Genomic DNA, 41,896 nt, shown 5'->3' with positions numbered 1-41,896 from the left:
CCTGCTCAACTTCGATCACCGCGCGCCCCCAAGGGTCGATCACTTCCGGCTGATGCGTTTCAAGCTAGGGAAGTGGCGAGTCGACCCTCTATGAAGTTGCGCGAAGTTGCGCGGGAGTCACCCGAGAGCGGCGATCTGCTCCAGGATCAGGGCGCGTGCTTTTGGCCCGAACACCGCCATGTCCCGCAGGCGGTCGAAGGCGCGCGAGTACGCAGCGATCTCGTCGGGCGCAGTGATGTTGATCTCCGCGGTCAACGTCTCCACCTGCACACGCGAGTTGTCGAAGATCATGAAGGTCTCCAGCGGCCACATGGTCCGCTCGGCCGGCTGGGGCACGATGCCAAATGCCACGGTGGGCAGCGACATCACTTCCAGCAGGTAGCCCAGTTGTCCCGCCATCACCGAGGGCGTGCCGAACCGGTAACCGAGAACGGCCTGTTCGATGAGCAGCACGAACCGGTGCTGACCCTCGTAGATGACCCGGGAGCGCTCCAGGCGGGCGGTCGCCGCTTCGGGGGAGTCGTTCGGGGTTCCCTGGAAGTCGCTGATCAGGTTCATCAGCGCTTCGGCGTAACCGTGGACCTGCGAGAGGCCAGGGACGACGTTGTGACAGTAGACGCGGAACACGCTCGTGCCCTCGTACAGAGGGACCGCGCTCTCCTGCATGCGGCGGATGCCGTCGCGGTGCAGCCGCTTCCACTCCACGTACAGCAGGTCCGCATCCCGCGTCTTGGCGATCAGGTCACTGACCTGGTCGGGCGCTCGGCATGCCGCGCACCAGGCGCGAATGTCCGCGTCCGAGGGCAGCATCCGGGCGTTCTCCAGCCGGGACACCTTCGACTTGTGCCAGCCGCACGTGGCGGCCAGCTCCACGGCCTTGAGGCCGGCGCTCCTGCGCACGTCGAGCAGACGCGCGGCGACCTGAGCGCGGGCCGCTTGGGCGGCAGATGAAGGCGTGCTGTTCATGGTGGGGCGTGTCGCAGATCGTCAGAGGGCGTACTGCTCGTGATCGATTCCCAGCTCCCACACTGTCTCAAAGGCGTCCGTGCACTGCTTGATGACGCCGGCGTCCCAACTGGCCTGCGGCTCTATGGCTTTCCCGTCACCGCTGAAGATGTTGAACCGGATGACCCGGTCGTCGATCAGCCAGAAGTCGTTACCCGGAAGCATCAGGTGCGAGGCGCGGGCGCGCGGCAGCCACCTGACCTGTTCCCCGGCGTAGAGGTTGGCGCCGGTGATCGCGTGCTCGAATCGGATGTACTCCGTGACCGGCTCCGATACGACGCGGGCACGGCGCACGGCAACGCCGCGGGCGACGGTGCGCTGGACGAGTTCGACCCACGGCTTCCAGAACGCCGAGTCGACGGCCGGCACGACGCCGCTGTCGCGCCAGGCGCCCGCGGTGTCAGCCTCTTCGTCGACGCCGTAGTGATCGCGCATCTCCAGGTGCAATGCCTGGTGCTGTGCGCTGTCGAGCAGCTCGTCAAAGCTGGGAACGTTCGACAACGTCGCATGCCTCCCTGATCTGTTTCACCATCCGCGCGGGAATGCGGATGACGGCCTCGGTGTCCGGTCGCGGGCTGTCCTGAGCGCAACGCTCCAGCATGGCGGCATCGGCCAACCATCCCTGGAGCACCAGCTCAGGCTCCGCGCCTGCGCCTTCGGGCTGATCGACCCAGACCGCCGGGCAGTTCCCGCCGCCGGTGTTGGGATCGATCCCGATGAAAAGTAGTGCCATGACCGCCTCCTGCGTCCAGACAGTTGCGCCATGTTGCACTGCGATCATTGCGGAGGACGAGGTTCGCGGGAAGAGCGGAATCCGGCCGAAGGGTTTCGCGCCCTCCGCATGGCGCGATCGTTGTGGTGAAGAGAGGGGGCTGCACGACATGGGCCCTGCCGTGTGGCCCCTCGGGGCGGGGCGCGCGACTCGATCCCCACCGGCAGCGCGCTACGCCCCGCTTGCCAGAGCGTAGAAGCAGGGTCTGACGACGGTGCGCGAGCGCCTTTCAGGGCCCGTCACACAAGCGTGCGACCCCGTGCGCGTCAGGCGAGCCGGGCACACAGCAGTCGCGCAACCGTCGACTCCTGCCCGTCCGGGAGGGGTTGGAGCAACGCCTATGTCACGTCGTCGAACGAGCGGCTCCCGAGTGCGCGGCCTGCTGCTTGAGGTACTCGTTGAGTAGCGACACGTGCCAGTTCGTACGTGTTGGGCATGTCAGGCTTCGGCGGACTGGGGGGAGGCCAGCAGTCGGTGGTTGGGGCGGGTTGCGTTGGTGGTGCACGCCCCAAATGGGCCGTCAGGGGTGCGGAGTTGAAGCAGCGTGGGATCGAGATGATCGCGGTGCCAGGTCGATGGGCCGGTGAGGCCGGCCTCGACGTCAGTGAGCTGCTGCCAGGCCAGCCACAAGGCATGCAACCGCGCCACCGCTTCGGGGTGCTCCAGCCACTGCTCGCACCACGGGCGACTGGTGGTGACCTCCCGCCCGTACACCGGCAGCAACAGGTCGTCCACCCAGTTGGTGAGCGTGGCGAGTTCCTCGGTGTACGCCGTGCCGTCGAGCGCCAGGATGAAAATGGAAGTCGGTGCCTCGGCCGAGGTGGCCGGCGCGGTCTGCGCAGCAGCGGAGGGCGAGGACTCCGCGCCCACGGACTCGGCATCACCGACGGCGCCGTCGTTGAGGGACGGCCCCTCGTCGATGAGGCGGGCGAGCGTTTCGTTCTGCTTGCGGGTCTCCGTGACCAACTGCGTAACGGTGGAGACAAGGTCGTCCAGGTCGTGGTCCGGTATCCGTACCGGCTCGGCCCCGCCCCGTGCGGGCTCGGACATTTCGACACCTCCGAAGAGTTCGTGGAGTGGAGAGAGTCCGGAGATTCAGCGGTTTGCCCCGGCCGGAGATCTCGTTAGAAGACCCGCTCACTGCGCGACCCGATGAGGGCACCCGTCCTTCGGAGGGGCAAGGGACTTCAAGGCACAGGCTGCCTGTTGGGGAACGACACCGATGCCGAGCGCGATCGGTGGGGCGGGCCTGCCCAGGCTTGGGGTGCCGGTTACCCATCCTTCGTCGGGGCCCATATCCACTCCACGAACCGCAGGCTCAGGCGGCCCGCGTCGTCGGCGGGCCGGGGCGAGCAGGTAGTCCGGGGTGTACGAGTGAGTGATCTCGGTGCAGAGATTCTCGAATTCGTGGACCATGGCGTACAGCCCGTCCCTTTTCCAAGCCGACCCGTCTGGCCTGAGTTCATTTCGGACCCCGACGGGTGCGACGGTCGGTACTGGAGCGGTGGGGCACTGCGGTGGACGCCGCCGACAGCGTGGTGTCAGCGAGACGGCTACGGACACGTGCAGCGTCGCTGCGGGCGCTCGGCGCCGGGGCGCCGGGCGGGCCGAGCGATGGACGCGGGTCCCGCTCAGCTCCGCGCGCTGTGCGAAGGCGACGGCGGACGTCGTCCAATGGACCGAGAGCGTGCAAGGCGTAGCTGATGAGCTGCCCAGGGGCGAGCGCGTCGCGATCGGCTAGGGCGCCAACCTGCCGGGCCGCCAGAGTCGCGATGCGGACAAGAGAGGCTTGGACGACCTGCTTGCCAAAGTGTTCGGCTGCTCCACCGAGCAGTGGGTCACAGATCCGCCGTACGCGCTCGGAATCGAGAACCCCGTCGGCCAGCGCACCGCGCCGCTGGGTCTCCCACAGCACGGTCAACTGGTCAATCGGTTCACCGCGATGGTGCAGTGCACCGAGCGCGCGGTAGATCTGCTGATGACCAGGGTCGGCGAAGTCGTCGGGGTGTAACCAGCGCACCAGCTCGAGAAGCTGCTCGGGCCGGGACGCCAGGCAACCGAGGAGAAACTCCTCATCAGCCAGCCCCTGTTCGCTGACGGGCTGGGGAGGGGAGGCTTGCGCCGCGTACGCGGCGGCCGGCTGCGCGGGCCGGGCCTCGGTCCCCCAAGCGCGGGCAAGGTCGGTCAGCACGTCGGAGAGCACCTGGGCGTGGTGCAACGTCTCCGCCACCGTCCCGTTCCGGTCGTCGGCGAGCGCGGCCTGCTGCAGGCGGGCGGCGTGCTGGGCGACACTGCGGTGGATGGCGCCCTCCAGGACCATCCGTCCGTACACCGGGGCGTGGTCGGGGCGCGGGCACGCGGAGATCAGAAGGTGCGGGTACGACGGGGTGAGCCCGCGGGCGTGAGCGCTCGCCTCCTGCAAGGTGTCGGTGATCCAGGCCAGCGGTACGGGTCCACCCACCGGCGCGGTCGTCGCTGGGTGTTCGGCGGCCTGGAGCTTGAGCATCGCGGCGTAGAGCGCGGAGTGCGCGGGACGGGAGAAGTGCTCCGGGTGGAGCCAGGTATCAAGACGGTCGAGCTGGCTGGGATCCAGGAATAGTGCGCCCAAGACGGCTTGTTCGGCGTGGACGAGCGGGGTCACGGCTGCGTCTTGCGTGCGGGCTGGCTATGGGCGTGAATCTCAGCAACAGCACGGTCGGCGCCGGCCAAGGCGGTGGCAAATCGTTGTAGTTCGCTGGTGAATGCCGGGTCCGCTGCGAGCAGGGAGCCGCTCGGGGACACGAGCGCCTAGTGGGCGCCGCGATTCACGACGGGAGCGCCGGCGAGACGTTCGGAGCGGCAGACGGAAGCCCAGGACGGTGCGGGTGGGACATGGGAATACCTCACGAGGAAGGGGCGAAGGCCCGGACGTTCTGCGGTTCGGGGACGTGCGCCATCGCGCCTCGCCCGAGAGGGGTTCGGCTTCGGCGGGGTCACGTGGCCGGACCGAATCCGTCGTGGCGCAGGGCCTTGGCCAGCGCGCGCTCGGTGATGGCCGCGGTCTCCTTGGCGGATGCGGCGCCGAGCCGGTCGGCGTTTGGCTCGCGGTACCAGGGCTTGAGGCTGAGGAGCGCAGGGCGGATGCCCGTGGCGAGCAGGAGCGCAGACCCCTTGGATAGGGCGCGAATTGCGTCGGCTGGCAGTACACGTTCCTGGCGCATGGAAACTGAAGTGGACTTGCCCGACTCGCTGGTGGACACCGAGACGGTACGGACGTCGTGGTCGCCCACCAGGCGGGAGAGTTTGTCCGCGAAGTCGGCGTCGTCGATACCGGAGCCGACGAGCTTGATCGTCGCAGCCGACCAGAGCGCGTCCATGCCGGCCTCGCCCCACACTCGGACGCCCTGGCGGTAGGACTGCAGAATGGTGATCGGGATGACGCCTCGGCTGCCGAGGTGGGAGTACAGGTCCGGCAGGTCCGCGATCTTGCATACGTTGGCGGCCTCGTCGAGGATCGCGAGCAGCGGGGCATCGAGGCGACCACCGTCGCGCTCTGCCTGGATAACGGCCGAGCGCATCACCGCGTCGGCAGCGGCGGCGATGATCGCCGAGGCGGAGCCGCCGCCGTCCTTCGACAGCAGGAACAATGTGTCCTTGCCCGTGGCGAACGCTTCGGGCTGGAACTCAGGGATCTTGTCCATCCCGCTGGGTGGCGTGACCCAGGCGGCGATGGCCGGGTTGAGTAGGCAACTGGCGTACTGTCGGGCGGTTTCGAAGATTCCGTCACGGGTCTCGACGGCTCCGGCCACGGTGCCCTGGAGTTGGGCGGCGACCGCGTCGAGCCCGGCGTCCTGGAGCAGGTCGATGGGGGAGCGGTCGGCTGGGGAGGCGAGCCAGGCCAGGACGTCGGTGATCGGCCGGCGGCCGCGGGCGGCGGCTAGGAACAGCGCGGTGAGCGTGTTCGCGGCGGCGGTCGACCAGAAGTCACCGGCACTCGATTCATCCACGGAGGCGGTCACGAAGTGCCCGGCCAGGCGGCGGGCCCCGGCGAGATCGTGCGCGTCGGAGAGGATGTCCCACCACATCGCCTGCGGGGCGTGGGCGATCTGCTGAGGATCGAGCGTCCACACCGTGCCTGCCTCGGCGCGGGCCGCCAGCGTGGCGGTGTAGGCGTCGCGCGCCGCCTTGTTGGAGGTCAGCAGTACAGGGCCTGGCGCGCGGAGGATCGCCGGGATCGCCAATCCCGAGGTCTTCCCCGAGCGGGGCGCCATGATAGCGAGGAGGACGTCCTCCCACGATGAGCGGACCTCCCGCGCACCGGGGGTGTGCGTGCCGAGCAGGACACCGCGGTCGTCGGGCGCGACCGCCTTGGGCTTGGTGCCCTTGAGACTCGGACGGAGATCGATCGCCTTGGCGGCGACCTTCTTGGGCATCAGGTCGGTCAGGTCCCGCTGGTCGGCCAGTCCGTTGGGATTGCCGCGCAGCCGGAGCCACACCTTCATCCCGAGCAGGGCCGCGGCCAGGAGGATGAGTGTGGGGAGGGCGTAACACCCGCTGATCACGGCAGGGTGGGCGAGATGCGGCCAGACCTGACCGGGGTGCAGCAGCGATTCTGTTGGTCGGAAGTAGGCCCACGGATCGGAGCCGATAGCCGCGTTGAGGAGGCTGCCGAACAGCCAGGCGAGTGTCCCGCCGCCCATGGCGAGCGCGGCGACCACGATTAGGAGGTAGAGGAGGGCGTCGGTGCCGGTGGTGGTCGACGGTGTGCTGGTGCGTGCAGGAGACAAGGCGCGATCCCGTTACGTGCTGAGCGGCGGGCGATGGGGTGGGACCAGCGGCTTCTTCTTGTGATCACGAGAGGGCTCCAAGAGGCTGTGGCGCGATGGGAGTTGGGGGCGGCAGTCGGAGAAGTCGAACTGGGCGATGCGCCCGCAGGCCTGGTCAACGGCCCAGATAGTCTTCACGCCATAAGTTGGACTCCTTGGCGGCACGATGGGGACAGCCCGTACGAGCCGGAGTGTGCCTGCCCTCCTCGGTGTCGCTGTGTCGGGGTGCGGCGCAGCGCTCGCCGCCTGGTGGGCCGAGGACGCCGGACGCTCGTCTGCGATGGCAGCGGCCACCCCGAAGGCGACGTCCGGCTCGAGCTGCAGATGCGTCGTGAGGTCGTGTTGGCGCGGCTCGGCTAGCGGGTGCGGCTCGGCTCCGGGGCAGCTGGGGTGGGGCGGCACTCGACGGAAACGACGGGCCGTCGTGGCGGCGAGACACCTGTACAGGCTGGGGAGACGGCGATGGTGGTCTGGGCTCGGCGCTGTTGCATGGTCGATACAGGGTCTGGCCACCCGTTGTCGCGCACGGAGGAAAAGACGTCGAAGGCGAGGTCGGTACGGACCTGCGGGGTCTCGACGTACTGGAGGTCGCCCTCCCCATGGAGCGGGACGCCCTCGTTGGTGCGGGTGACAGTGCCGATGGCCCGCAGGGTGCCTTCGGGGTCTCGGACCTGGTCGCGCCCGATGATCAGGTCGGCACGGATGTCGGCGTCGAGGGCGCGGGCCGAGGCGACCGCCGCCTCCTCGATGCCGGAGACCGGCATGGTGGAAGGTTTCTCCGGCCGGTCGGTGGGACCTCGGTTCGTGCTCAGCCGGGTGTAGGGCTGAAGGTCGTACGCGGCGTCGGAGGTGACGCTGTACTGCGCGGCCCGCATGGATTGCACGGCTTGTGCTCCGCGCCGCAACGGTTCGCGGGTCGGATCGGTGAGGCCGTACAAATCGCTGCCAGGGAGCCGCTCGAAACCGACGAGGCGAAGGATGTGCTCGGCGACGTGGTTGTCGTGCGACGTCGCTGCCACGACGCCGTAGCGGCCATGATGGCCAACGGTGATGTGCGGATGTGTTTCCGCCACGAAGATGCACCTCGCAGAAGTCGGGGCCGTGTGGAGGACGAGGATGCGGCCCGAAGTCGGGTTTGGTGCGGCCGGGAATCTGATCTAGTGAGCGCGAGCGCGGCGGCCGGCGGCGCGGAAGAACCGATCGGCCAGTGGGCCAGAGGCGTCTCGATCGCCCCAGCGGTGTGGGCAGGCCATGTGGCCATGTGTGGCGAACAGGCGCGGGCTGTCTCGACCCGAGCTGACGGGGTATCCACCGGAGACCGGCCGCGTCGGCGAGGGAGATGCGCCTTCTCCGTCCGAGCCATGTCGACGCGCTCATAGGCGTTCTCTGCCTACGGCAGGGAGGAAATGCCAGCCATAGGCGTTGCGCAGGGCGACGACGTTCGCGAGGACCGCTGCACCGACCTGCTCGAGGCCGGGCCCGGGACACAGTTCTCATCACCGGGGTCGCCCGCCAGCCTACGATGGTTTCCCAGCTCGAAGACATGCTCCGAGAGGCAATCCCCGGGATGGCGCACCTTGACGTCGTGATGGTCGGCGTCCGGGCAGCTGGTAGCCTTCGCCGGCCACCCCACCGCCGCCTGGGTCGCCCAGGCGGCCCGGAACCTGGCGATGGACCTGGCGGACGCCAACGCCACCGTTTGGTACTTGGGACCGGACACGAAGTATCCCGCCCTCTTCGACCAGATCCTGGCCGACGCCGACATTGGAGCCGCGTGCCGGCGCAACCCTTCGTCTCGCCGACCGGTGCCCGGTTCATCACCCGTGGTCCAGACGGTCGTGACCTTGGTTTCGGTCACGTAGGGTCGCGCTGCCGACATCGACGCGATGCGCGCCTTCTACCTCGACGTGCTCGGCTTCACCCTGAGCGGCACGATCACACCAGCGCCGGGGCGGTGCGGACCTTCACCCACGTGAACCCGCGCTTCGACTTACTGCTCCGCGGCCTCGACGCGGCGGGGGTCCCGTACGCCGCTTGAACTGCACGGATGGGGTTTTCTGCAGGCGCAAGTTCATCGCGGTGTTCGCGACTGCCAGACCGCGGGCTTCTACCTGCGCTCGGACAAGCGGGACAGCTTCCGCACCGCACCGCGGACGTGCCCGCCGACCGATCCGCCACCTCGAACATGAAGTGATGGAGCCCGGGCTTCACATGCGGTGGGGTCTGGGCGAAGGCCAGGGGTGGTAGGTCTGGACCCAGCGTTCCATGATTCGCAAAGTGGGCCGGCATCGCTTTCCCGAGCGCGGTGAAGCCGGCCGAAGTGGTGGCGGCCCGGTCGGGCGGATTTTCCGGACGGTGTGTGAACTGCCGCCTGGAAGAGGTCTGCGGGTGTCTTCGGCATCGGTGCCTGTATCTGCTCAGGGCGAGTCTTTCCGACCCGGCGGTTTCCCCTGAGGGTCGCCGCCGTCGAGACGACGTCGCACGACCGCGCAGGCAGTCGGCACAGGGACACGCAGCGCCAGTTGCAGCTGACCGCTCTGCCGCACGACGATGACGACCTCAGGAATCTGTTCGAGGGCCTGGTCGTCTGCCAGACCGTCGTCGTGCAGGACGAACCGCAGCCGCGCCAGACAGTGCGTCAGCGCGGCCACGTTGCCGGCACCACCCACGAGCCGGAGCACCTGCTCGCCGAAGGCCGGTCCGGGGACGGCGGCGGAGGCCGGGGCGGTCATGACGCCTTCGCTCCCGCAGCGAGGCGGCTGATGTGCAGGGCCAGATAGAGCACCTCGTCCTGCCCGACGGCCCACCCGCAGCGCTCGCGGAGAACGGTCCCGATGTGCTCCGCGCAGTCCACCTCCCTCGAGTGGGTGGCACGCAGGCTGCTGTAGAGGGAGGAGAAGGAGTCGGAGGCGCTTTCCCCTCCCTCGTGGCGGCGGGCGAAGTAGCGCAGATGGGTGATGAACCTCGACACCTCCAAGGAGTCCTCGTCTAGGGACAGCCCCAGGAAGGTGCCGATCTCGGCGAGGACGATCGTGAAGGTCTCCGTCAGCCCCACGACCTTGGACAGATCCGGGGACTCGAACTGCGCGTTGACGAAGTGCAGCGCCAGTGGGATCGCCTCGACATCGGGCAGCCGTAGGCCCAGCCGCTCCTCGGTGAGAGCGATCGCACGCCGGCTGAGGGCGACCTCCCTCGGGTACAGGTGGAGCACCTCACCGCGCAGCGGGTAGGCGATCTCCACGTCCTGCTCCGCGCGGCGCAGCGCGAAGGAAAGATGATCGGCGAGCGGGATGACCACATGGTTCCCGACATGCTCGCCGAGCTCCGCCCGCCCCAGGCGGACTATCTCCTCCGCGACCGCCAGATGCCCGGCGGGAATCTGTTCGAGGAATGCCGCGATGTGTTCCGGCGGCTGCCAGGCCGTCGGGACGAAGGTGCGTTCGACGCGTTCGTCGGCGACAGAGTCTCCGGCCCGGACGCCGAAACCGAGGCCACGCCCCATCAGGACGACGACGTCTTCATAGTCGTTCGAGGCCAGAACCACATTGTTGTTGATGACTTTGATGACTCTCACGCGCGGCTCCTTCGTCGCACGACGGACCGGCAGCGCCAGACCGGCACGGCTACGGTGCCGGAACTCCATTACGCGCAATGACCTGTTGATACCAGTGGAAGCTGTCCTTGCGGACGCGGCGCAGCTCCTTGAGATCGAACTCCTCGCGGTCGACGTAGACGAAGCCGTACCGCTTCGACGAGCCCTGGTGAGTCGAGACCAGGTCGATCGCCGACCAGGGGCAGTAGCCGATGACGTCCACGCCCTCGGCGGCGGCCCGCTGCATCTCCCGGACGTGGTCCGCGAGATAGTCGATCCGGTACTGGTCGTGGACGACATCGCCGTCCTCCAGCGTGTCGAACGCGCCCAGCCCGTTCTCGGTGACCAAGAGCGGCAGCCGGTACCGGTCGTAGATCTCGCGGAACGTCGTCCGGAATCCGACAGGATCGACCTCCCAGCCGAAGGCGTTGGTCTTAAGGTTCGGGTTCTTCGTCCCCCGGTAGACACCGCTTTCACCGATCGCGATCTGCTGGTCCTCGGTGTGACCGACGTCCTCGCCGTCCTCCGAGGGTGCGGCCACCGTGTGGGAGGCATAGTAGTTGAACGCGATGAAGTCGGGACGGGCCGCGGCCAGAGCCGTTTGGTCGCCCTCGGCGAAGTCCGGTGTCAGACCGCGGCGGGTCAGACAGGCCCAGGCCGTCGGGTTGTACCGACCGTGTACGGCGACGTCGAGATAGAGCCAGTTGCGGAGGGCGGCGAAGTCGGCCGCGGCGATGACGTCCTCCGGCGTGCTCGACGCCGGGTAGACGCAGGCGATGTTCGGCGCCGGGCCGATCCTCGCCGTGGGCAGGACCTCATGGCACAGCGCCATCGCCCTGGCCTGCGCCACGAGCATGTGGTGATTCTGCTGGTAGAGCTCCCGCTGGGGATTCTCCGAGCCGGCCGAGACCAGCCCGATCGCCGCGCCGTGCAGGATCATCATGTTCTGCTCGTTGATGGTCAGCCAGTACCGCACCTTGGCGCCGTACTCGCGGAACAGGATGCCGGCGTAACGGACGAACGCGTCGACCGTGGCTCGCGAACCCCAGCCCCCCTTCTCCTGCAGCGCTTGCGGCAGGTCAAAGTGGTACATGGTGATGATCGGCTCGATACCGTGGGCGAGCAGTTCGTCGATCAGCCGGTGGTAGAAGGCGATGCCGGCTGGGTTCGGGACCCCGTCGCCGTGGGGGACGACACGGGTCCACGCGACGGAGAACCGGTACGCCTTCAGTCCGAGTTCGGCGAAGAGCGCGACGTCCTCGGCATAGCGGTGGTAGTGGTCGCTGGCCACTCGGTAGTCCGTGGTCCCCTCGGGGAACTCGGTCCTGGCGTCCTGGACAGAGGGTCCCTTGCCGTCCGTGTCCCAGGCGCCCTCCACCTGGTAGGCGGAGGTCGAGGCGCCCCACAGGAAGCCGGGTCGCATCGGCGGCGGGTCGGTGTGCTTCACGTTGTTTGCTCCAGGGGATGAGGCAGGGATCACGGGGCCAGCAGGAGGAGGCGGTCGTCGGCGTCCACGTCGGCGGAGGACGCCACGGTCACCTCGCCGTAGTCTGCCGTGGCAGTGACGACGACCACGGTGACGGGGTCGTACCCCGCGAGGCGGATCGCCGTGGGGTCGAATTCCGCCAGGACGTCACCGCGACGGACGCGGGTCCCCTCGGTGACGGCGGGGCTGAAGTGCTGCCCGTCGAGCTGGACCGTGTCGATGCCGATGTGCACCAGCAGTTCGACACCGTCGTCGGTGCGCAGACCGTAGGCGTGCGGCATCGCGGTGACGACCGTGGCGTCCAGAGGAGCACGGACCAGTCCCTCGGAGGGGATCACCCCCGCGCCCTGGCCCACGGCGCCGGAGGAGAAGACCTTGTCCGACAGGTCCTTGAGGGCGACCACGGCGCCGGCCACCGGGGTGAGCACCTCCAGCGTGGCGGTCCGGGTGAGCGTCGTCGTACCGGAACCGGCGGGCGTCGCCTCGGCCGCGGGTTCCGCTTCCTTGTCCTTGCTGTCGGTCGGACCGGTGACGGTGGCCGCCGGGATGTCTTTGAAGCCGACGAAGTAGGTCAGGGCGAAGGCCAAGGCGACGGCGACCGCGCTGCCGATGACGAGGACGGAGAAGTTGCCGACGTCCACCGCGGCGCTGAGCGTCAGGCCGCCGGCGAGCACGAAGGAGTTGGGGGCGGAGCCACTGGCACCCGCGATCGCGCCGCCCACCGCGCCGGCGACGCAGGAATAGATGAAGGGCTTCTTGAGGCGCAGCGTCACGCCGTAGATGGCGGGCTCGGTGATGCCGGCGAGGAGGGCCGAGATGGTCGAGGGCCCGGCAACGGCCTTGAGGTCACGGTTGCGCGTCTTGAGGAAGACGGCGAAGGTGGCACCGGCCTGGGCCAGGACGGCCGGGAAGATCGGGGCGAGGAGCTCGATGACGCCACTCGTGGAGAAGTCCTGCACCATAAGCGGGATGAAGGCCCAGTGGACGCCGAAGATGACGAAGACCTCCCAGAAGCCTCCCACGATCGCGCCGCCGACCGCGGGAGAGAGGTCCCACAGCCAGTCCACGCCGTCGGAGAGTCCGTTGCCGACGGAGTCCGCGAGTGGGCCGATGGCGAGGAAGGTCAGAGGCACGAGGACCGCCACCACGATGAGCGGGGTGAAGAAGTTGCGTACCGAGTCCGGCAGGACCCGGTCGAGCAGCCGCTCCATGTGCGACTGGGCGTACACCGCGAGGATCACGGGGATCACCGACGACAGGTAGGTGGCCATCACGACCGGGATGCCGAGGAAGTGCAGGTCCCCGCCGCCGTCGGAGAACGCCTTGAGGGTCAGGCTCGCGCCGTTCTTTCCGGGTATCACCCCGATCGTCGCCGAGTAGACAAGGGCCCCCGCGATGGCGAGCGCGGTGAACTGGTTGGCCTTGAAGCGCCTGGCCGCGGTCACGGCGAGGAACATCGGCAGGAATTGGAAGATCGCGTCATCGGCGGCGAACAGGATCGAGTACGTCGTCGTGGTTCCGAAGGACGGCCAGATCTTCACGCCCAGTGCGAGGAGCGCTTTGAGCAGGCCTGTGCTGGCGAGAATCCACAGCAGCGGTGTGAAGATGCTGGTGACCACGTCGATCGTTCGGTTGAGCAGCGTGCCCGAACCGCCCGCAGTCGTCGGTGCGTCGGCCGACGTCAGCCGGGAGATCTTGCCGATCTCCGCGTAGACGTCCCTGGCCCGGTTGCCGATGACGACCTGGTACTGGCCACCCTTCTCGACCACGGCGATGACGCCCGGGAGGGACTCGACCGTGTCGGTGTCCGCCTTCGCGGGGTCCACGAGCGCGAACCGCAACCGAGTGGCGCAGTGCTCCAGTGATTTCACGTTCGACTCGCCGCCGACGCCGCTGAGGACGCCCACCGCTGTCTCTTGGTACTTCACGTTGCTTCCTCCTTGAAGCACCGGCAAACCGGAGCAAGAGATTCCGTAAGAAGGCAACAAAAAAACCCAGACCTCGGCGGATGCTCCAAGTACGACTGGATGCGCCGAAGTCCGGGTCTTGCCTGCGATGAGTAACAATCCCGGCTTCACAAGGACTTCACGTCCTGGCGGCGGACTTTAACCTCGCCGGCTGCGTCTGTCCATACCCCTCGCAACCCCTCGCACCGACAGGCTCTGGGGTACAGTCGGGATCTCGGGATTGTTACTGGCGCGCTCAGGCAAGACCCGGAACTCCAGGTGATGGACGTTCCGGGTCTTTTTTGTTGCCCGGCAATCCCGCTGCTGGACAGCCCCTCACGAAAGGATCACCCCATGCCGGAACGTCGTGTCGTCGTCGCATCCGCGTCGGGCCTGCATGCCCGGCCCGCAGCCCTGTTCTCCCAGGCGGCTGCGGCCAGCCCGGTGCCCACACGGATCAGTAAGGGAGATGTCATCGTGGACGCGGCGAGCATCCTCGGCGTCATGCGGCTCGATGTGCAGCAGGGCGACGAGGTGCTGTTGTCGGCCGAAGGTCCGGACGCCGAGCGCGTGCTCGACGAACTGAGCGCGCTGCTCGAACGGGACCTGGACGCCACCGCGGCCTGAGGGGACTTCTTCGGCGAACGAGAGGACACCACCATGCCGCACGTGAGCATCGAGTACTCCCCCGCCCTGGCAGCGACGAGCAGAAGGCAAGTCGAGTCGGGCAGGTGACCGAGGCGATCCATGAGGCGGCCGGGGGCGGCAGCACGTGTGGTGCGGGCCCCTCTGTCTGCCGGACGCAGCGCGGTGCCCGCCGTCGGGACCACCAACCTGCTGGACGCGATCCTTACCGACTTCGACATCGATGAGACCGCTGCCGCGCGGACCCCGCAGCGCACCTTCCCGACACGGGTCTCGGCTGATCTCTTGTCACCCGCAACCCACGGGGTTACTGTCGCTCGGTACTTGGGCGAGAGCCCTCCAGGATTGTTACTCGTTGATTTCGGTCACGAGGCAAGACCTGAGACGCAGAACATGCGTCTCAGGTCTTTTTTCGTGCCCAAGTGGCCTGTTAGGCCTGCTAGGAGGACGAAGACATGACGGATCCGCGAATGGGCGTCTCCGAAGAGCCGACCGGCGACGACTGCTGTGGTCACCTCAGACGCCGCGCCTTCGTGGTGTCGACGCTGGCCGTGTCGGGAGCGCTCGTGGGAGCGTCGGGCCAGGCCGTGGCTGCCGATGCCGGCACCGAGTCGTCGGCCCGCTCTGGACAGAGGCGCCCCCGCGCCTACCGCTTCGAACGGGTGGCGGCCGACACGTACAAGGTGCTCGACCAGAGCGCGGTGGCCGGCTATCTGCTGGTGGGCGTCGGCCGGTCCCTGGCGATCGCCACCGGATCCGGCGGCACCGACATGGCGCCGATCGCGAACCCTCCCCGTGGAACGAACGAGAAGAAGATCGTCTACGTCAACACGGCATCGGCCTATGAGCGTTCCTACGACCTCGGCCACCGAACCGTCTCCGTGGTGTCGCTGACCGGAGCACAGTCGCTCATAGGCACCCGCTTCCCGGTGGACAAGGTCACCCTCACCGACACCGTGGGGTACATCGACACAGCAAGCGGACTGGCGTTCACCGGCGAGAGCATCGGCGCGGGCAGCGCGGTCGTGGAGGGCAACACAGACAGGTACCTCGACTGGGGCCGGTCCTACTTCCGGCTCCTTGCGTTCAAGTCCTCGGTGCACAAGGTCGCGGCCCTGGTGAAGGGTCTGGACGACCCACGGGTGTTCGACAGCGAGGGGAACACCGTCGACGCCGCGTACGTCGCCGACATGCACACTCTGGTCGACAAGGTGCTCGACTTCGACGAGGGCCTGACGCTCACCTTCGACACGTCCTCGCCGACGATGAACTGCATCGCCCGTGAAGGCTCGGCCACCCTCACGTTCCACGTCGCATCGCCCGGATTCCTTGGATACGACCTGATCGGCACGTCCCTGCAGAAGGCGACGTCCGTCGTGACGCAGTACCTGACCGTCCGCTACAAGGACGACTTCTACATGCTGCCCGACACCGACGTCCAGACGCCCTACCTGTACGTCGGTGCCACCGACGCGCTGTTGATCGACACGGGTCTGTTCAACGGCGCCGGACTGGCTGCCCGGGTGCGTCGACTCATCGGCACCCGGAAGCTGTCGGTCTACGTCACCCACGCCCACGGTGACCACTGGGCGAACCTGGAGTACTTCGAGGCCTCCGAGCTCAAGCAGGTCTACGTGCCGAAGGGCGAGGTCTTCACTCGCGTCGGCTCCAAGGGCTCGACGTACGACATCAACACCGACCTCAAGGGCCGACTGGAGAACCGCGTCCACGAGCTCGGCGACGGTGAGATCTTCACTGCCGCGGACCGGCGCTTCCAGTGCATCAGTACCCCCGGCCACACTCCCTTCGCCACAGTGCTGCTCGACATCGACGGGCGATACCTGTTCAGCGGCGACGAACTGGGCACCCAGTCGTACCTCGGTGGCACCAACATGCAGGAGAGCACGCTCGACTCTTGGGTCTCGTCGGTCGACAAGATGATGACGCAGCTCGCCATCGGCACCAACCGGCAGAAGATTGACGCGATCTTCCAGGCCCATGCCAAATACCCGATCACTCCCACCTTCATCTCCTGGATGAGGACGATGGTCACCGCCCTCAAGGAGCGGCCCGGTGAGGTCGTGCTGAAGGCGCCGAACAACCCGAAGGGTTCCGGACTGGTGGTGATGGAGGACGGCCACCTCGTTGACCAGAGACGTCTCGACGAGATCTTCGCGAAGGACGTCACCGAGGAGGACATCACCCGGATCGCCTCGATCTCGTTCCGTGCGGGGTAGTGACTCCTCGTGCCGCTTGTCGAGTGATCGTGCAACGGCGCGGCGGGAGGCGGATCCGCGCGATGCCGCGCTCAACCTGCGTGCGGCTTCTGTCCCGAACACCGAGTTGATGTCGACACGGCGCAACTGCCCCCCCACCCGAAGCCCGTTACCCACCTACCTCGACGCGCGGCTGAGGACAAGGGGCGATCCACATCGAATAATTTGCTTTATATTCAATTTGAATTGCCAGTACGGCACAGCGTCTACGTACGAGGCGGCCCTCCAGATGGACGAGCAGTGCGCCCAGCTGGTCGCCCAGGCCGTCGCGGATGTCCGCGTCGAGCCCGCCTCTTGGCTGCGCTGGATTGAGGGCAGGACGAGGTGATACCTGTCGGCGACTGATGGGGTGCACGACCGGCTGATATGACTGCTAGGCAGATCGATTTCGCCTCTCGCCAAGTGCCTCTCGGAACGGTGAACCGGCGCTGTGCGTTGTCGTAGGCAGAGCCAGCCGATAGGAACCCAGCACCTCACCTGCACTCATCAGTGCACCTCCCGCCGCCGGAGAGGCAGCAACGGCGCTTCAGTTTTCGTGAACTCAGAGATTTTGGCGTGCATACGGGCATCGGTGTCGAACAGTTCGCGTTCCCGTGGGTGGAGTAGATGTTGGGTGATGAAGGATCGACCCGCGACCTTCCACAGGCCGCGCCCCTTGGTCAGTGCGGAGACCGCCTGTGTCTCGACCCCGGTCAGGCCCAGCAGTGAGGCAGCGGAACCCAGTTGGTCGGCTTCCTGACGGTAGATGATCCGTGTGGAGCAGTCGGTGAGCAGTCCTTCGGCCAGCGCTCGGCTACGGGAGCCAGCATCGCCCGCGGTTAGCAGGTCGGACAGGCGGTGGATGACCATCATGTTGGCGATGCCGAGCCCTCGGCTGAGTTTCCACTGGGACTGCATGCGCTCCAGCAGGGCGACATGTCGCATCACCCGCCAGGCTTCGTCGTAGATTACCCAGCGCCGTCCGCCGGTGGCGTCGGCGAGCGCGGACTCCATCCATGCCGAGGCGCAGGTCATCGCCAGGACGAGAGCCGTATCATCACCAGCGCCGCCCAGGCGAGACAGATCAATGGAGAGCATCGGCGCGGCCGGGTCGAAGGCCACGGTCGAGGGGGCATCGAACATGCCGGCCAGGTCGCCGTGGACGAGGCGCCGCAGGGCGTGCGCCAGGTCCTCGGCTGCCTGCCCAAGGCGCCCCGACAGTTCCCCGAGCGCACCGTCGAGGCGTTCGGAGGAGCCGAGTACGTACGCCACTTCGCCGAGCAGTGGTGTGGTCCCCGTGGCGTCGGCATGCGTAACCACCTGGTCGAGTGCCACGTCGAGTGCGGTGTGCTCCATGGGGTGCAGGTCGCGCCGCAGGACGGTTTTCGCGAGGGAGCCGAGCAGGAGAAGGCGCCGTTTACGGACCTCTCCGGCCCAGTCCGTCTCGCTGACACCGGACGGCTTGACGGGCGCGTCCAGCGGGTTCAGCCGGCCCTGGAGCCCGGGCCCCAGTGCGATGGTCTGCCCGCCCAATTCCTGGGCGACGATGGTCCATTCGCCCTTGGGATCGCAGGGTACGTAGATGCGGTAGCCGAAGGCCACAGCTCGTACGGCCAGAGACTTCGCCAGCGCGGACTTGCCCATGCCGATGACCCCAGCGAGCAGGATGTTGGGATTGGTGAAGCCGTCGAGCCGTCCGTACAGGGCGAACGGGTCGTAGGTGAACGCCGCTTCCGCGTGCACGTCCCGTCCGACGTAGATGCCCTGGGCACCGAGGCCGCCCTCGGCGAGGAAGGGATAGGCGCCCGAGGCGGTCGCCGTCGTCATCCGATGGGCGGGGAGTTCGAGTCGGCCACCTCGGGCGGAGGCAGGACCGGGGCGCCCGGCGGGCGGGTAGGTGGCACGCAGGTCGGGGTCGGTCCCGGCCTGAGTTTTGCGGCCGTCGGGGCGGGCGGCATTGCGGGCCAGCTCGCGGGCGGCGGCGAACTGGTTACGGGCGGCGCGGGCCGTACGGCGGTCGCTCTTGCGGGGAACGAACAGCGGGCTGGCGGAGGCGCGAGTACGGGAGGACATGGCCTGGTGCTCCTGGTGGTCAGTGCCGGGTGAGGCCGGTGAAGGGGTCTCGCAGGTCGGCCGGGGTGTGGGCGCGGCGAACTCGGGCGGAGGCCGCCAGATGGCGCTGGCACACGGTGAGTTCGGGCGCGCCCTCGGGCAGTCGGGCCCTGCACGCCTCGGGGGTGGGGCGACCGGCGCCTGGGTGCGGGGCCGCGTGGAAGGCTGCGTGGAGGTGTTCGGCTGCTTGCCACTGCCGGATCCGGCAGGCCCTGAGGTGATCGCCCTCGGCATCGTCGACGGCGGCGGTGCGCACGGCGTGCGCGTCGAGCAGCCCATACAGGGCAATCACGTGGGCGTGCAAGGTGTCCAGTTCGGTGCGGCTGGCAGCTACCGGGGCGACGGGCATGTTGATGGCCTGGTGGAAGTCGAGCGCGGCGGTGGCGAACGGGACGAAGTCCTCCGCCAGTTCGGGCAGGGGGCTCGGTCGGCATGATGGTGCCCTTCGGTTGAGCGCGGTCGGTGGTGCTGGGGTGCGCTACGGGCGGGCGAGTGGCAGGGCGGCGTTGGTGAAGGCTTCGGCCTGCTGCCAGGTCAGCGGGCGCAGATCGATGAGCGCGGCGACGGCGGCGGTCTCGATCGCGGCGCAGGCGGCGTTGAGCTGTTCGGCGCTGTCGGCGCTGACGGTGAGCAGGCCGGTGAGGGTGACATCAGCGTGCCCGGCGATGAGCTGGCGTTCGCGCTGCTTGATGTCGGCGTACTCGACCGAGTCCTCCTCGGAATCGACCTGCCCCTTGCGGGCTCGCTCGGCGGCGTCCGCGATCACGGTGGCCTTCTTGCGCTGTACGTCCTTGAGTGCTGAGTCCAGTCCCTTGGGCTCATATGTCAGCGACAGGGTGCGGCGCACGCCGGAGGTGAACAGGAGCTGGTGCAGGAAGCCGGGCGACGTCTCGATGCGCGGCCAGTTCTCGATCCAGAACGTGGCGTGGTGGGCCGAGTCGGTGTGGATCCGGTCGGCCTTCTCGACCAGGACGACGGGACCAGCGGCAGCCGGGTCGGCTTGCGGGCGTCCCGAGGCGGACCACTGGTCGAGGGCGGCCGATACCTTGGGGTCATACGCGGTGCGGATCACGGCGGCGATCTGGTTCGCGTGCAGCCATTTGCTTGGCATGAGGCCGGAGTTGCGGGCGGCCTGGTCGAAGGTGGAGGTGAGCTGGGCCAGGATGGCGAAGCCGCCGGTGAGACCGCCGCCGGCCTGGTTGATCAGGCGGCGGGCCGCCTTGAGGTCGAGGGCGAGGGCGACGTATGCCTCGTGCGGGGCGGCGGCCGGACCAGCGGCGCTCAGCAAGTCACGGTAGATGGGTCCGGCCAGCGGCGACTGCGTATCGCCGTGCTGATTCCAGTAACGGTTCAGCGCGTCACCGGAGTCGGGGACGGTGCGCTCCAGGACCTGCACGCGGGCGATGTGCCCGGTGCGCGCGAGGGCGGCGAGCATGCGGCCCCAGCCGGAGACGTTGCTGGTCTGGGTGGCAGGGTCTAGCAGGGCGAAGGCGCGGGAGGAGACCTTGACCACGGCGGTGAGGGTGCCCTCGTGCGGGTCGTGCACTGCGCCGAAGCGGCCGTCCGGACCGGTGGCCACGCGCAGCGATGCAGCCGTTCCGGGAAGGTGGAGCAGGCCCTCGCGCTGTGGCCGGGTCGCGGGCCGGGTGAGCCAGACCAGCTGGCCCCGGAAGCGACGCAGCGCGTATCGGACCACGATCGGCGCCCAGTCGGCGAGCGAGCGCCCACGGTGGCGCATGAAGACTGTCGAGAGTGCCAGAGCCCACAGCGGTATGAGCTTGAGTGCCCCGGTTACGCCAGCTGAGAGCAGCGCCGCGAGCAGGAGCAGGCCGGTGACCGCGACGAGGATCAGCTGCGGGGCCGAGAGGCCGAGTAGCACGCCGCGGCGTGAGCGGTGTGGGAATTTCACGGTGGTCGGACCGCCGGGGTGAGGAGAGTCGGATTGCATGGCGAAGCCGTCCTTGGAACGTGAGGCGAAGGAAGGGGGGAGGGGCGGGCGGCGGGACTGGGACTCCGGCCGCCCCGTCAGCTACGGGCTATGAGCCTGAATCACCCGGCGGCGCGGGATAGACCCACCGTTGCGGGGTGGCACCGCCCTGCGGCGCAGGTCCGATGTGTCGCGGTGCTGGCGGATCCTGGTGCGCGATCCGCGGCGGTGCGACGGAGGCACCCTGTGGCGTTGGTGCCGAGGCCACTGGAGCCGAGTCGCTCGCGGAACCCTGGCCGGGGCGCTGGATGAGAGGTACTCCCCGGTCGCCGTCCGTGGGAGGGCGGCGGATCAGCGCCCGACCCTTGTCGCCGGAGGCGTTCGGGTCCTCGCCGAGGCGGAAGTGGGCCTGGTTCGGCTTTTCATCTGCGCCAGAGCCGCCGGTCGGATCGATCCCGGAGGCAATACCGTCCGGTCCCTGGCCGGGCACCTTCGCCGGACCCTGCGGAGCACGCATCCCCATACCGGCCTGCATGGCGAGCTGACCTGCGGTCTTGGCCGCGCCAGCGGCCACCGCCATGCCCGCGACACCGGAGCGGTGCACGTCGTCATGGCCACCGCCGTCGGCTGCCCAGTGCACGAACTTGTACGTCGCATACGGGCAGAGCATGACGAGGACCATCACGACGATGCCCGCGAGCGCATCGGACAGGGCGCTGAGCCCGTCGTTGGCGTCGGACTTGCCCATGGCCGAGACGCCCAACAGGAACACGATCGTCATCAGGAGCTTGGAGACGATCAGGGTACTGGTGGCCTCGATCCACCCACGCCGCCACCGCTTGGCGACCTCCCAGCCACCGCCGGCCCCGGCGAACACGGCCAGTGTGACGAGCACCAGGATGCCGACCTTGCGGGCCACCATGACTGCCCAGTAAAGGAAGGCGCCCACCGCGCAGCCGAGTGCCATCAGAGAGGGGATGGCCCAGCCTAGGCCGTACATCGGCCCCAGTTCGTTGACCTTGATGACGCGGCGCACCGCATCGTCCACCGAACTGTTGGCAGCCTTGAACAGCCCCGCACTGAGCGCGTCGACCACGGTGATCGCGACGGTAGTGCAGGCGATGGCAGCGAAGGCGAACAGGACTCCGGCCACGGTGCCGTAAACCGCCTGGCCGAGGGCTCGCTCGTCCCGTCGCCAGGCGGCGCGGGTGAGTTGCAGACAGAACGTCCCCACGGTCAGGATCAGGCCGATAGGCAGGATCAGTTCGTAGTTGTTGCGAAACCACTCGGCGTTCAGGTTGATGCCCGTCGTCTGATCGACGGCCTTCGACGCCAGATCAGCTGCTGCCTGTGCCATTTCACCCATCGACTTGGCGATCCAGGCACCGATTCCGTCTGTGACCGCCTCGCCGGTCGCGCCGACGACACCGTCCACGGTGGAGCACACCGTGTTCATCAGAGGAAGGTCGCATGCCCCCATCAGGTCACCTCGTTTCGAGAGTTGTAGGGGTGGGTCACGGCGCGACGCTCGGCAGGACCCCGACCAGGGCACAGTTCTGGTGCGGCCGGCACTGGACGGCGAGCGTTGTCGAGCGGGACTCGGCCCCGGCGCCTGAGCCCTTCCAAGCGATGGACTGCTTGCCGGTGACCGTGACGGCGTAGACGTACGCCTCGATGATCGCGCCGGGATCCTGGGCGAGGGCCGTCCTGAACGCCTGCGGGAAGTGACCCTCGCCGACGGTGGCGCTCGCGTGCTGCTGGTTGTCGTGCATCCGTGACCACAGCACGAGGCTGGGTACCTGGTTCGTGACGGACATCCAGTCCGCGTACTTCTTCTCGCTGGTCATCCACTGTTTGAGCCCGGCCAGGTGTTCGGCCTGGGAGGAGGATCGGGTGTCGTACGTCCACAGGACCTTGGTGGCGGCCTTGCCGAAGACGATCGGATCGCTGGTCTTCGGCGGTCCGGCGACCGCCGAATCTGCGTGCGGAGCGGCGGGCGCGGAGGCCGACGTCGAGGAGGGTGGCGGAGCCGGGGCGGAACTGGCCGAAGCGGGGCTCTCCGGACGCGTGACGTAAGCGAGGAGCCCGGCGACCGTCAGCAGCACAGCGAGGACGACACCTCCGATCGCAGCGCGGCGCAGAACCGAGGCCGGAGCCTGATGCGTTCGCTCGCCAGAGGAGGGAAATGGCTTCTTCGGCATCAGTGGACCTGCGTCCCCATCGCCGAGAAGAACGCCACGATGCCGTTGGCCGCTCCGAGCAGCAGCGCGCAGCCGGCCGCGACGACGGTGCCCTTCTTGCCGTTGGCCTCAGCCTGGTGGCCGCCACTGTGGTGGCCCCAGGCCCAGACGATCGCCGAGATCGCGAGCGCGCCCACTACGGCGATGATGCCGAACAGGTTGATGCTGCCAATGACCTTCTTCAGAACATCGAGTCCGGGCAGGCCGCCCTCCCTCGGGCTGACGCCGGGGTTGTACGCCAGGATTTGGGCATGCTGCATGAGCTTCACTGGTACTCCAGTACGGTTTTGGGCGCGCGAGAGCCCGGGAAGGGTGGAGCGAGAGGAGTGGGGGAGGCGTCGGTCAGACGATCCGGCGGGCAGCCAGCACGTCCGGTCGCCAATCGGTGAAGGTCGAGATCTTGACCACGTCGCCGGTGTGCGGAGCCTGCAGGATCAGGCCCTCACCGATGAACATCCCGACGTGTTCCGGGACTTCGGCGGTGCCGCGGGTGAAGAGGAGATCGCCCGGCTTGAGGGCATCCACGTCAACTGCCATGCCTTCTTTGACCTGCGTGTACGTGGTCCGGGAGATTGAGACTCCGCCGGCCTTGTATGACGCCTGCATCAGGGACGAGCAGTCGCAGCGGCCCATCGGATCCTGACCGTGCGGATCCGAACACTTGCCACCCCACTGATATGGCGTGCCGAGCTGGCCGAGCGCCCAACGGATAGCCATGCGAACCGACTTCGGGGCGGCGGTCGGGATCTTGTAGCCCTTGGGGACGGAGCCTGTGGAGATCGGACCGAACGCGGCCCCGTCCTCGCCCGTGCCGCACCCGGAGAGCAGAGAATCCGACTCCCCGTCCTGGGTTTCATTGGAGCCACTCTTCACGGATTTCGACTCCTTGGACAGCGACGTGGCGATGGCCTTCTGCAGAGCTGTGGCCAAGGGAATCCACTTGGCGTATGAGTCGGGTGAGCCGCTCTGCTGGACCGCCTGCGCGGCCTGAGCGACGGTCATGGACTGCCAGCCCGAGACCCCGAGCAACTCCTCGTAGAAGGTAGTCGAGGCCTGCTCCGGATCACGGGCCTGAGTGGCCATCCCCCAGCCCTGACTGGGACGCTGTTGGAAGAGACCGAGCGAATCCCGGTCACCATAGTCCAGGTTCCGCAGTCCCGACTCCTGCAGGGCCGTGGCCAGGGCAACGACCTGCCCCCGCGTCGGCACCTTCATGGCGACGCCCGTGGCCTGGATCGACTTGGCATTCCGGATCTGCTCCGTGGGATCGTCCAGACCCGCAACCGAAGCGAGCCGTTTGCCGCCGCCCTTGAGGATCGACTCCACCTGTTTGGCGACCGCCGAGGAATCCAAAGCCTCTGTATCACCATCGGGGCAGGCGGCCTGAGCGTCAGGGGCACCAGCTGCGGCGACAGCGAGCGGTGCGATCAACAGCAGCGGACCGAGCGCCACCACCGCGACTATTCCTGCGGCCGTCTTCAACGTCGCGGGCCATACGTCGAGTGGTGGACCGGAGCACAGGGTTCCGGTGAAGGGCGTGCTGGTGCGTGCTGCATCAGCAACTCCTTACGCGTAGGCGGCACGACACTGGCGTTCTCGTCGGAAAGGTCACCAACGTCGCGCGGGCAGGAATTAAGCGACTTGTGGAAATACAGTGCCCTGGGGTCGGCAGCAGATAACTCCCTTCCCCTGAGCGCCCTTCGCGGAGGCGGCAGCCAGCCGCCTTCGTAATCTCAGACTCCACACGGAGAACCGCTCCTGCCTAATTCGCAGCCTGTTCGGTGAGTGCCAGGGTGTCGTCGCCTGGATGCGGCAACACGTATTGACACAGCTCAACTGGTGCGTAGCCGGGCCCGGTCCGTTGAACATGGCTGGACTGTAGGGATAAATTCCGGCCGCGCCAAACGACCCCGAACCTTGACCGGCGCGTGCAGTCATTGAGCGAGATGGGGACGTTAGGTGCGGCCGTGAATGAGAGCTAACCTCCAGCCGCACTGTTCGCCCCGGAAGGCTCCCTTAATGGCCTCCAGGCGTGGCTCATACGTACGTGTCCAGCATTCCGGCAAAGCGGAATCACGCACACGGCCGATCGCCGAAGAGAGAACCGCGCAATGCCCGGCCTTTGCCAGGACGCGATGCCGCGCCAGGTCCTGCCGGCGGCCTACAGCTCATCCTCGCCTCCGCAGAAGGGCCGCCTCAAGCAGTCCTGCCAGTACATCGACTGGGGCACCAAGGGCCTCTACAGCGCGAGCCAGCCCAGGGAGGAGCGAGTGCACATCACTCAAGGGCCCGTCGAAGTGATGCTGGAAGTGGTAATGATCTGCACGCCGGGAGGCACTGTCCTCAACCCGTTTACCGGCCCAGGCACGACCGGAGTCATCGCACTTCGCGAGGGTCGAAAGTTCATCGGCATCGAACTGTCCCACCACTACGCCGACATCGCTGAACACCGACTGCTTGGCGCGCTCACACAGGGAGACTTTGAACTCGCCGGACCCGAGAGGTGAGAGTGAGGAGGCGACCCCGGGGCCGAAACGCGAGACGGGTGCGCCGCAACTTCATAGTCAAGGGGACAGCCGAGAAGACCATGAGGGCAACCAATGGCCGCACAGTTTATGGATGTCAAGCAGACCGCTGCATATCTCAATATGTCCGCAACCTGGGTCTATCGTGATGCGCCGAAACTCGGGCTTGTTCCCTATAAGTTCGGGCGCGGCCGCACCGCCAAACTTCAGTTCAAGACCACTGAAGTCCAGGCCTGGGTGCTGCAGCAGAAGCTCGGCTGACGGCCACGGGAGTTGTGCCCTGGCCCCACACGGGCCAGGGCACAACTGCGTCAGGCCGCGAGGGCTGCATCGATAGTTTGGGCCGCTTGACCGATCGAACCGGGCATCAAGTGTCGGTAGATCTTGAAAGTGACGTCGATGCTCCGGTGGCCCATCCATTCGGCGATGTCCGTGATCGGTATGCCATTGGCCAGGCAGTTCGATGCGAAGAAGTGACGGAAACCGTAGATGACCATCCTCTCCGGGACGTCCACCTCTCCTGCCTCCTTGATGCGCTTCCACTGATTCGACAGGCCCCAGTGCGGATAGGGCTTGGTCGCATCGGTCGGCTGGCGCAGCAGATAACCGTCGACCGTTCCGTACGTGTCGGCGTACCACTCGATCGTGGCCTTGACACGGGCTGGCAGGGGTACGTCTCGATACGTCCCAGCTTTGCGGTGCTTGAGAGGTCCGTACTTCCCCGTGGAGTGGACCACTTGCTCGTGCACTCGGTAGACATCGTCGGCAACGATGTTGTTAACGTTGACTGCGGCGGCTTCGCCGTTTCGTAGACCGCAGCCGCTCATCATGTCGACGAGCAGCATGAAGGCATCGTCCCCGCCCAGCCGCAGTGCCCTCAACCCATCCAATGATGGGATCACGGCCCGAGCCGGGTCGTACCGCGGTGCCTTCACTCCCTCCAGTGGACTCTCCGCGTAAAGTCCGAGCCGCTGCGCGTCAAGGAGAATCGCGCGCACTTTGTCGAAGGCGTTCGACTGCGTGGCCACGCCCACCTGTGCACGCTCCATCGCGCGAATGAATCCGTCGACCACCTTGTGATCGAAGCTCGCCATTTTGCGGCTGCCGAGCACCGGGAAGATGTGGTGCTCGAAGAGTGAGCCGAGGTGCCGGATCGAGGATGCTGCGAGGTGTCGCTGCCCCTCTTTCCACTCCCTGGCGTACTCCTCGAACCGCATCGGACCGTACTTCGCGATGCGCTCTGCCCTGGCCTGGGACTGCGGCTGGGACTTCTTCTCGTTGTAGATCTTCATCAACCGGTCCTTGGCCGCGTCCTGGGTCGCGAAGCCCGACTCCTCGGCCTGATTGCCTGCCGCGTTCCGGTAGCGGATCTTGTACGGGTGCGGGCACTTGGACCAACGAGACTCAGGGTGCTCGCAGTCTTTGAAGAAGGTGCCCATCCCGCGGGCGAGTGCGCGTGTTGCCATGGGTGCAGAGTCCTCGGCGTCCGATGCTGACCTTTTGCTGACCGCCGAGGGTGTCCGATACCTCTGACCTGGGAAGAACCGTTGCTTCCGTGCTATGTGGTGGAACTTCATCGGCCGGTCGCAGGACGACATCACTCAGGCCCGGGAGGACTGGATGAGCGGGTCGAGGTTCGGGGAAGTGAAGGGGTACGACGGACAGCCGCTGGCTGCGCCCGAACTGCCGCCCGTGCCGCTGAAACCTCGGGGTCGCGTGCGTTGAACCGCCTCTGCGCGGCGTGAGCTACGCGAGGCCGGGCGGACGGGGAAGTCGATCGGCACGGAGACCCGGCGACGCCCGACCATCTGAGCTCCCGCTTCGGGGCGCCCGGCCGGGCGCCCCGACCAGGACGGACCGGCAACTCCCGTGTCGCCAAGTCGATCACGCGGAAGCTTCGGTCTCCAGTCGGCAGCGCACGTCGACGACGCCCTCCACAGCATGGGTGAGATGTTCTGCCAGGGGAATCAGATTGCCGTCGCGCACCTGCCCCGCCAGTGTCGCGATGCCATCGGTGACGGTGACCTTGATGTGGCTGCGGGACATCGCAAAGAGGTGGTCCACCACGGTGCCGCGAATCTCCTTGGCGAGTTCTTCGTCGGAGCGGAGGAAGACCTTGAGGAGGTCGGCGCGGCTGACGATGCCCTTCAACGTGCCGCCGGCGTCGACGACAGGAAGGCGCTTGACGCGGCGATCGGCCATGAGCCGTGCTGCCTGAGGGAGGGACGTGTCCGGATGGACCGTGATCGCGGGAGCGGTCATCAGGTCCTCGGCACGTGTGGATCCCGCCTTGGCCGTCGCGCTGAGATTACGCATCTGTTCGACAAGACCGGGGCGATGCTCGTGGAACTCCTCCTTCGGAAGAAGATCTGCCTCGGAGACCACACCGACGACGCGGCCTTCGCCCTTGATGACCGGCAAGGCGGTGATCTTCCACCGTTCCATGGCGGTCACGATCTCCTTGAACGTGGCGTCGAGGGCTACGGCGATGACTCTCCTGGTCATGACGTCGTCGACGGTGTACGGGGTGGAGGGCATGGCTCTGTCCTCAGAGAGCGTCAGCGAGCGGCCGGACGCCGGCGTAGGGGCCGAACATGTCCAGCAGACGGCTTCGGGACGCGGACAGCCGGTCGGCGATCACCGCGGCGACACCTGTCGACACGCAGCGCCCGACGACGGCGTCCTCGGCGCACAGTTCGCGTACGGCCCGGGCGTCGAATTCCAGGGCTCGGACGGCGTGGGTGGCTGTGGCGCCGAGGTGCCAGGTGTAGGGCGGGAGCATCCAGGACCAGCCGAGCAGGTCGCCGGGTCCGAGTGTTGCCACGACGGCCGCCCTGCGCCCGGGGACGTGCATGTCGAGTGCGACGGTGCCGCACTCGATGATCCAGAACCGGTCGGCACGCATGTGCTCCTCGAAGATGCGGCTTTCTGCGGGAAAGTCCACAGGGTGAGAGTGGGCGAGCAGGGCCTCGCGCACCTCCGGTGACATCTCGGTCAGCAGATTCCTCATCGTGCTCATGTCTTCCTCCAGGCCTTCCCCCTCAGGTTGGGACCGTGACTGCGCCTTGGGGAGGGCCTCGCGGTACCTACCGCAGGGACCGTTCGGCCCCGGTCAGCGGACCAGGACGCCTTCGCCCGAGCGGGGTACGACGGCGGTCCCGCCCAGTTCCCGGTCGACGTGGTCACGGAGTGTGCGGGCTGTCGACTCCGGAGTCGGCGTACCGCGACCGGCACCCCGGTTGCGGCGGGGCAGATTGGCGAAACCCTGGAAGAGGCCGGAAGAGGCCGCAGTCGACGAGGGTCCTCGCCCGGTCTCCGTCGACCAGGAACGTCAACGTGCTGCCGGTGACGGTCCGCACTCCGCCGGAACCGCAGTCAGGACGTGGCGGGCGGAAGGGGCCTGTGTGGACTCGGCCCACTCGGACATGGCGGTGTCCCTCTCTCCGGCGGGGGCGAATTCCACCGTCCGATGCGGCAGGGCGCTCGGGATGGGCCAGGCCGCCCCAGGTGGGGGACCGTCCGGCCCATGCGAGTCGGGCCGCAGGCAGTCAGGCTGGCTGTGACCCGTACTGGACGGGACGAAGAGGCCCGTACGGGACGAGGAGAGCGAGAAGGGAAGGGCCCGTCATGAAGGCACTCGTCTTTCACCGCCCGGGACAGACCTCCTGGCAGGACGTTCCGGACCCGGGCATCAAGGACGGCGCCGACGTGGTGGTCCGCGTGGACGCCGTCACCATCTGCGGCACTGACCTGCACATCGTCAAGGGCGATGTGCCCGAGGTGACCCCGGGCCGCATTCTGGGCCACGAGGCGGTCGGCACGGTCGTCGAGACCGGTGACGACGTGCGCTCCGTCCGCCCGGATGACAGGGTGCTGATTTCCTGCATCTCCTCCTGCGGCCGCTGCCGGTTCTGCCGCGAAGGGCGCTACGGCCAGTGCCGGGGAGGCGGGGGCTGGGTGCTGGGCCACACCATCGACGGCACCCAGGCGGAATACGTCCGGGTGCCCTTCGCCGATCTGTCCGTGTATCCGTTGCCCGCTGCCGTCGACAGCTACGACGCGGTACTCCTTGCCGACAACTTTCCCACGTCGTACGAGGTGGGTGTCCTGAACGGAGGAGTGCGGCCCGCAGACACGGTTGTCGTGGTCGGTGCAGGCCCCATCGGCCTTGCTGCTGTCGTCACTGCTCAGCTGTACAGCCCCGGACGGATCATCGCGATCGACCTCGCCGATTCCCGGCTGGCTGCGGCCCGGTCCCTAGGCGCGGACGTGACGGCGAGGGCGGACGAAGAGCCGGAGAGCCTCGTCGAGGACCTGACGGACGGGCTCGGCGCCGATGTCGTCATGGAGGCCGTCGGTGTGCCGGAAGCCTTCGAGATGTGCACGCGCATGGTGCGCCCTGGTGGCCGCGTCGCCAACATCGGTGTCCACGGCAAGCCCGCCACCCTCCACCTGGAAGACCTGTGGATCAAGGACGTCACCCTCACCACCGGTCTCGTCGACACCTACTCGACCCCGATGCTGCTGAAGATGATGGCGGCCGAGCGGCTGCCGGCCGCTTCGCTGATCACTCACCGCTTCGAACTCGGACAGATGGAGGAGGCGTACGACGTCTTCTCCCACGCCGCCGAGACCGGAGCCCTCAAAGTGGCGTTGGGCGGTCCCCAGCACAACACCGTGACCCTGCCGAACGAGGGGATGTGAACATCATGTCCAGCACCACGCCCAACCCCGTCCGTGCCGAGGACCAGGAAGCCGGACACACCGACCTGGGCCGACGCATCGCGGCCCGCCGCAAGGAACTCGGACTCACCCGTCAGCAGGTCGGCAGCCGCTGTGGAGTGGACGCCGGCTTCATCGCCTACCTGGAGGAGCGGTCCGCAGCGCCCGGCAGCGGGTCACTCGTACGGATCGCCGACGCCCTGGGAACCACCGTCGCCGAACTGACCGGAGCGACGACCGAGCAACCGCCCGGCCAGGGGCCGGCTCAACGTGACGCCGAACTCGTCGCGCTCAGCGAGGCGGAGTGCCGTCACCTGCTGTCGACGCACGGCATCGGCCGCGTGGCGGTGTTCACCCGTGACGGTCCGGTCATCTTTCCGGTCAACTACGTCGTCGCCGGGAGCGAGATCGCGTTCCGTACCTCGTGGGAATCGCTGCTGGCCGGCGCGGCCGGCGCCCGTGTGGCCTTCGAGGTCGACCACATCGACGACGCGATGGAACAGGGCTGGAGCGTTCTGGCCGTCGGTGAGGCCGCGGGCGTCACCGACGACGAAGCGATCCGGCGGCTGAACGCGACAGCGCGTTCGCTGCCGTGGGCGGGCGGTGACCGCAGGTACTGGATGTCGGTCATCCCCAGCCAGATCACCGGCCGCCGCGTGGTGCATCGATGACTTCGCTGCGCGCCGTGGTCTTCGACACCGACGGAGTCCTGCTGGACTCCGCGGTGTTGCACGCGCAGGCCTGGAAAGCCGCCTTCGACGCGTGCCTGGACGCGTGGGCTTCGCCCGGCGCGAAGCAGCGGCCCTTCGACGCCGATCGTGATTACCGTGAACTGGTCGACGGCAAGACGCGTTTCGACGGCGCGCTCGCCTTCCTGACCGCTCGCGGGCTGGACCTCCCCCGGGGCGCACCCGATGACCTGCCGGGCTCCGAGACGGTGTGGGCGGTCGCGGCCTACAAGGAGCGGCTCTTCACCCGGACGATCGGCGCCCGGGCCGTTGCCCCCTTCCCCGAGGTCGCCCCAGCGCTGGACGAGTTGCGGCACGAGGGCATCCGGTGTGCGGCAGTGTCCGCCTCCCGGCACGCGTGCGCCCTGCTGAAAGCGGCCCGGTTGGACGGTCACTTCGACGCGTCGGTGGACGGCGAGGATGCGGCTCGGCTTGCCCTGGCCGGCAAACCGGATCCCGCGCTCTTCCTCGAAGCGGCGGCACGGCTGGGCACGGCCGTCGGCAGCACGGCCGTCGTGGAGGATGCCGCAGCGGGGGTCGAGGCGGGGTGTCGCGGCAGGTTCGGCCTGGTCGTGGGCGTTGACAGGTCGCCCGACGGGCACATGACCGACTGTCTCACGGCGTGCGGGGCAGGCCTCGTGCTGGCGGATCTCACGTTGCTGCCGACCGTTGTGCGCGGGTACAAGCCGTGACCGCCTCGTGGACATGGGAGTTCGGCGAGTACGACCCCAAGCAGGAGAAGGTCGTCGAGGCCCTGTGCACACTCGGCAACGGCCGCTTCGCCACGCGGGGTTCGGCACCCGAGACAGTGGCCGATGCCGTTCACTCCCCGGGCACGTATCTCGCGGGCTGCTACAACCGGCTCGTCTCGTCCGTGGGAGGTGCCTCGGTCGCCAATGAGGACCTGGTCAACCTGCCGGACTGGACGGCTCTGCGCTATCGCTGTCTGCCGGACGGAGGACCGCCGGGTGAGTGGCTGACACCCGACCACTCCACCGTCCGTCACTGCAGGGTTTCCCTCGACCTGCGGGGCGGGACCCTCACACGGCGCATGCTTCTCCAGGACTCGCACGGTCGCCGGACCGGTGTCACGCACACGAGACTTGTCCACATGGGCGACCCGTACCTCGCAGCCCAGTGCACGGTGTTCCGCGCGTACGGATGGAGCGGCACGCTCGTCGTCGAGTCCGTCCTCGACGGAGACGTTTCGAACACGGGCGTGGAGCGCTATCGCGATCTCGCGGGCCGTCATCTCACAGACCATCACGTCGGTGTCGAGCCGGAAGGTGTGGCGTGGCTGGGCTGTACGACATCGGCGTCCCGGATCCGTATCGGGCTGGCGGTACGCACCTTCTCGCTGCCCGTCGGAGCGAGGACGGTGTCCTGCACCGACATGGCCACCGTCCAGACCCTCACGCTGCCGATCTCCAAAGAACGACCCGTCGTGGTGGCGAAGGCCGCGGCTCTGTACACATCCCTCGACCGTCCCGCGGCGGATCCGCTGCGCGAAGCCGTGGACCATGCCGCACGAGCACCGGGTTTTCCCGTGCTGCTCACCACACATCACGCTGCCTGGGAACGGCTGTGGTCCGAGGGGGAGTTGGAGGTTCCCGGAGAGACGGGACACATCTTGCGCCTGCACGTCTTCCACATCCTGCAGACGCTTTCCCCGCTCACCACGGACCTGGATACGGGTGTGCCGGCCCGGGGACTGCACGGAGAGGCCTACCGGGGGCACATCTTCTGGGACGAACTCTTCGTCCTGCCCTACCTCTCCCTGCACTTTCCGGAGGTGGCGCGCTCGCTGCTCATGTACCGGCACCGCCGCCTGCCCCCGGCCCGCGACGCGGCACGGCGATCCGGGGCCGCCGGTGCGATGTTTCCGTGGCAGAGCGCCGGTTCGGGCCGGGAAGAGACGCAGACGCTGCACCTCAACCCTCGCTCCGGGAGATGGCTGCCCGACCACTCACATCTTCAGCGCCACGTCGGATCCGCCATCGCGTGGAATGTCTGGCGTTACGGTCAGGCCACCGGCGACACCGGGTTCATGCACGGGCCCGGTGCCGACCTCTTGCTGAACATCGCTCGCTACTGGGCTGACGCCGCTGTCTACGATCCCGCGTCGCGACGCTACCGGATCCGCGGTGTCCTGGGGCCGGACGAGTACCACGACGCCTACCCGAAGGCCGATGTCCCGGGAATCGACGACAACGCCTACACGAACGTGGCGGCCGCGTGGGTCCTCGCTCGGGCACTCGAACTCACCGCTGGACTCCCCGGTGTCCGCCGTGCTGAACTCCTCGGGCAGCTCGGCATCGACGGTGCGGTCCTGGAGCGCTGGCGGGACATCACCCACCGGCTCCACGTGCCGTTCCACAGCGGTGTCATCAGCCAGTTCGAGGGATACGGAAGCCTGGAGGAACTGGACTGGGAGTCCTACCGGGCCCGCTACTCCGACATCCGCCGGCTCGACCGGATCCTCGAAGCCGAGGGAGACACGGTCAACCGCTACAAGGCGTCGAAACAGGCAGACACCCTCATGCTTGGCTACCTCTTCCGTCCGGCGGAGCTGTACGAGCTCTTCACACGGCTCGGCTACCGCCTGGACGACGACACCTGGCGGGCCACTGTCTCCTACTACCTCGACCGGACCAGCCATGGTTCGACGCTGAGCAGCGTGGTGCACGGCTGGGTGCTCGCCCGCCAACAAGGCCAGAACGCCTGGGAGTTCTGCCGGGAGGCCCTGCTGAGTGACGTCACCGATATCCAGGGCGGCACGACGGGCGAGGGGATCCACCTGGGCGCCATGGGAGGGACGCTCGACCTCGTCGAGCGGGGTGTGGTCGGGCTGGAGGCCTGCGCGGCCGGCCTTCGCATAGACCCTGTCCCGCTCGGTGACGTACCGCCCGCCGCATTCACTTTCTGCTACCGCGGGCACCGGGGTGTTCGCTTCAGGTTCCTGCGCGGACGGTTCGGCATCAGTGTGCCCCCGTCGTCGTTGAGCCCTGTCCACCTCGTCTTGCCGGACGAGCGGGAGATGGACGTGGCTCCGGGAACGCAGAGGTGGTTTCGCCTGCCCCGTCACTGACCGTGTGCATCACCGTGGCGGCACGGGGTGGCCGTGTTCACGCTCGTTGACTCGGATCGTGGGCGGGGGCGGATCCAGCACCGTTCAGTCGGGCCCGGCGACGCACAGCCGTGACGCCGAACTCGTCCAACAGGCAGGCGACTTCCTCGATCGCGGTCCCGCGCTGAACGGTGAGGGCGCTGGGCGTCATCAGGTCCACGACGCTGCGGTGCCCCTTGGCGCCCCCTTCACGCGGACATTGCCGCGTCCGGCAGAGCGATGACGTCGACGACCCCCGGCACGGTGCGTGCGACACGCACCAGCATGTCCTGGAGTTTCGGGTCGGCGACTGAGCCTTCGAGCCGGACGACGCCGTCGGACACATGGACGTGGACGAGTGGCGCGCCCGCCGGGACGAGGTGCGTTGTGATCATCTCGCGCAGTTCGGCCGCGATGTCCTCGTCCGGCCGGAGGTAGGTCTTCAGCAGATCGCCCCGGCTGACGATCCCGATCAGGACGCCGTCCTCGTCGATGACCGGAAGCCGCTTGAGGTGGCCGTGAGCCATGAGGCGGGCGGCACTGGCGAGGGTGGCGTCCTTGGGCACGGTCACCGCCGGCTCGGTCATCAGTTGTGCTGCCGTCACCGCGCGGGTCTCGTCCGTGTCCTGCTCGGTGAGCAGCAGATCGGCCTCGGAGACCACGCCCGCCACCCGTTCGTCAGCGGACAGGACCGGCAGGGCGCCGACTCGTGATTGGCGCATGGCTTTCACGATGTCCTTGAACGGAGCTCCTTTCCTGACGGAGATGACGGATCGCGTCATGACGTCGTCGACCGTGCGCAGGTGCTTCATGAGTCCTCCAGAGCGCTGATTCGGTACCTGTTCTCCGGGACTGGGGGACGCGAACGCTCTGAGACCTTCCGCGCCCCATCGGCTCGCCCCCGGCTCTCGGAAGAACCGTCGATGCCGACGGTCACATGCTGTCCGAGGGCCGGACCTTCTGCTCAGGCGCGGATGCGCGCGCCGTACGTCCAGTGTCGTCCCGGGCAGATGCAGGACAGGAGGGGCCAGGCGTCCCCGTCCGGGACCGACCGGCCCTGCCGCGCCACACCTCGCCGACGTCGGGCGGACCGGTGACACTCTGCGGACGGCGAGCGAGATGGATGCCCGCAGCCTCGCAGACACGTCGCGGGCCAATAGGACCTTCGGCCCCCAAAGCGGCCCTGAGCGGCCCTCTCGAAGCGAGCAACCCGGTGCCAGCTTGGTAACTGTCGCCACCGCTCGGCGAGGAGGAACCCATGGAAGGGACCATCCGCGATCCGGACACCAGCTCGGTCGTCGTCGGCGTCGACGGATCGCAGTCCTCCCGTGACGCGGTGCAGTGGGCCTCTGCGGAGGCCGCACGCCGCGGCAGGCCGCTGCACCTCGTGCATGCGGGTGACACCGATGGCAGGCCCTTTCATCTCTCCGCGGCCAGTGTCGAACGGGTTCGTCGCGCTGGGAGCGAACTGCTCGAGGAGACCGCCGGTGCGATCGCAACCGAGCATCCCGACCTGCACGTCACGACCGAATTCAGCCGACGCGACCCGGTGACCGCTCTGCACAGGGCCGCCGGCCTCCACAGCACGATCGTCGTGGGCAACAGGGGCCTGGGCGGGTTCAATTCGCTGATGCTCGGGTCCGTCGCCCTCAAGACCGCGGCAGGAGCGAGGACTCCGCTGATCGTTGTCCGGGGTGTTGAGGACGGGGCGGACGCCGACGTCGTCCTTGCCGCCGTCCGAGACGAGATGGATCTCGAGTGCACACGCTACGCGGCGAGTGAGGCCCGACTGCGGAAGGCGTCGTTGCGGCTGCTCCACGTGTGGAACGCCCTCCAGTCGATAGGGAACATCGTGAGCATGCTCGACAACATCGAGGAGATCGCTGACGAGTACGTCGAGAGGCTGAGAGCCATTACCGAAGAGATCCGAGGCGAATACCCGGGACTCGCTGTTCATGCGAACGCGGAGAAGAGCATCTCCGTGGCCGGAGTCCTTGTCGAGGCATCGAACCATGCGGACCTGCTGGTCATGGGTGGCCGCCGCTCGCCCGGACACATCGGTCCCTCCCTCGGGCACATCACACACAGCCTCGTGCACCACGCGCACTGCCCCGTGCTTCTCTTCCCGCGCCACGGTCGACAGTTCAGGAGAGAGTCGTGAAGAAGATCAGCGAAGGCGGTGCGCTCGTCGTCGGACTCGACCCGGCCAAGGACTCCCATCTGCCCCTTGCCTGGGCTGTCGACGAGGCACAGCGGCGGCGACTGGGCCTCTGCCTGGTCGTTGCGGTTCCCTCGCAACGGGACGGCCACCGTGCCAACGGCACGCTGCATCACATCGCCCTGCGCCAGGCTGGAGAAGGCGCGCTGGAAGCGGGTCTGCAGTGGGCACGGGACCGTAACCCCGAAGTTGCGGTGGACGGTGATCTCCAGGAAGGTCTTCCCGCCTCCGTGCTCGGTCGGCTGTCACACGAAGCCCGCATGATCGTGCTCGGATCTCGTCACTTGAGCCGTACCGAGGAGTTCCTCAGCGCGGGCGCCCTCGTCGTCCCCGTGGCAGCCCAGGCCGCCTGCCCGGTGGTGGTCGTCGGAGATGCCGAACACGTCACCCAGCGGCCCCCCTACCTGGTCGTCGGGATCGACGGCAGCGAATCCTCCAGGGCCGCACTTGCCTTCGCCTACGAGGAGGCCGACATCCGGGGCGCACAGTTGCGCGCGATCTCCGTGTGGCAGCCACCGGTGTTCCGCCTCCACGACGGGGAGGCCCGTCAGTCCCAGAGGCGGATGCTCAACGAGACCACAGCGGGGTGGCCGGAGAAGTATCCGGACGTCGTGCTCAAGCACGAGGTCCCCGTCGGCCATCCGGTGGAGGAGCTGGCGACGGCCGCCGAGCACGCGCTGGCCGTGGTCGTGGGCCGCCGAGGTACGGGCGGCTACAGCGGGATGCATCTCGGTTCCGTCGTCCACGGGCTCCTGCACCGGGCCCACTGCCCGGTCGTCACCGTCCCAGTCGTGTGACGGCACAGCCGTGCCCGGGTCCTCGGTCCAAAGGGCGCGCAGAGAAGCCATGGCCCCATCAGGTCTGACAGGGGCCGAAGCCGAGCGGCGGCCGGCTGAACGCGGCCGGAACGAGGTCGCCCCGGCCCAACCCGTACGGCAGTCGCTGCCGTCACCGGATTCCTCGTCACGCGCATCTCAAGAAGCGCATTCAGCGGAAATTCTGGATCCTGAAGAGGTACGTGCCCCGGAACAACGGCACGCCGACGCCGGGGACAGGACGCGGTGGTCGGGTCCACGGTGCGCAAGGTCATGCCTGCCTGCGGTGAGGTGTGACCTCAGTACGCCGGGTGAACTGCCCGGGGGCGTACTACCGTGAAGGCGCGAAGCAAGCCTCCCTCCTGCGCGGCTGGAGGTGCCTATGAGCGGGGACGGCGCAGAAGCCGTGACCGGCAGGCTTCCCCGGCTCCGATTGGACGAGCTGTTCGAGGAACTGCAGGTGCGCATCGACGACATCCGCGGTACCCGTGATCGGCTGCTGGGGCTTCTTGAGGCGGTGATGTCGGTCGGGCAGGAGTTGGACCTGCCTCAGGTGCTGCGTGGCATCGTCGAGGCGGCCGTGGTCCTTGTGGACGCCGAGTACGGAGCCCTCGGTGTCATCGGCGAAGGCAAGACGCTCGCCGAATTCCTGCCCGTGGGCATTGATGACGAGCGGAGAGCCCGTATCGGCGACCTGCCCTCGGGACATGGCATCCTCGGCGAGCTGATCCGCCACCCGGAGCCCCTGCGCCTGTCGGAACTCTCCGAGCACCCCGCCTCCCACGGCTTCCCGCCCAACCACCCGCCGATGCATTCGTTCCTCGGCGTCCCGATCAGGGTCCGAGACGATGTCTTCGGCAACCTCTACCTGACCGAGAAGCGCGGTGGCGCGGAATTCGACGCCGACGACGAGGCGGTCTTGTCGACGCTGGCCGTGGCGGCCGGGATCGCCATCGAGAACGCTCGCCTGTTCGAAGATGTCCAGCTCAGGGAACGCTGGTTGGCTGCCAGCTCCGACGTCACCAGCGCGCTGTTGTCCGGATCGGGAGAGCACCAGGTGCTTGAAGGCATGCTGGAGCGGGCCTGTGCCATCACCGGAGCCGACATGGGTGCCTTCTACGTGGTCGGCCGGGGTGGGGAACTGCGTGGATCCCTGGCGCGTGGTGAGGGTGCAGAAGCACACCGAGGCATCGTTCTGCCCAGTAGTGAAGGCACACTCGCGGCAGCAGCACTGGCTGCCGACGGGCTGGTCTCGGTCCCGGACGTCCAGAACGACGAGCGCGTCACCGCGCAGGCGGAGCGCTGGGACGGTTTCGGCCCCGTGGTTGCCGTGACCGTCGGGACCAAGGAGAAGCTGAGCGGGGTCCTGATGCTGGCACGGACGAGAGAGCGCTTTCCATTCGCGGCGACGGAAGTCGCCGCGCTGCCCGGCTTTGCGGACCAGGCTGCCCTGGCCTTGGAACTGGCCGATCGCCGACGGGACGCGGAGCAGATGAGTCTGTTGGAAGACCACGACAGGATCGCGCGTGACCTGCACGATCTTGCCATCCAGCGACTTTTCGCCACCGGCATGACCCTGCAGAGCGCTCAGCGCTTCGTCGAGCACCCGCAGGCCTCGGAGCGCCTGGCCCGTGCGATCGAGGACTTGGACGCCACCATCAAGATCATCCGTTCGACCATCTTCGGCCTCAGGGAGCACGAGGTTCCGGGCGCACCGGCCTCGCTCAGGCTCCGTGCGGTGCAGGCGATGGACCAAGCCGCCGGCATGTTGGGCTTCTCACCGGCACTGCGGATGGAAGGGCTGATCGAAACCGACGTGCCGTCCGCCGTGGCCGACGAAGTCATCGCCGTCATCGGCGAGGCGCTGACCAACGTGGCCCGTCATGCGCGGGCAGCGCACGCCGAGGTACTGATCCGGGCGGAAAGGGGTGTGGTGACGGTCGAGGTCGGCGACGACGGCATCGGAATACCGGATGACGGCCGGCGCAGCGGTTTGCTCAACCTGGCCGAGAGGGCCGAGCGACTGGGCGGAGAACTACATGCCGGGCGGGGGACCGACGGCGGCACCCGGCTCGTGTGGTGGGTGCCTGTCGGTGCGGGCGCCGACGGTGGAGCGGAGCCCGGTACCGGTCAGTGAGTGCCCTCGTCCTGCTGGTGCGCCTGGGCCGCGATGACAGCTGCCTGGACGCGGCGTTCGACACCCAGCTTGCCCAGCAGCCTGGAGATGTGGTTCTTGACCGTCTTCTCGGAGAGGAAGAGGCTTTTGGCGATCTGGCGGTTCGTGAGTCCCTCGCCGATCAGTTCCAACACGGCACGCTCTCGTTCGGAGAGTGTCGCCAGCCGGACGTCTTCGGGTGACCGGGCGGTATCGGGGTCGCGGAGCGAGTGCATGAGGCGAGCGGTCGTCGCGGGATCGAGCATCGACTGGCCCGTCGCCACGGTGCGCACGGCGGCGACGAGGTCGGCCCCCTTGACCTGCTTGAGGACATACCCGGCGGCGCCGGCCATGATCGCGTCGAGAAGTGCGTCCTCGTCGTCGAACGACGTGAGCATCAGACAGGCGAGCCCGGGCATCCGGGTGCGAAGTTCGCGGCAGACGGTGATGCCGTTGCCGTCGGGCAGCCGGACGTCGAGCACCGCCACGTCCGGCCGCAGCGCCGGCCCACGGGCCAGCGCCTGCTCGGCTGTGGACGCCTCGCCCACGACACGGATGTCGGGCTCGGCATCCAGAAGGTCGTGCAGCCCTCTTCGGACGACCTCGTGGTCATCGAGGAGGAACACCTTGACGGGTCCCTCGACGGTTTCCTCCGTGACGGGAGCCTTCACGTCGGACATGTGCGTCCCAGGGGTGGTCTGTGTGCGGTCCCTTGCCTTGCGGCCATTGTCTCAGAAAGGCCGGGGACACACCCGTTTGTCCCAGCAAGGCAGGGAACGCGCCCGTTCAATGAGGTTTAGGCGACATGACGCCTCATCGTCAGTAACAGGATGAGGCAACAGGCCACCTCATCGTCAGTAACCAGGCCCTCAGCTCCCGAGCGCGGTGGACGTCGGAGCCTCGAGATCCATCCGGACGTCCACGACCCCCTCTACCGCTCGGATCGCCCGGGCGAGCAACGGCACCAGGGCGCGGTCGCCGACGAGGCCGTGCAGGGTGACGACGCCTTCGAGCACGGTGGCCTCCGATCGTGCGGGTGGCACCGGTTCTCCGAGCACGCCCTGGCGGATCTCCTCCTCGATCTCCTCGTCCGGACGCAGAAACACCTTGAGGAGGTCGCCCCGGCTCACGACGCCTTCCAGCATGCCGACACTGTTGACGACGGGCAGTCGCTTGACGCCCTTGCGGGCCATGATGCGGGCGGCTTCGGCAAGGGTGGCCTCGGGATGGACAGTGATGGCTGGGCTCGACATGAGCTTTCCTGCCTGCACGGCACCGGCCTTGGACGCCTCGTCCCACTGCTCCGGCAGCTTCGGGTCCTCTCGTCGGAACTCCTCCTTCGGGAGGAGGTCGGCTTCCGAGACGACACCCACCACGCGGCCCTCGCCTTCCAGCACGGGCAGCGCACTGACCTGCCACCGGTGCATCAGCTCGACGATCTCCTTGTAGGAGGCCTCGTCACCGACGGCGACGGCGGTGTGCGACATGACGTCACTCACGGTGGCCCGGGATACGGGCATGATCGGCTCCGGGGCGGTAGGCGGTCCGTGGGGCCCCAGCGGCCGGCACGGGCGTATGAACGGCACGTCGAACTCGTGCGTATGTCAGCGCTGCCACGACCGCGTGGCAGCAGTACGGCTGGAACATCCACGGGCGGCCGATCGGCTCGCCGGGGCCCGGAGTCTCGACGACGGCCTGCCTGCGCGGCACGCGGAGGTCCAGGGTGACGGCGCGGTCGGCACGAACCGCCTTCGGTGGACAGGCCTGTGCCATCGGGGTGGTTGACCGCGCGAGCATGTCCATCGGCCGGCTGCCGTATTCCGTTGGCAGGGCGGTGTCGCGCGTGGAGAACGGTGTGCGCAAGGACGGCCTCCGCTCAAGTCCTCTTCAGTTTGTGGTGGCGCCAGAGCTTCTGGGATGGGCCGACCGGCCCCCGGCGTGGCCCGACCGGCTCATGTCCGGAACAGCGGGTGGCGGGACAGTGGCTCTTATCGGAGGCCCGGCCGCCGGAGCCTGCGGTGGCGCCATGTGTTCCTGAATGGGAAGGGGTGGAGAGATGTTCTGGTTCGACCACGGCGCGAGCGTATGGGTCTTGTTCGCCATGTCGCTCAGCTTTCTCCTCTTTCTCCTCCTGGCGACTCGGATTGTCTCGCCGGCCATCCCCTCCTCCGGCGATGGCGATCGCACTTCGAGGCGCCGTGACGTACATGCCGGGCTGCCGCCCCAGCCGCTGCTGGCCGAACGGCACAACCGCGTCGAGACCAGCGGGGACGGAGAGGTGCTGGAGGCTGAGGCGGCCGGAACACATGCTGACCACGAAGGGAACGCAGAGCCGGACCGGCGAACACGGCAACTGGACCGCCATGAGGCTCTCGGACTGCTCGGCTCCGTCTCGTCCGGACGCATGGTCTTCACCCAGCATGCCCTGCCGGCGGTCCGCCCCGCCGACCACCGGGTGGAGAGCGACGACATCGTCGTGCGCCTCGACGACAGGGCGGCTCTCGGCTCCCTGCTGACGGATCCCGGCGCTCGCGCTGTGGTTGTGGCCTATGAAGCAGACGTCATCGACTCCGAGACCCGGCTCGGGTGGAGCGTGGTCATCACCGGATACGCCCGCCTCGAAGCTGATGCCGAGGGGCGGAACGGCTACGACGAGCGGCTCACTCCGTGGGCGGGACGAGCGACCAACGCTGTCGTGCGCATCCGGCCGGACGTGGTCACCGGCTTTCGCATCGAGGCCGTACCTCGCTAGTACTCCAGCAGGATTTCGCTGTCTGACCTGGTCTTTTCGCCGGGTGGCGGGAGTGTAGCGGGACTTCGATCGTGCGGGGGCGGTCTCACG

At 67.8% G+C, this 41,896-nt stretch carries 35 protein-coding genes and 2 pseudogenes; 13 read left to right on the top strand and 24 right to left on the bottom strand.

Features of this window, described 5'->3' with window-relative positions:
• Positions 1 to 117 precede the first annotated feature (117 nt).
• From ACZ67T_RS41820 to ACZ67T_RS41770, 11 genes are all read right to left on the bottom strand, one after another.
• Positions 118 to 966, bottom strand: coding sequence for a helix-turn-helix domain-containing protein (locus ACZ67T_RS41820; protein ID WP_469991753.1), 849 nt, complete (start codon positions 964 to 966; stop codon positions 118 to 120).
• A 21-nt stretch (positions 967 to 987) separates the two neighbouring features.
• Complete coding sequence (locus tag ACZ67T_RS41815; RefSeq protein WP_469991751.1) at positions 988 to 1,506, bottom strand: DUF6879 family protein; 519 nt, start codon at positions 1,504 to 1,506, stop codon at positions 988 to 990.
• Positions 1,484 to 1,738, bottom strand: coding sequence for a hypothetical protein (locus ACZ67T_RS41810; RefSeq protein ID WP_469991749.1), 255 nt, complete (start codon positions 1,736 to 1,738; stop codon positions 1,484 to 1,486). Before ACZ67T_RS41810 ends, ACZ67T_RS41815 begins: the two co-directional genes overlap by 23 nt.
• 477 nt (positions 1,739 to 2,215) lie before the next feature.
• Positions 2,216 to 2,827 carry a DUF4913 domain-containing protein gene (locus ACZ67T_RS41805; protein WP_469991747.1) on the bottom strand — a complete coding sequence of 204 codons (612 nt, stop codon included), beginning with the start codon at positions 2,825 to 2,827 and terminating at the stop codon, positions 2,216 to 2,218.
• Between the two features lie 412 nt (positions 2,828 to 3,239).
• A complete protein-coding gene (locus ACZ67T_RS41800) occupies positions 3,240 to 4,418 on the bottom strand; it encodes a DnaB-like helicase N-terminal domain-containing protein (RefSeq protein ID WP_469991745.1) in 1,179 nt (392 codons plus the stop codon).
• A 331-nt stretch (positions 4,419 to 4,749) separates the two neighbouring features.
• Entirely contained in the window at positions 4,750 to 6,543 is a 1,794-nt protein-coding gene (locus ACZ67T_RS41795; RefSeq protein ID WP_469991744.1) for a type IV secretory system conjugative DNA transfer family protein, read from the bottom strand.
• A 395-nt stretch (positions 6,544 to 6,938) separates the two neighbouring features.
• Positions 6,939 to 7,655 (bottom strand): hypothetical protein, encoded by a 717-nt coding sequence (locus tag ACZ67T_RS41790; RefSeq protein WP_469991742.1) that lies wholly within the window; start codon positions 7,653 to 7,655, stop codon positions 6,939 to 6,941.
• 1,344 nt (positions 7,656 to 8,999) lie between these two features.
• Positions 9,000 to 9,314, bottom strand: a complete 315-nt coding sequence (locus ACZ67T_RS41785; protein ID WP_469991740.1) for a PTS glucose/sucrose transporter subunit IIB — start codon at positions 9,312 to 9,314, stop codon at positions 9,000 to 9,002.
• On the bottom strand, positions 9,311 to 10,156 hold the full coding sequence (locus ACZ67T_RS41780; RefSeq protein ID WP_469991738.1) for a PRD domain-containing protein: 846 nt from the start codon (positions 10,154 to 10,156) through the stop codon (positions 9,311 to 9,313). The genes ACZ67T_RS41785 and ACZ67T_RS41780 overlap by 4 nt, the downstream gene beginning before the upstream one ends.
• A gap of 49 nt (positions 10,157 to 10,205) precedes the next feature.
• The gene (locus ACZ67T_RS41775; RefSeq protein ID WP_469991737.1) at positions 10,206 to 11,621 is read right to left on the bottom strand and encodes a glycoside hydrolase family 1 protein; all 1,416 of its coding nucleotides are present in this window, start codon (positions 11,619 to 11,621) and stop codon (positions 10,206 to 10,208) included.
• 29 nt (positions 11,622 to 11,650) lie between these two features.
• Complete coding sequence (locus ACZ67T_RS41770) at positions 11,651 to 13,588, bottom strand: beta-glucoside-specific PTS transporter subunit IIABC (protein WP_469991735.1); 1,938 nt, start codon at positions 13,586 to 13,588, stop codon at positions 11,651 to 11,653.
• 372 nt (positions 13,589 to 13,960) lie between these two features.
• Here ACZ67T_RS41770 and ACZ67T_RS41765 point away from each other — a divergent pair, with 372 nt between their 5' ends.
• Positions 13,961 to 14,233, top strand: coding sequence for an HPr family phosphocarrier protein (locus tag ACZ67T_RS41765; RefSeq protein WP_469991734.1), 273 nt, complete (start codon positions 13,961 to 13,963; stop codon positions 14,231 to 14,233).
• 473 nt (positions 14,234 to 14,706) lie between these two features.
• The gene (locus tag ACZ67T_RS41760) at positions 14,707 to 16,488 is read left to right on the top strand and encodes an MBL fold metallo-hydrolase (RefSeq protein ID WP_469991732.1); all 1,782 of its coding nucleotides are present in this window, start codon (positions 14,707 to 14,709) and stop codon (positions 16,486 to 16,488) included.
• 525 nt (positions 16,489 to 17,013) lie between these two features.
• On the opposite strand, the gene ACZ67T_RS41755 is transcribed toward ACZ67T_RS41760, so the two are convergent.
• From ACZ67T_RS41755 to ACZ67T_RS41725, 7 genes are all read right to left on the bottom strand, one after another.
• Positions 17,014 to 18,579 carry an ATP-binding protein gene (locus ACZ67T_RS41755; protein ID WP_469991730.1) on the bottom strand — a complete coding sequence of 522 codons (1,566 nt, stop codon included), beginning with the start codon at positions 18,577 to 18,579 and terminating at the stop codon, positions 17,014 to 17,016.
• Positions 18,580 to 18,598: 19 nt separating this feature from the next.
• Positions 18,599 to 19,036 carry a DUF6238 family protein gene (locus ACZ67T_RS41750; RefSeq protein ID WP_469991755.1) on the bottom strand — a complete coding sequence of 146 codons (438 nt, stop codon included), beginning with the start codon at positions 19,034 to 19,036 and terminating at the stop codon, positions 18,599 to 18,601.
• A 60-nt stretch (positions 19,037 to 19,096) separates the two neighbouring features.
• A complete protein-coding gene (locus tag ACZ67T_RS41745) occupies positions 19,097 to 20,566 on the bottom strand; it encodes an SCO6880 family protein (RefSeq protein ID WP_469991728.1) in 1,470 nt (489 codons plus the stop codon).
• A gap of 88 nt (positions 20,567 to 20,654) precedes the next feature.
• Complete coding sequence (locus tag ACZ67T_RS41740) at positions 20,655 to 22,025, bottom strand: SCO6881 family protein (protein ID WP_469991727.1); 1,371 nt, start codon at positions 22,023 to 22,025, stop codon at positions 20,655 to 20,657.
• Between the two features lie 34 nt (positions 22,026 to 22,059).
• The gene (locus ACZ67T_RS41735) at positions 22,060 to 22,746 is read right to left on the bottom strand and encodes a hypothetical protein (protein WP_469991725.1); all 687 of its coding nucleotides are present in this window, start codon (positions 22,744 to 22,746) and stop codon (positions 22,060 to 22,062) included.
• The gene (locus ACZ67T_RS41730) at positions 22,746 to 23,045 is read right to left on the bottom strand and encodes a DUF6112 family protein (protein WP_266557819.1); all 300 of its coding nucleotides are present in this window, start codon (positions 23,043 to 23,045) and stop codon (positions 22,746 to 22,748) included. The genes ACZ67T_RS41735 and ACZ67T_RS41730 overlap by 1 nt, the downstream gene beginning before the upstream one ends.
• 82 nt (positions 23,046 to 23,127) lie before the next feature.
• Entirely contained in the window at positions 23,128 to 24,267 is a 1,140-nt protein-coding gene (locus tag ACZ67T_RS41725) for a C40 family peptidase (protein WP_469991723.1), read from the bottom strand.
• 689 nt (positions 24,268 to 24,956) lie between these two features.
• On the opposite strand from ACZ67T_RS41725, the pseudogene ACZ67T_RS41720 reads away from it, so the two are divergent.
• Both ACZ67T_RS41720 and ACZ67T_RS41715 read left to right on the top strand, forming a co-directional pair.
• Positions 24,957 to 25,292 (top strand): annotated as a pseudogene (locus ACZ67T_RS41720) (DNA methyltransferase); the annotation flags it as partial.
• A 93-nt stretch (positions 25,293 to 25,385) separates the two neighbouring features.
• Positions 25,386 to 25,571, top strand: coding sequence for a hypothetical protein (locus ACZ67T_RS41715; RefSeq protein WP_382607989.1), 186 nt, complete (start codon positions 25,386 to 25,388; stop codon positions 25,569 to 25,571).
• A gap of 50 nt (positions 25,572 to 25,621) precedes the next feature.
• Here ACZ67T_RS41715 and ACZ67T_RS41710 read toward each other — a convergent pair whose 3' ends face one another.
• Complete coding sequence (locus ACZ67T_RS41710; protein WP_469991721.1) at positions 25,622 to 26,776, bottom strand: tyrosine-type recombinase/integrase; 1,155 nt, start codon at positions 26,774 to 26,776, stop codon at positions 25,622 to 25,624.
• 94 nt (positions 26,777 to 26,870) lie between these two features.
• Here ACZ67T_RS41710 and ACZ67T_RS41705 point away from each other — a divergent pair.
• A pseudogene (locus ACZ67T_RS41705) lies at positions 26,871 to 27,035 on the top strand (pirin family protein); the annotation flags it as partial.
• A gap of 159 nt (positions 27,036 to 27,194) precedes the next feature.
• On the opposite strand, the gene ACZ67T_RS41700 reads toward ACZ67T_RS41705, so the two are convergent.
• Both ACZ67T_RS41700 and ACZ67T_RS41695 read right to left on the bottom strand, forming a co-directional pair.
• Positions 27,195 to 27,848 carry a CBS domain-containing protein gene (locus tag ACZ67T_RS41700; protein ID WP_469991718.1) on the bottom strand — a complete coding sequence of 218 codons (654 nt, stop codon included), beginning with the start codon at positions 27,846 to 27,848 and terminating at the stop codon, positions 27,195 to 27,197.
• A 10-nt stretch (positions 27,849 to 27,858) separates the two neighbouring features.
• On the bottom strand, positions 27,859 to 28,329 hold the full coding sequence (locus ACZ67T_RS41695) for a cyclic nucleotide-binding domain-containing protein (protein ID WP_469991716.1): 471 nt from the start codon (positions 28,327 to 28,329) through the stop codon (positions 27,859 to 27,861).
• A 608-nt stretch (positions 28,330 to 28,937) separates the two neighbouring features.
• Between ACZ67T_RS41695 and ACZ67T_RS41690 the strand changes: the two genes are divergently transcribed.
• The 4 genes from ACZ67T_RS41690 to ACZ67T_RS41675 are packed head-to-tail and all read left to right on the top strand — an operon-like array spanning position 28,938 to position 33,848.
• Entirely contained in the window at positions 28,938 to 30,014 is a 1,077-nt protein-coding gene (locus tag ACZ67T_RS41690; protein WP_469991714.1) for a zinc-dependent alcohol dehydrogenase family protein, read from the top strand.
• 5 nt (positions 30,015 to 30,019) lie between these two features.
• The gene (locus ACZ67T_RS41685) at positions 30,020 to 30,703 is read left to right on the top strand and encodes a helix-turn-helix domain-containing protein (protein WP_469991713.1); all 684 of its coding nucleotides are present in this window, start codon (positions 30,020 to 30,022) and stop codon (positions 30,701 to 30,703) included.
• The gene (locus tag ACZ67T_RS41680) at positions 30,700 to 31,452 is read left to right on the top strand and encodes an HAD family hydrolase (RefSeq protein WP_469991711.1); all 753 of its coding nucleotides are present in this window, start codon (positions 30,700 to 30,702) and stop codon (positions 31,450 to 31,452) included. The genes ACZ67T_RS41685 and ACZ67T_RS41680 overlap by 4 nt, the downstream gene beginning before the upstream one ends.
• Positions 31,449 to 33,848: a glycoside hydrolase family 65 protein gene (locus ACZ67T_RS41675; RefSeq protein WP_469991709.1), complete on the top strand. Its 2,400-nt coding sequence runs from the start codon at positions 31,449 to 31,451 to the stop codon at positions 33,846 to 33,848. The genes ACZ67T_RS41680 and ACZ67T_RS41675 overlap by 4 nt, the downstream gene beginning before the upstream one ends.
• Before the next feature lie 227 nt (positions 33,849 to 34,075).
• Here ACZ67T_RS41675 and ACZ67T_RS41670 read toward each other — a convergent pair whose 3' ends face one another.
• Complete coding sequence (locus ACZ67T_RS41670; RefSeq protein WP_469991707.1) at positions 34,076 to 34,678, bottom strand: CBS domain-containing protein; 603 nt, start codon at positions 34,676 to 34,678, stop codon at positions 34,076 to 34,078.
• 446 nt (positions 34,679 to 35,124) lie between these two features.
• On the opposite strand from ACZ67T_RS41670, the gene ACZ67T_RS41665 reads away from it, so the two are divergent.
• The 3 genes from ACZ67T_RS41665 (at position 35,125) to ACZ67T_RS41655 (ending at position 39,036) form a co-directional block, all read left to right on the top strand.
• Positions 35,125 to 36,027, top strand: coding sequence for a universal stress protein (locus ACZ67T_RS41665; protein ID WP_469991705.1), 903 nt, complete (start codon positions 35,125 to 35,127; stop codon positions 36,025 to 36,027).
• Complete coding sequence (locus ACZ67T_RS41660) at positions 36,024 to 36,881, top strand: universal stress protein (protein WP_469991703.1); 858 nt, start codon at positions 36,024 to 36,026, stop codon at positions 36,879 to 36,881. Before ACZ67T_RS41665 ends, ACZ67T_RS41660 begins: the two co-directional genes overlap by 4 nt.
• A 400-nt stretch (positions 36,882 to 37,281) precedes the next feature.
• Positions 37,282 to 39,036 carry a GAF domain-containing sensor histidine kinase gene (locus ACZ67T_RS41655; protein WP_469991701.1) on the top strand — a complete coding sequence of 585 codons (1,755 nt, stop codon included), beginning with the start codon at positions 37,282 to 37,284 and terminating at the stop codon, positions 39,034 to 39,036.
• On the opposite strand, the gene ACZ67T_RS41650 is transcribed toward ACZ67T_RS41655, so the two are convergent.
• Both ACZ67T_RS41650 and ACZ67T_RS41645 read right to left on the bottom strand, forming a co-directional pair.
• The gene (locus ACZ67T_RS41650; protein WP_469991699.1) at positions 39,030 to 39,734 is read right to left on the bottom strand and encodes a response regulator; all 705 of its coding nucleotides are present in this window, start codon (positions 39,732 to 39,734) and stop codon (positions 39,030 to 39,032) included. The genes ACZ67T_RS41655 and ACZ67T_RS41650 overlap by 7 nt on opposite strands.
• A gap of 189 nt (positions 39,735 to 39,923) precedes the next feature.
• Positions 39,924 to 40,574, bottom strand: coding sequence for a CBS domain-containing protein (locus ACZ67T_RS41645; RefSeq protein ID WP_469991697.1), 651 nt, complete (start codon positions 40,572 to 40,574; stop codon positions 39,924 to 39,926).
• 536 nt (positions 40,575 to 41,110) lie between these two features.
• Between ACZ67T_RS41645 and ACZ67T_RS41640 the strand changes: the two genes are divergently transcribed.
• Positions 41,111 to 41,806, top strand: coding sequence for a pyridoxamine 5'-phosphate oxidase family protein (locus ACZ67T_RS41640; RefSeq protein ID WP_469991695.1), 696 nt, complete (start codon positions 41,111 to 41,113; stop codon positions 41,804 to 41,806).
• Positions 41,807 to 41,896 lie beyond the last annotated feature (90 nt).

The sequence above is a fragment of the Streptomyces sp. NPDC107517 genome (genome assembly GCF_055582645.1).
Note: the sequence above shows the minus strand (reverse complement) of the source record. Positions and strands in the feature narration are given on the sequence as shown.

What these genes read in the sequence shown, in the direction of transcription:
- ACZ67T_RS41685 (WP_469991713.1), top strand. Translation starts at nt 30,020, where the DNA reads ATGTCCAGCACCACGCCCAACCCCGTCCGTGCCGAGGACCAGGAAGCC.
- ACZ67T_RS41695 (WP_469991716.1), bottom strand. Translation starts at nt 28,329, where the DNA reads ATGAGCACGATGAGGAATCTGCTGACCGAGATGTCACCGGAGGTGCGC.
- ACZ67T_RS41810 (WP_469991749.1), bottom strand. Translation starts at nt 1,738, where the DNA reads ATGGCACTACTTTTCATCGGGATCGATCCCAACACCGGCGGCGGGAAC.
- ACZ67T_RS41680 (WP_469991711.1), top strand. Translation starts at nt 30,700, where the DNA reads ATGACTTCGCTGCGCGCCGTGGTCTTCGACACCGACGGAGTCCTGCTG.
- ACZ67T_RS41820 (WP_469991753.1), bottom strand. Translation starts at nt 966, where the DNA reads ATGAACAGCACGCCTTCATCTGCCGCCCAAGCGGCCCGCGCTCAGGTC.
- ACZ67T_RS41735 (WP_469991725.1), bottom strand. Translation starts at nt 22,746, where the DNA reads ATGCCGAAGAAGCCATTTCCCTCCTCTGGCGAGCGAACGCATCAGGCT.
- ACZ67T_RS41655 (WP_469991701.1), top strand. Translation starts at nt 37,282, where the DNA reads ATGAGCGGGGACGGCGCAGAAGCCGTGACCGGCAGGCTTCCCCGGCTC.
- ACZ67T_RS41700 (WP_469991718.1), bottom strand. Translation starts at nt 27,848, where the DNA reads ATGCCCTCCACCCCGTACACCGTCGACGACGTCATGACCAGGAGAGTC.
- ACZ67T_RS41665 (WP_469991705.1), top strand. Translation starts at nt 35,125, where the DNA reads ATGGAAGGGACCATCCGCGATCCGGACACCAGCTCGGTCGTCGTCGGC.
- ACZ67T_RS41740 (WP_469991727.1), bottom strand. Translation starts at nt 22,025, where the DNA reads ATGGGGGCATGCGACCTTCCTCTGATGAACACGGTGTGCTCCACCGTG.
- ACZ67T_RS41650 (WP_469991699.1), bottom strand. Translation starts at nt 39,734, where the DNA reads ATGTCCGACGTGAAGGCTCCCGTCACGGAGGAAACCGTCGAGGGACCC.
- ACZ67T_RS41745 (WP_469991728.1), bottom strand. Translation starts at nt 20,566, where the DNA reads ATGCAATCCGACTCTCCTCACCCCGGCGGTCCGACCACCGTGAAATTC.
- ACZ67T_RS41805 (WP_469991747.1), bottom strand. Translation starts at nt 2,827, where the DNA reads ATGTCCGAGCCCGCACGGGGCGGGGCCGAGCCGGTACGGATACCGGAC.
- ACZ67T_RS41785 (WP_469991740.1), bottom strand. Translation starts at nt 9,314, where the DNA reads ATGACCGCCCCGGCCTCCGCCGCCGTCCCCGGACCGGCCTTCGGCGAG.
- ACZ67T_RS41670 (WP_469991707.1), bottom strand. Translation starts at nt 34,678, where the DNA reads ATGAAGCACCTGCGCACGGTCGACGACGTCATGACGCGATCCGTCATC.
- ACZ67T_RS41730 (WP_266557819.1), bottom strand. Translation starts at nt 23,045, where the DNA reads ATGCAGCATGCCCAAATCCTGGCGTACAACCCCGGCGTCAGCCCGAGG.
- ACZ67T_RS41715 (WP_382607989.1), top strand. Translation starts at nt 25,386, where the DNA reads ATGGCCGCACAGTTTATGGATGTCAAGCAGACCGCTGCATATCTCAAT.
- ACZ67T_RS41760 (WP_469991732.1), top strand. Translation starts at nt 14,707, where the DNA reads ATGACGGATCCGCGAATGGGCGTCTCCGAAGAGCCGACCGGCGACGAC.
- ACZ67T_RS41755 (WP_469991730.1), bottom strand. Translation starts at nt 18,579, where the DNA reads ATGTCCTCCCGTACTCGCGCCTCCGCCAGCCCGCTGTTCGTTCCCCGC.
- ACZ67T_RS41690 (WP_469991714.1), top strand. Translation starts at nt 28,938, where the DNA reads ATGAAGGCACTCGTCTTTCACCGCCCGGGACAGACCTCCTGGCAGGAC.
- ACZ67T_RS41765 (WP_469991734.1), top strand. Translation starts at nt 13,961, where the DNA reads ATGCCGGAACGTCGTGTCGTCGTCGCATCCGCGTCGGGCCTGCATGCC.
- ACZ67T_RS41710 (WP_469991721.1), bottom strand. Translation starts at nt 26,776, where the DNA reads ATGGCAACACGCGCACTCGCCCGCGGGATGGGCACCTTCTTCAAAGAC.
- ACZ67T_RS41640 (WP_469991695.1), top strand. Translation starts at nt 41,111, where the DNA reads ATGTTCTGGTTCGACCACGGCGCGAGCGTATGGGTCTTGTTCGCCATG.
- ACZ67T_RS41645 (WP_469991697.1), bottom strand. Translation starts at nt 40,574, where the DNA reads ATGCCCGTATCCCGGGCCACCGTGAGTGACGTCATGTCGCACACCGCC.